Genomic DNA, 57,671 nt, shown 5'->3' with positions numbered 1-57,671 from the left:
CTGTCACCGGCCATGATCGGCGAGCTGTACGACGCACTGGCCGCTCTGCGCGATGAAGGCGTCACGATCCTGCTGGTGGACCAAATGGCCAACCTCGCGCTGCAGGTCGCCGACCGGGCTTATGTGCTGGAAACCGGCTGCATCATCAAATCCGCCAGCGCTGCCGAGTTGCGTCACGACAAGGAACTGGCGGCGGCTTATCTGGGTGAAAGCGCCGAAAGTGGCCAGGAGGTCAACGCTTGAACACTCTAAAAATCATCAATGCGCGGCTGGGCGATTCCAACGCCAATTCCGACACCGTGCTGTACGTGGAAAACGGCTATTACGTTGAGGCTTTCAGCCCTTCAGTCACTGAATGGGCAACCCTTGATCTACAAGGCCGGTTGTTGATGCCAGGCCTGATCGAAACCCACATCCATCTGGACAAAGCCTGCATCATGCAGCGCTGCCATTTACACGAAGGCACCCTTGCCGAGGCGGTGGCCCAGACCCGTGCTGCCAAAGCCGAGTTCACTGAAGAAGATGTGTATCGCCGCGGTGCGCTGGTGCTGGACAAAGCGATTCTGCAAGGCACCACTCACATGCGTACCCATGTGGAGCTTGATCCGCAAATCGGTCTGACCGGCTTTAATGCCATTCGCCGCTTGCAGGCTGACTACGCCTGGGCGATCAGCCTGGAAATCTGTGTCTTTCCTCAGGAAGGCCTGCTGAACAATCCCGGAACAGAAGGCTTGTTGTGCGAAGCGCTGGAGAATGGCGCGACGGTGCTGGGCGGTTGCCCTTACATGGACAGCGATCCCGACGGGCAGATCCAGCGCCTGTTCGAACTGGCGGTGAAATACGACTGCGATCTGGACCTGCACCTGGATTTCGATCTGAATCCGGAAGGCATGACGGTCATGGAAGTCGCGCGCTGCACGCAACTGCATGGCTGGGCCGGACGCGTGACCATCGGCCATGTGACCAAGCTGTCGACACTGCCCAAAGAGCAAATGACCGTGCTGGGCCTGCACCTGGCCAAGGTCGGCGTACAGGTGACCTGTCTGCCCTCTACCGATCTGTTTCTGATGGGCCGCGCGTCGTTTCATAACAAGCCCCGTGGACTCGCGCCGCTGGAGCATCTGCATGCCTGCGGTGTGACATGCTCGGTATCCACCAACAACATTGGCAACCCGTTTACGCCCTATGGTGACGCCTCGTTGATCCGCCAGGCCAACCTGTTCGCCAACGTCAGTCAGATGGGCACCGTGCCGCAATTGCTGCAATGCCTGGCATGGGTGTCCAGCGAATCAGCACGCATGCTGAGGTTGACTGATTACGGGCTGCTGCCCGGATGCCGAGCGGACTTCATTGTCTTCGACGCGCCCTCGCCCGCGGCGGTCATCGCCGAAATCAGCGCGCCGTTGATGGGCTTCAAGGGGGGGCGACAGACGTTTAGCCGCCCGGCTGGGGTGTTGCTGAAGCCGGATAATTAGGCATGCGGTACGCATAACCCTGTGGGAGCAGAGCTTGCTCGCGATAAGGCTGGACGAGGTTCACTTTAGATCGCGTCCAGTCTTATCGCGAGCAAGCTCTGCTCCCACAGGTTCTGCGCCATCCTGGATATTAGCGCAATGACGTGGGACCGGCTTTAGCCGGGAATAGGCCTGTACAGTCACTAAAAATGGGGCGTCAGAAATACCGCTTTCCCGGCTAAAACGGAACGCCGCCCGGCCGGTCCCACGTCAATATTTGAGACTGATCTTCTCAATCACTCAACGCCTGCCGCAAATTGAACTCCTCCGGCGCGCTTTCCTCCAGAGCAAGCTGCCCCTCCAGCTCGTCCAGGTGTTCAAGCATGACCGCCACGGCGCGCTCGTTATTGCCGTTTTCCAGCGCGGTGATGATTTCCTGATGTTCGTCCGATGCGCAGGACGGCACATCGTTACGCTGATACAGCGCCACAATCAGCGAGCTGCGCACCATCAGGTTGGCGAGGATGTCACTCAGTACGGTGTTGCCGCTGATCTCGCCGAGCATCAAGTGAAACTCGCTCAACTCCCGCACGATGGCACGGCGGTCCGTGTCGTTGGTGGCCTTGCGTTCATTGTTCATGTGCGTCGCAATCCGCTGACGCTGCTTGCGCATGATTGCCGGGGTGATGCCTTCGACAATCGCCCGCTCGATAGCGCGACGAGCGCTGAAAATATCCCGGGCTTCCTTGGCAGTAGGCTGGGCAACCATGGCGCCGCGGTTGGCCTCGATGGTCACCACCTTCTGCATCGCCAGACGCTGCAACGCGACCTGCACATGGTTGCGGTTGGCTTGCAGGGTTTCCACGATTTGCGCTTCGATCAGTCGCGTGCCCGGTGGCAGACGATGTTGGGCGATAGCCTTGAACAACGCATCGACGATACGTTGCACCTCAAGCTGTTTGGCAGTGACAGTGCTCAGGCCCATCCTTTCCTCTATTTTTCAAAACGCTTGGTGCCAGCGCAGCAGGGCTGCCAGTGACGGGCAATCGGCGGCATTATCCGCCAGCCGCCGGGCACCGGCAAACCCTGCGTGCAATGGCCCTGGCGATCAGTTTGGCTGACCCAGCGCGAGGCCTTCGCCACGCGGATCATGCATGGCGCTGCGACGCCCTGTTTCATCAATCGCGATGATCCCTGCATGGCCGGTCATGGGGCTGCGTGCCGGGATGATTTCCACTTCATGGCCCAGCGCGGCAAGCCCCTCGACGGTCGCAGCACTCATGTCACCTTCCAGTTTCAGGTTGTCGGTGCTGTCGAAGAAGCTGCGCCCCAGCAGGAAACGCGGCGTCTCCAGCGCCAGATCGATCGGCTGCTGATAGTCGACCAATTGCGTGGCCAAAACCATTTGCGTCTGCGGCTGACCGTCGCCGCCCTGGGTTCCGAAGAACCACCGACGACCGTCGTCGGCCAAGTAGCAGGACGGATTCAAGGTATGCGCCGGACGCTTGCCTGGTGCCCAGCCATTGACGTGGGTGGGATCGGCGTTGAAACCGGCAGCACGGTTCTGCCACAACACACCGGTATCTCCAAGGATGCAGCCCGAGCCAAAATCGTGAAACAGGCTCTGGATCAGACACGCGGTTCGCCCCTGAGCATCGGTTGCAGCCATCCAGATGGTATCGGCAGGTCGGCCTGGTTCATTCCAGGGTGCCGCACGCTGATCGTCGATGGCCTCGGCGTAAGCCTTGATTTGTGCGTCCTCCAGGCTGGCGGCGTAATCCCATGCTGTGCTCAACGGATCGCACAGCTGCGCATTACGCCGCAGCAACCCCTGCTTAATGGCCTCCACCAGATAGTGGTAATACTGCGCGCTGCCGTTATTCACTTGCGCCAATGGCTTGTGTTGCAGTGCGGCCATGGCTTGCAAGGTATAGAGCCCCTGGCTGGGCGGCGCCACGTTGTACAGCTGACCCTGACGATAGCGCACCGAAATCGGCGCGGCTTCAAGCGCACTCGTGGCAGCCAGATCCGCCGCCGTCAGGCCACAACCGAGCCGGTCGAACGCCGCACCGAATGCCTCGGCCAGCTCCCCTCGATAGAAGTCCTCGACGCCATGTCTCGCCAGATGACGCAGGGTATTGGCCAGCTCCGGCTGACGCAGTGTGTCGCCCTCACCCATCCAGCGGCCGTCGGTCTTGCACAGGCGATGCAGGTCCGGGAGCTGCTCGATGAGGGGTTGGCGCAAGGTCTGCCAGAACAATTGTGATTGTGAAATAAGCGTGCCTTGATCCGCCATCACGGCAGCGTCATCGAGCAAGTCGTTCCACCCCAGCTTCGAACCCCATTCATGGCGACTGATATTCGCTGCGGTCTGCCAGCTGGCCAACGCGCCTGCGGTGCTTGCCACCGAGGCCGGACCACGCACGGTGATCTTTGCGCCCTGAGGCATATGCTGACCGGCCCGACCGATCCCCACGATGGTGCGCACCTTGCTGTCGTGGATCATCCATAGCGCATCGCCGCCCAGCCCGGTCATGTGCGGAAATACCGCCGCGAGCATCGCGCTGGCAGCCAGCATTGCATCAATAGCCGTGCCCCCGGCATCGAGAATACGCATCCCGGCGGCGCTGGCTTCGGCATGAGGCGTACAAATCACGGCACGAGTTGAGGTAGCGATCATGATCAAAGGCTCTCTATTTTTTGCTAGCTATCAATAGTTTTATTGTTAGCAAAGCAAGAAATGTGCCTTGGGTATTGCTGCGATTTATGAGACTGATGGAGAACCTTGTCGGAGCGGTGCTTGCCCGCGATAAGGCTGGACGCGATCTAATGTGAACCGCGTCCAGCCTTATCGCGGGCAAGCACCGCTCCCACAGGGAAGCATTTCAAGTCAGGCTCATCAAAACCTCTGAGCTATCTCTTCCGCCAGAAATGCTGCATCAAGCCGCCGCAGCCTGCGCCCTTCTCATGCTCCACATCGCAATCACGGCAATCAACGCAACAAGAGCGCTGAAGAACTCACCCACATGGCGCAAGCCAAACACCGGCACGCTCACCCCGACAGCAATCACCGGCAATGACATGGACAGGTACAACACCACAAACAGCGCCGAGGCGACTGCAGCTTTCTGATGTGGCGGGCTGGCGGCCGTTACCGCGCCCATGCCAGCGCGGAACACCATGCCCTGGCCGATACCTGCGGTGATACCCGCAACGATCAGCAACAGCATCTGCTCAGTCGCGATACTCAGGCCCAAGGTCAGCATGCCAAGGATCAACGCGACGCAACCCAGGGTCATGTGCTGACGAGACGGCAACCATTGCAACAGCGCTTGACCGACTACCGATGCGGCGAAGAACGAGCCGACCACGGCACCGATCACGATGCCACTGGATTGCTCCATGACCTGACGCATGATCGACGGCACCATGCTGGTGAACAGCCCGGCAACGCTAAAGCCTGCCAGCCCGGCGATGGCTGCCGGAATGAACAGACCGCGCACTTCGGCAGGAATCGAAGGCCGCATAACCCGCAGGCGTGGTACCTCCGGGCGCTTGACTGTTTCCCGGGCAACCATGACACCCACCAACGCAATGCCCAGAAACCCCAGATGCAGCCAGAACACCAGTTGCAGGGGATGCGGCAGATGCTGTGAGGTCAGACCTGCCAGCAAAGGTCCAAGCCCGAGGCCGAACATGTTGGCAGCCGTCGCTACCAGCGTGGAGCGCTTGCTCCAGGACTTGGGGGCCAGCTCGATGATTGCCACCGTTGCAGTACCGGTCATGATCCCGGCGGAAAACCCGGAAAACAGTCGGCCCAGCAAAAGACCGCCAATGGAATTGCAGTACAGGAAAATAACCGCACTGATCGCGCCCATGACCAAACCGGCACACAGCATCGGACGGCGCCCGACCTGATCGGACCAACTGCCCACTGCCAGCAACGCGGCGATGACTCCAGCGGCATAGATCGAGAAAATCAGCGTCACCCAGGTTTCGCCAAAGCCCATTTGCTGTTGGTAATAAACATACAGCGGCGTCGGCAGCGTGGTGCCAACCATGACGATCAACAAGGCGCAGGCCACCAGAATGAAATCTCTGCTGGAAGAGGAAACAGGCTTGGTCATGCAGGGCGTCCGGTGAGGAAATTCGTGTTCATGCGTCCGGCATCGATGGCCGGGGGTAGCCATAGTACAGAGGGGTGGGAAGGATCGGCAGAGAAGGTTTCAAGAAATTTCAGACAGGCAGATGAAAGAACCAATCCTGACACCACGCTGTCCCGCTGCCGACGGAGTACTTGTGGGAGCGGTACTTGCCCGCGATAAGCGGCGACGCGCTTTGAAGGGTAAATCGCGGTGTTCTTATCGCGGGCAAGCACCGCTCCCACATAAAAGCCGCATTTATTCAGTGAGTTTTTTTATGTTCGATGAAAGCTCCTCTACCGACTAATCATTCTTTACGAAAGAAAAACGTCACCTGCCCCAACTCCACACCCAGCTTGCTCATGTACGAGCGATTGGCCAGGGTCTTGTCGTCCAGCAGGTACATCCAGTCGTCGAAGTGCACTTTGTACGTGGTGCCGTCTACCGGAAGATTCAGCACGTAACGCCAGTGAAAGGCATTGCCGGACACTTCACCGAAAGCCTCACCTTCGACATCTCCCGCCGTCCCCTTCCAGCGGCCCGGCCCGTCAGGAACCAGCGTCCATACCCGGGTTTCTTTTTTACCGTCGCTGTAGGTGAAGTCTTCGTGCAGGATCAGCGCGTCACCTTCGCTACGACCATTGATCACCACGTCCATGCGTTTGGTCACTTCCCCGGAACGCTTCTGGAAGATGCCTTGGGCGACAACACGCCCGGTGAAGTATTTCCGCAGATCCAGCTTTGGGGTTTCCTGACTGTATTGCTTCACGTCCACGCCGCTGCAGGCAGTCAAACCAATGCATGCAGCGATGATCATGGCCTTCAACATAGTGCAGCTCCCAGCAGAGAAATGAGTTATTTACGTGCCCCGCCCATCAGTTGCTCACGCAGCTCCGGGTTACGGGTTTTCGGGCTCAGCCAGATATCAAAGAACGCTTTGGCAAACTGCGGATCCTGTACAACATGTTGCAGCTTGTCACCGACATAAAAGCGCGCCTCGCGCCCCGGGAAATACACCCCGGTGATCTTCATGCCCTCTTCTACATCGACAAACGCCTGAGCCATTTGCTCACGCCAGGCGACCAGCTGCGTTTCGGGGATCGCCTTCGGGGAAGTACGTTTGATCTCGACGATACTGGCCTCAACCAGATCATCCTGGGATATCGTCCGGTGATAAGTCAGCTCCAGCGCAAACGGCTGATCGGCCTTCAAAGGCTTGCCGACACTCAACAAGCGCGCGGTGTAGACACGAAAGCCAAACACCCGCAGATCGCCCCCACCGATGACCTGCGCATTGGGCAACGCTTCCTGCCACGAAGCGTTCGCCACCTGGCTGAGCACTTGACTGAACAGCAGAAAAACCACCAAGCAAAGTCGTGTCATACAAAGTCGTGCCATACATCGCCTCTCGTCCGGATCTTCAGGGCAAGACCAAAAAAGGGCCAGCAACCAGATGCAAGGTCAAAGACCACAACAACACCCGGATGCTGGCCCCTAAGACATAAAAGCTATACGAGGAACACGATCTTGTACAATTTTTAGCGAGGTTTTTTATTCAAACGCCTGATTGCTGATTTCTGGCGAAGGAAATTTGCGATGTGCCGACGCCCTCCCGGCTAACGCCGACCCAACGGGGTTGGGCATCTCTTCTACCCCATCTTCACGCGTCTTTGTAAACCGGCTCGCCCAGGTTGAGCATCAAACGATTGGCCCAGGCGAAAATAGAGATCGCATGGATCAGGTCCAGAATCTGCGCATCATCCAGACCTTGCGCGCGCAATGGCCCGATGTGTTCAGCCCCCAGCGCAGCCGGGTCAAGGGTGAGATCGATGGAAAAACGCACGATGGCCTTTTCCCGCTCAGTTGTCCCGGCCGTTTCAGGATCGGTGAAGATCTCGGCAATCACATCGTTACGCTTTGCCAGTTGCTCAAAGCGCTGGGCATGTACCGAGGCGCAATACACACACTGATTGATACGGGAAACCACGGTGCTCGCCAGTTCACGTTCGGCACGTGACAAACCGCCGGGGGCGTACATGATGGCGTTGAAGGCCAGCGAGCGCTGACGCAGCACCTCGGGCTGATGCGCCAGGGTCAGGTAATAATCGGACACCTTGGCCTGCGGATGACTCTCTTCCAGCACGGCCACTTGTTCGGGTGTCGCGCTGTCGAGCTCGATGGTTGGCAGCCAGGCTTTCCAGCCCAATACTTCGCTGGTGAAACCGTTGATACGGATAGGCTCACTCATGACGCGGCTCCTGCGGCTGACAACGCGGCAAGACCTGCCGCCAGGCGAATCTGATACGACAGGTAGGCAATCAACTGTGCGAGCACCACGATTTCTGCGGTCGACAATCCGGCTTGCTGCAACACATGCAACGCCTGCTGATCACCTTCCACCGGGCGCTCGATCAGAGTGCGGGTAAAACCGAGAATGGCGTGCAAGCGAGCATCGGTTACGCGCTCAAGGGCTGCGAAATCCAGTGCGCCAATCAGCAACGGATCAACGCTCAACGCCTGCAACTGCTCTTTATAGTAATCAGCCAACAACGGGCTGGGCGCCAGACGGCTGGCAAAATAGGCCACCAGCAGGCGCTCATTCAGGGACAGATTATTCTCAAGCAGCGGGTCGAAAAACTGCGCGTGGCTGCCCTGAGTCGCGGCCAGCACTTTGTCACGGGCGTGGCGAACCTGATGCAGATGCGTGCCGGGCGTCAGGCCCAGCAAATCATCCAGGACATCCGGCGATTGAGCGGTGGAATTCATCACAAATCCTCTGAGTGCATCGGGCTGATGCCTGTCGCCCGCAAAGGCGTCAGGCTCAGGGTTTCAAGACTTCAAGGCAATTTGGTAACCATGCTTGCGGCCGTGCGGTCGCTGACCAGAGGCTCAACTTTCAGGTCTTTGCGCGCAGCCCAGATGTTCTGATAGTGGAACAGCGGAATGATGCCGACGTCGTCGGTCACGACCTTCGCGGACTCTTCCAGAATGGCCCGGCGCTTGGCTTCGTCGAACTCGGCGGTGGCTTTGGTCAATGCCTGATCCACCAGCGGGTTGCTGTAGTGACCCCAGTTGGAGGCACCCAGACCCTTGGCGCTGTCGACGGTGGTCAGAATGTTGGTCAGCGCATAAGCCGCTTCGCCAGTGCCGTTACCCCAGCCAATCACACTGATTGCCAGTTCGTTCTTGTTGGCCTTACCGGCGTAAACCGCCCAGGGCAACACTTCCAGTTGCACCTTGACGCCAATCCGCGACCAGAACTGTGCCACGGCCTGCATGGTTTCCGGCGCTTGCGGGTAACGGTCACCCGGTACGTGCACGGTCAACTGGAAGCCATCCGGGAAGCCCGCTTCCTTCAACAGCTCCTTGGCCTGTTTCGGGTCGTACGGAATGTTTTTCAGGTCCGCGTTATAGCCGAAGGTATTGGCGGGCATCCACTGGTTGGCCTCGGTCACGGTGCCTTGCATGATGCGTTCGACAATCGCCTGACGATTGATCGCCAGCGACAACGCCTTGCGCACCTTCACATCGCGCAGCGGGTTTTGCTCCAGAGGTTTGCCCGCGTTGTCACGGATAAACTCGTTCGGGCCTTCGCGGAAGCTCGGCTGAACAATCAGTGCACGCAGCCCGGAGTAAGCGTAAACCTTCACATTCGGGCTTTGACGCAGGCGGGCCACGTCCGTTGGCGAGACCTTGTCGATCACGTCCACATCACCCGCCAGCAAGGCTGCGGTGCGGCTCGCGGCATTGGCGATATAACGATAATCAACGCTGTCCCACAGCGGCTTCTCGCCCCAATACGCGTTGTTGCGCTCGAAAATCGTGCGGTCGCCCGGCACAAAGGAAACGAAACGATAAGGCCCGGTGCCGACCATCGCTTTGCCCGAGTTGTAATCAGCGCTCGCGGCACCTGCACCCACGTGACGGCTGACGATGTAGATCGAATCGACGTCCGGCAGCAGGTTGGCGTTAGGTGAGCGGGTCTTGATGATCAGAGTGTGATCATCCTTGGCCTGGATCGACTCGACGGTCCGCATGGCTCCCGCGTAAGACGCAACGGAACCGGGTACGGCCCGGGCTCGTTCGAAGGAAAACACGAAGTCATCGGCGGTGAGCGGCTTGCCGTCCTGCCATTTGACGTCATCGCGCAGGCTGAACTCCCAGGTCTTGTCGTCCAGCACTTTCCAGCTCTTGGCCAGGCCCGGCAGGGTCTTGTCGTCGTGACGATTGACCAGCGATTCGAAGGCATGCAGCGCCACCGAACGATCACCGGCGTAGTTATTCAGTTGCGGATCGAGGGACGAGACCGGGTCGGCGTAACCGATACGCAACGCTTCAGCCGAGGCGCTGCCGCCAGCCAGAATCAGGGCCGAGGCCAACAGTGAACGAACAAGAGGTTTCATGTGTTGTTTCCTTGTACGCAATGGCAATAAGAAAGACGGACGATCAAGCGTCCGTTCAGGCTGTTTCGTTGAGGTGGCAAGCGCTCAGGTGGTTCGGCGAAACCTCCCTGAGCGGTGGAACTTCCACGCGACAGCGCGCCATGGCGTGCGGGCAACGAGGATGGAAATGACACCCGGCAGGCGGGTTCAGCGGGCTGGGGATTTCCCCTTTGATCGCGTCATAACGGGCACTGCGAATATCGAAACGCGGGATCTGCGCCAATAAGGCCTGGGTGTAAGGATGATTGGCACGACTGAACAGATCGTCGACATCGGCGCTCTCCACGACCCGCCCCAGGTACATCACCACCACGCGATCGCACAGATGCTCGACCACACCAAGGTCATGGCTGATGAACAGATAGGTCAGGCCCAGCTCGTCGCGCAGGTCCATGAACAGGTTGAGAATCTGCGCCTGAATCGACACGTCCAGGGCCGCCACCGACTCATCGCAAACCAGCAGCTCAGGCTGCACCGCCAACGCACGAGCGATACCGATGCGCTGACGCTGACCGCCGCTGAACTGGTGCGGATAGCGTTGGCGCAATTGCGGGCTGAGCCCGGCACGTTGCAGTTGCGCGCTGACGTAATCGTCGAACCCGGCCTTGTCGGTCAGACCATGGAGCAACGCGCCCTCCCCGACGATACGATCAACGCGAAGACGCGGATTAAGACTGGCGGACGGATCCTGAAAAATCATCTGGATTTTCAGTCGCGCCGCCTGACGCTCTTCATGGGTGAAATCTTCAATGGACTTGCCGTCAATGGACGCCGTGCCGGAAGACACTGGCAGCAGGCCCGCGACCATCCGGCCAAGGGTCGACTTGCCACAGCCGGACTCGCCGACCAGCCCCACCACTTCGCCCCGCACAATGCGCAGGTCAACCCGGTCGACCGCGTGTGTCACTGACGTCGGCCGGGTCAATTGCAAACGCTGCAAGAGATGTTGCAGTCCGCTGTCGGGACTGGCTTTGCCGAATGTCTTGCTGACATCGCGCAGCTCGATGATTGGCGTCGATTCATTGCTCATCGGCGGCTCCCGGATGAAAACAGCGGACCAGTCGGCCCGGCTCTATCGCTTGACTGGGGGGATCCTGCTCGCACACCGAGGTTGCTCGGGTGCATCGCGCAGCGAAGGCACAACCTGTTGGCATCGACAGCAGATCCGGTGCCATGCCGGGAATCTGCCGTAACCGCTGACCGCGTTTGTTACGGCTCGGCAGGCTGTCGATGAGGCCTTGGGTATAAGGGTGTTGCGGGCGATCCAGCACCGCCGCGACGGTGCCTTGTTCGACGATGCGCCCGGCGTACATCACCGCAATATCGTCCGCCAGACCGGCGACTACCGACAGGTCGTGAGTGATCCAGATCAGCGAAGTGCCCTGCTGACGGACCAGCTTCTGCACTTCACTGAGGATCTGTGCCTGAATGGTCACGTCCAGTGCTGTGGTGGGTTCATCGGCAATGATCAGGTCTGGCGAATGCAGCAACGCAATGGCAATCGCCACCCGCTGACGCATGCCACCGGACAACTGGTGCGGGTAAGCGCGCAGTCGCTCATCAGGACTGGCGATGCCCAGCAGCGCCAACGTACGGCTGGCATGCTCCCGGGCCTCGGCGCGGCTGAGGGGCTGATGCGCTTGCACCGCCTCGATCATTTGCGTGTCGACGCGCAGCACCGGATTGAGGGTCATCATCGGGTCCTGAAAGATCATCGCGATGCGATTGCCTTGCAGGTGGCGCAACTCCCTGGCAGACAAGCGGGTCAGGTCACGGCCTTGAAACAACACTTCACCGCCGCTGATACGTCCCGGCTCATCCACCAGACCCAGAATCGAGAAACCGGTGACTGATTTGCCGGAACCGGACTCGCCCACCAGACCCAGAATTCGCCCCGGTTGAATGCTCAGGGACACATCACGCACCGCGGGTAGCACCCCGGCGCGGGTATAGAACGAAGTACACAAACCGCGCACATCCAGCGTCGGCTGCACGCTGGCCGCTTGCTCGACGGCTAACGATTCGGCAGAACTGTCTGGCAGGCTCATCGTTGCAACCTCGGGTTCAGCACATCACGCAGACGGTCGCCCACCAGGTTGATGGCGACGATGGTTATCAGCAGCGCCACACCGGGATAGAAACTGATCCAGTACTCGTCGCTGAGCATGTACTGAAAGCCGTTGGCGATCAGCAACCCCAGCGAAGGCTCGGTAATCGGCACGCCAAGACCGAGGAACGACAAGGTCGCTTCCAGGGTGATCGCCCGGGCGATCTGCAGCGCGCCGATCACGATCAGCGGTGGCAGGCAGTTGGGCAGAATATGTCCGACCACAATGCGCCATGAACCAACGCCCTGGCCCCGCGCGGCATCGACGTATTCGCGGCGACTTTCAGTCAGCGCCTGACCTCGGGCGGTACGGGCGTAGTAGGCCCATTCCAGTACTACCAGGGTGAGCATCACATTGCCGACGCCTTTGCCCAGCCAGGCGAGAATCATCAACGCCATGAGAATCACTGGAAATGACAACAGCAAATCCACCAGACGCATCAACAACGCATCGACCCAACCGCCTGCATATGCCGACAACAAGCCAAGCATGGTTCCGAGTACTGCGGCGATGAGCGCGGAACCAATGCCGACCCAGAGACTGATGCGCAAGCCGTAAATAATCGCCGAGAGCAAATCGCGACCCTGGCCGTCGGTGCCCAGCCAATAGGTATAACCGGCGTCGACGTTTTCCGTGCCCGGCGGCAGGCGCGCATCCAGAACGTTGAGCTGCATCAGGTCATAGGGGTTCTGGTGAACAATCCAGGGTGCCAGCGCCGCAACGCCGACAATAAACACCAACACCAGCAAACCGAGCATGGCCGTCGGCGAAGTCTTGAACTCCGAGACGCCGCGCCGCCATGGGGATTGCGCCTTGAAGGTCGCTACAGGGGCCTGGCTCATCGTTTGGCCTCCACACGCACACGCGGGTCGAGGAAGTAATACAACGCATCGACAATCAGATTGAGCACCACAAAAATCACCACAACCACCATCAGATAAGCCACCACCACCGGGCGGTCGAGCATATTGATGCTGTCCAGAATCAGCTTGCCTGCACCGGGCCAGGCGAAAATGCTTTCGGTCACCACCGCATAGGCGATGGTCGAACCCAGCTCCATGGCCAACACCGTGACCAGCGGAATCATGGTGTTGCGCATCACATGCATGCACATCACCCGCACCGGCGACAGGCCTTTGGCCCGGGCAAACTTCACGTACTCCTGCGGCAGCACTTCACGCACGCCAGCACGGGTCAGGCGCAGCACCAGGGATATCTTGAACAGCGCCAGATTGAGCGCCGGCAAAATCAGATGCTGCAAACCGTCGAGGGTCAGGAAAGACCACTGGATACCGAACAGCTCACGCGTTTCGCCGCGGCCACTGGCGGGCAGCCAGCCAAGCTTGATGGAGAACAGCATGATCATCATCAACGCCACCCAGAACGCGGGCAGTGAGAAGCCGACGATGCTGGAGGCCATCAACATGCGTGATAACGGGTGATCGGGATAGCTGCCGGCGAACATGCCCAATGGCACGCCGAGGACAACAGCGAGAAACATCGCGCTGAAGGCCAGCTCAAATGTCGCGGGCAGGCGCTGCAGGATCAGGCGCATGGCGTCTTCGTGGTAGACAAAACTCTGGCCTAGATTGCCTTGCACTGCGCCCTTGAGGAACAGCAGATATTGCTGCCATAACGGCTTGTCCAGCCCCAGATGAGCTATGGCCGCCAGCCGTTCGGCCTGATTGAGGTCCTCGCCGACCAGAATGTCCATCGGGTTGCCGATGGCGTTCAGGCCAATGAAAACCACCAGGGTCATCAGCAGCACCACCAGCAGCGACTGACTCAGGCGACGCACCAGCCAGCCGATCATCCGCGTAACTCTTGAGCCGTCGGCTCGCTGGCGACCCATTCATCACCGAGCAACTCAGGCTCGGCGTAATTCTGCATGGCGGTAAAATGCAGCTCGATGTCTTCGTTGAACAACTGCCCTGCCAGGCCTTGAGCGAGACGCTTGGCGCCTTCGCTGATGGCCGGAATATCACCTGACACCGCGCCGTAGCTCAGGGCTGCCGGATAGTTGAAGCAATGAATCTGGCCGATGCCGGGGCATGCGCCGGGGGTTTTCTCCTGAAACTCGAAACACAGGCCCAGGTCTGGCAAGTCCTCCAGTTCGTTATCCGGCTCGCCGCCCGGTGGTGTGAAGCTGTCACTCCAGGCGCGGACATGCTGGGCAAAACTGGCGAACTCGGGACGCAGCTGAAAGTTGGTGCGAAAGCCGGTAGCGAATACCAGAAAGTCCACCTCGATGCGGGCCTTCGGCGTATCCACCCACAGGCCACCGGCCGGGTTTTCCTGAACGGCGACAACCGGGCTATTCAGCAGAAAACGTGAGTTGGGTGAGCGGGAAACCCGCTGAGTACTGCCCCGTGGCGGTGGGACTTGCTGAGTGTTCAGGTATTTGCGAATCCGCCACTTCCAGGCATCCGGCAACCGCCAGTAACCGTGGGTCATGCCCGGATTGCCAGCGCCCTTGCCTTTATTGACCCGCGGCAGCTCTGCCCGGCGAATCAACAGATCGACGCGTTTCGCACGAGCTTCCAGCGCGGTGGCGGCGCTGTCCATGGCCGACGCACCACCACCGATCACGGCAACGCGCTTGCCGACAAACCATTCATCCTGCAATCCATCAGACGAATGCGCCCAGAAATGCCGTGGTAAACCGTTGGCAAAATCAGGCACCCAAGGACCGCCCAGACCGTCGCGACCGGTAGCCAATACCACATGGCGAGCCACAATAGTTTGAAGCTGCCCGGCATGCTGGATATCAAGCTCAACCAGACCATCAGCCCGAGGCTGGACACGGCTTACGCGATGCTCGTTGCGCACATCCAGCTTGAGCGCCTTGCGATACCAGCGCAGGTAATCCGCCCATTGCAGACGCGGAATCTTGTCCAGCGCATTCCACGCCGCCAGACCGAACTGCGCCTCGAACCAGGCTCTGAATGTCAGCGCAGGCAAGCCCAATGCGGGGCCTGTCAGTTGCTTGGGTGAACGCAGGGTTTCCATACGCGCGGTAGTCGCCCACGGGCCTTCGAAACCGGCTGGCGACTGGTCGTAAATGCGCGCGATTACACCCATATTGCGCAGCTCGGCGGCCAGTGCCAGGCCAGCCATACCACCACCGATAATGGCCACATCCAACACCGCCTGCCCGTCATTGACCCGAGGCTTTACCCAAGGCGCAGCAGGCAAATCCAGCCATTGCAAATCCTGCTGCAAGCGAGCTTCCAGCGCGGCAAGACCGCTGGCGGTGTTCAGATCGGACATTTTCAATACTCGGCATTCGAGAAAAGGTGGTCACTTGCTATACAAGAAGCATTCCACACTCATACATTTTCAAATTCATAAGGCTCATGAATTCGGATAACGAATAGTAGAAGTCGTGGAATATTCCTTCAACGATGATTATTGAATATTGATATTCCATAAAGGTATTAGGGCAGGAGCAGAGATGTTTTGCCCCCATGCGGTTTCTTGTGGGAGCGGTGCTTGCCCGCGATAAGGCTGGATGCGGTTCACTTTGGAGTGCGTCCAGCCTTATCGCGGGCAAGCACCGCTCCCACATAGAAGCAGCATTCCATATCTAGAAAAAGAGAGAAAAGCGCACCGCCACCACTCAGAACCTGCACCTACCCCGCATAAATGCTCTGCAGCAAAGCGTCGTGTTCGCTGGGGTCATGCATGACCATGGACGGCAACATTGCCTGGGCGGATCTGGCGAGTTCTTCGATCAGCGCCACCGACACATCGGTTAACGGGCTGGCGAAGGCAGAAATCAAACCGAAGAAGAACGGGATGTTGCACTCGATGGGTCGCACTACAACACCATTGATCGGGACGCCCAAAGCTGTGAACGGATCAACCAGTGCGATACCCAAGCCGACGCGAGCCATCTGCATGGCGACCAGTGAGGTATTGGTATCGAGCATATGGGGAGTCTTGCCACCGGCATCCTGAAACGCCTTGTCGATGCGACGACGGAAACGAAACGGGTTGGACATGGTGATCAACGGATGCGAGGCCAGCACCTCCATGGGCAGCACGTCGTAGCGAGCCAGTTCCGAGTCTGCGGGCAGCACGGCCACGCACGGCGACTCGCCGATCCAGTGGATGTCGAGGCCGCGATGCTCAAGGGGCAGGCTCACAGCTCCCAGGTCCATGGTCTTGGAAAGGACTGCCTGAACGACGTTTTCCGGAGACATGCTGTGCAGTTGAATGTGCTGCGGTTGCAAAGGCTGCGGCAGCCGGGACAAGGCCAGCGGCAGCAGACCTGCCGCCAGCGCCGGGATGGCCACGAGCTTGATCTGGCGATTCTCGTCCTGAGCAATATGCAAGGCGCGCTGGCGGATGTTGCGGATACCCAGCAAGGCACTTTCAACCTCGGCGTACATCATGAAGGCTTTCTGGGTGGGCGTGACTTTCGGACCGCTGCGCTCGAACAAGGCAAAGCCGAGCTCTTGCTCCAGCTCCTGAATCACCCGGGTGACTGAGGGTTGTGAACGACCGAGCATTTTACCCGCTGCCGTGACACTGCCAGCCGACATAACCGCCGCGAACGCTTCCAGTTGCCGCAAATCCATACATACGCCTTGTCATGAACGATGAAGATCAGATACTGCCCGGCGCTCATCCGCAGCGGGAAGCGGCCAAGCCTAACCTATCGAACAGAACAAGCCTACTTGGGGGTTGCAGGGACTATCTATGTAGATGACATGGTGTCAGTTGCACCGCACTTTCTCGCGGCATATGAACTGTAGGAGTGAGCTTGCTCGCGATTCAATAGTTATCACAACAACTTGTCGCCTGACCTGATGCCATCGCGAGCAAGCTCACTCCTACAGGAATGTGGTTCAACTCTGTTACTTGTATCTATTAAGCAAAAGTGAACGCGTCCGCGAAACAATTCCCCTGACACACCGCCTCGCCAAAAAGTTGGCTCCAAAGACGATGCACAACATACATCCCCTGTAGGAGCGAACTTGTTCGCGAGCAATGCGACTGACACTACGCTTCGCGAATGAATTCGCTCCTACAGGGGACTACTGCAAACTCAACCTAATACGACCGCTCGACAACCCGCGACTCAGGCTGACGCTGTGCCTGACTCCATACGTCCTGCAATGTCTGCAGCACATCGCTCATGAACTGCTTGTCTGCGGCGGCCTTTTTGCCGACCCAGCCATGGCCGCGGCGGTACATCGACAGGCGAGCGCGCAAGTTCGGACGACTGGCAAGGAACTGCTCTTCCGGCACACCCGACGCAAGAGGGTCAATACGCACTTCGCCTTCTTCGCACACCCACAGGATATGGTTGTCGAGCGTGTCCTTGCGCGCAGCAAACAGCTCGGAAAGTTCATTGATAGTAGGTTGGTTATTCAAGTTCATGTGTAACTCCTTGACCGCTCGTCATCTGATTAATTAGTGAGCTCAAACACATCATCAAATCGGCCAATTGATTCGTATCACTGCAGATGAACGAAACATCAAACGCTCGTTATCGTTCAACTCCCTACAGAGCCGGCCCTTGACTAGATGCATGTAGTCTTGATGAAAAGCTGCTACGCGACAGCGTCAAACAGTAGGAGAACTAGCGAGACTTCCTGACACCCACGCCAACCTGAACAGCAGTCAGCCACAAGCTTCATGAGGACGTATCGCCAGCTTCTGCTCGCCCTGAGACGACCATGCCAGGTCAGCTTCATCAATCTGCCTCGTGGGCAGTACACATCCGGGAACATCACGACGGCTTGTCGTGCATGTCAAGAACACCCTTTCCAACTCTCCCGATCAGGGAGACAGCTGCATAATGCAAGTCGAAAAGGCATGCGTCAATGATTATGTAGTGATTATTTTAGAGCACTACATATTTCTGATTCTGACCGGCCAGTCACAGCAAAACGACAGCCGATCAGGTTTCGCGGGGGGTTGCCTCAAGCATGGTGTCGACTTTTTCCAGCAATGCGCCCAGTTGGAAAGGCTTGATGATCATATCCATGCCCTCCCCCAGAAAGCTCTGCCGGTTCACGGCGTTTTCGGCATAACCGGTCATGAACAATACTGGCAAATGCGGCCGCCAGAGCCGAGCCCGGTCCGCCAGCTCACGCCCGTTCATGTGAGGCAGCCCAACGTCGGTGAGCAGCAGGTCGATCGACGCATCGTTTTCAAGTAACGACAATGCCGTCGCGACGTCTCCCACTTGAGTGCAGCGGTAGCCGGTATCCACCAGCAGCTCGTTGACGAACATCCGCACTGACGCCGTGTCTTCAACGATCAGAATGTGTTGCCCCATTCCCTCTCGGGGAGCAGTGGTCGGCGCATCCTCGACCGGTACGGAATCGATTCCGGCAGGCAGCATCAGGGTCACCTCGGTGCCGTGGCCCACCACGCTGCGAATGACAACGTCGCCTTGCGACTGCCGCGCAAAGCCATAAATGGTCGATAGCCCCAGCCCGGTGCCCTCGCCAATGGGTTTGGTGGTGAAGAAAGGATCGAACACCTTGTCGATGACGCTGTGCTCGATGCCGATGCCGTCGTCCTTGACCGACAGCGCCAGGTAGGCACCATCCGCCAGCCTGGCATCGCCTTTGGAATGCGCAGCGAAAGTGGTGACCCGGATCGTTCCACCGTTCGGCAGCGCATCCCGGGCGTTGATCACCAGATTGAGCAACGCACTTTCCAGCTGGCTGCTATCCACCAGCGCAATGGCCGATTGCGAAGTGAGGTCCAGAGTCAACGCGATGCGTTTGCCGATGGTGCGGCGCAACAAGTCTTCCAGCGAACGGATATGTTTATTGATGTCGATTGGCCGGGCGTCCAGCGGCTGCTGACGAGCAAACGCCAGCAGCCGGTGAGTCAGCGCCGCCGCACTGGAGGCCGAGGCCAGTGCAGCCTCGGCGTAGCGCATGATTTTTTCGGGACGATTTTCCTGCGTCCGCCTCTTGATCAATTCGATACCGGTAATGATCCCGGTCAGCAGGTTGTTGAAGTCATGGGCAATACCGCCAGTCAACTTGCCTATCGCATCCATTTTCTGTGCTTGTAGCAACTGAGCTTCAGTCCGGGCACGTTCGGCCACTTCGTAGGCAAGTTTGGTGGTAACGCTGTCGAGTTGCTTGAGATGTGACTGCTCACGCTGCCGGTGCTCGGTCACGTCTTCGACGAACACGAGACTCAACGCAGGCGTACGGTAAGGCGAAACCTGCCACTCGGTCTCGCGTAATTCACCCCGGACCAGCATGCGCAACGTGCCTTGCCAGCGTTCACCCGCCAGCAAGCCAGCGCGCAGCTCCTGAATGATTTCCTCCTGGTCGCCCGCCAGAGAGCCCAGCATGGTTTCCTGCGCCAGACTTTGGTGGGTCAACAGCGCAAACGCGTGGTTGCACTCGTGGACCTTGAGCTGAGCGTCCATCACCGCAATCGGCGCGGAGATATTGACGAAAATTTCCCTGAAACGCGCCTCACTTTCACGCAATGCGTATTCGGTGTCTCGCACCCGTAGCAATGTCCGCAAGGTCGCCAGCAGCACATCCGGGTCTACCGGGTGCACCAGATAGGCGTCAGCGCCTGCCTCCAGGCCGGTGACAATGTCGGTGGTCTGAATCGACGCCGCCGAGACATGCACCACAGGCAGCAAGGCGGTGCGTGGCTCGGCACGCAACAGACGAACGATATCGAAACCGCTCATGTCCGGCAGATTCACATCGAGGATCAGCGCATCCGGGACTTGTGCAGCAATCTGTTCAAGCCCGTCGGTGCCGGTGCCTGCTTCGCTGACAATGAAGTCGTGGCGCTCCATGCGCCGCCGCAATGCGTAGCGTGTCGCGGCGTTGTCATCAACGATCAGCAGCCGGAGTTCACGCTTCATCAACATGCCCTGCGGCGATGGCCAATGGAATGATCACGAAAAATGTCGACCCAACGCCCGGCTCACTCTCAAGCCCGACTCGTCCGCCCAGTAACTCGGCGAACCGTTTGCAGAGTGACAGGCCAAGGCCAGTACCCCGCAAGCGCTTCTGCAGAGGCGAATCGATCTGCGAGAAGTCTTCGAACAAGGCACCGTGCATTTCCTGGGGAATACCCACGCCGGTATCGGTAACCGCAAAGCGAATTTCACTATCGTTTTCCAGACGTGCCGACACTCGCACCTCACCGCGCTGGGTGAATTTAAGAGAGTTGGAAATGAAATTGCGCAGGATCTGCGCGAGCTTTTTGTCATCGGTGTACAGACGCGGCAAACCTGACGGCTCCTCAAAAATGAGGTCCACGGAGGACGCATTGACGATCGGCCTGAACATGCCGCGCAGTGCCGAGAACAAGTCAAACATGTCGAACCAGGCAGGGGAAATGGTGATCCTTCCGGCTTCAATCTTGGCCAGATCAAGCAGGTCATCGACCATGTCGCTCAGCTCACGGGCTGCGCCACTGACAAACCCGACCTGCTTGTGCTGCTCTTCGCTCAACGGACCGTCGATTTCGTCCTTGAGCAGGCTGGTGATACTCAGAATCGAGCCCAGCGGCGTGCGGAATTCGTGGCTCATGTAAGACAGGAAGCGACTCTTCAAATCAGAGGCCTGACGCAACTCCTCCGCCTGGTTATCCAGCTCGGCATACAGCGCCAGTACGCCCTGATTGGTTTCTTCAAGCTCGGCACGCAGCGCGTCCGCTTCATCGCGCAACTTCTGCAGCTCAAGGGACTGATCGGCAACGATCGGTTCAGGCATTGAACGCCTCCAGACTAATAACCAACACGGTGACGTCATCTCGACCGCGGCAAAAATCGCGGTGCAGGACGGCAGCGATAACCGCCGGATGACGATAGATCAGACCCGGATAATCACGCAGGTTCCAACGAGATTGCAGCCCATCGCTGTACATCACCAGCAACTGGCCTGTCACTTGCGAATGCTCGAATGCCTGAACCTTTCTGAACTGAAGACCGACGATGCCCGGGTGCGATACCAGCCCCCGGACTTTGTCTTCGCCAATCAGCGTCGCGCCGATATTTCCAATCCCGACAAAACGTAACGCATCAAGGCCGGCATCAAAGTTGACCAACGCTGCGGCACCGCCGCGTGTCCCCTTCATGGAATGGTGCATCTCGTCGAACACACGCTCGGCAGAATCGAACGGCTGCCGCTGGAACTCAACCTCGCCAGCACGGGCAGCGACTTCAGCATCCTCGCCATGCCCCAGACCGTCGATGATCAACGCACTGATCCGCTGCCCGGCAATTGCCAATGACCAGACATCACCGCAGGCGGGATCATCATGCAGTGAATGCTGACTGATACCGACACGCAGGTCCCGGGTCTTGCTTTTACGAGGGTAAAAACGGGCCATGAGCACCGCGCCGCGGGCATCCGCGTGGGCATCGAAGACATCCGCCTGTCGCTCGATCGAGCCAAGACCAATGCCTTGTGTTCCACGGGTCGAGACACCATCGGGCATGCAATCGCTCAGGTCGAAGCCTTCGCCACGATCCACGGCAATGATCTCGATGCCGGACAAGCCAGGCGAATTGAAAACGCGCAAGTGCAACTCGCCGCGAACCGCATGCTTGAGAATATTGCTGGTCAACTCGGTCGCGACCAGCGCCACGCGCCCGGCATCCACTTCATCAAACCCGAGCCCCTCCGCCAACTGCTGAGCGGTGCGTCTTGCGTGGCCTACCTGGCTGCTGTCCTCAATCAACAAAACTTGCGTCAGGGTACTGCGCAGGGTCACGTCCATCGGGTAATCGTTATTCGGGTTCCGGCACCAGGGGCGGTGTCCAGTTCGAACTCTTCCACCAGACGCTTGGCGCCGGTCAGGCCAAGACCCATACCGTTACCGGAAGTCCAGCCATCGGTCATCGCCAGCTTGAGATCAGGAATGCCCGGCCCTTCGTCGCGGAAGGTGATCCGCAGACCGGTGCGCATATCCTCTTCAAGGATCTGCCAGTCCATGTCCCCGCCGCCACCATAGACCATGGTGTTGCGCGCCAGCTCGCTGACGGCGGTGACCATTTTGGTCAGATCAATCAGGCGCATGCCGCACTCCTGAGCCAGCTTGCGCGCGGTCTGGCGCGCAAGTACGACGTCCTGTTCGATCAGCACAGGTTGCGTGCCGCTGCTGCGTACGGTCATTGCGCTTGCACTCGCTCATGCAGCAGTTTCATACCGCGCTCAACGTTCAACGCAGTGCTGACGCCCGGCAAGGTCATGCCCAGCTCCACCAGCGTAATCGCCACTGCTGGCTGCATGCCGACCAGCACGGTCTCGGCATCCATGATCCGCGACAAGCCGGAAATGGTCCCGATCATGCGTCCCACGAAGGAGTCGACGATGTCCAGCGCCGAGATGTCGATCAGCACACCCCGTGCAGAGGTTCTGCTGATCCGCTCGGACAGATCGTCCTGCAGGGTCAGCGCAAGCTGATCGTGCATATCGACCTGAATCGTGACGAGCAGATAAGCGCCCATCTGCAAAATAGGAATACGTTCCATGTACTTATACCGCCTTGGTGACGGTCAGCCCCAGACGCTTCAGCGACAGAGCCAGCGCATCGGCGAGATTGGCTTTGGTCACGACGCCTTGCAGATCCAGACCCAGGTGGACAATGGTCTGAGCAATTTGCGGACGTACACCACTGATGATGCAGTCAGCGCCCATCAAGCGGATCGCGGTGACAGTTTTCAGCAAGTGCTGCGCAACCAGCGTGTCCACGGTTGGCACGCCGGTGATGTCAATGATGGCGATTTCCGAACCGGTATCGACGATGCGCTGCAGCAGGGACTCCATCACCACTTGGGTACGCTGGGAGTCCAGGGTGCCAATCATCGGCAGGGCAAGCACGCCGTCCCACAGTTTGACCACAGGCGTCGACAGCTCCAGCAACTCTTCCTGCTGACGCTTGATCACGTTCTCACGGGATTTCTGGAATGTGCGGATGGTGTGCATGGCCAAGGCATCCAGCAGCTCGGACAGCTCCAGCAACTGCTCGGCGTACAGCGTCGGATCAGCCTGATACTCACGCTGGATCAGGGCAAACAACGGGCCTTTGAGCGCGAAAACGAAACTGGCAGTCTGCTGCGAATCCTGACCGACTGAAGCACGGCTCTGGGAAAGCTTTTCAAGAAACTGGCGAATAGCATCCCAGTCACTGCCTGCCAGAGACTGATGACGCCCCTTCTCCGCGACTGATACCACCAGACTCAGGAACTCGGCCATCTGTTGTTTCAGATCATCGTCCTTGAGGTTACGCGTGGCACCGTTGGCTTCCAGTGCTGCAAGCCATGCGGCTGTCAGCTCTGGCTGAGAGGTCGTGATTGCGTCAACGGTCTTCTGCTGCACTGCTGCCATCTTGTTTGAACTCCTGAACGATGCCGGCAAACCTGATCCATCCAGGAATGCAATAAATAGTATAAATATGGGCCGACTGGCCTCGTTATGCGGCGATTCTCTACCATTCACCTTGAAATGCAAGCAGCCTCTGCTGGCACATTGCTAATAGCCTTTCGTCAAGCGTTATACAGGCTAATTTTTTCATCAAAACCACCCTGAATGAGGCTTTTCGACGGGCGTTGCATCCATTCGACTGTATTTGAGCTCCGCACCTATCCGACTGACTCAAAGACGCTGACGATATGATCGATCACTGCCCTCACCCGTGCGGTATGTCGCAAGTCTTCATGGGTCACCAACCAGACGTCGTAGGTTTCCTGCCGCTGCCGGTCTGGCCACAGCCGGGTCAGCCCGTCACGCTCGCCCAGACACACCGGAATTTCGCCGATGCCGATCCCGGCAGCGATTGAGCGACGCATCATCAACCCTGAATTAACCGTTGCCACCAGACGCCCCGCACTGACCGGTTCGGAAACGATAGTCGCTTCGCGGCCACTTTCCAGATAGGGCTGAAACATGATCAGGTCGTGACCGGCAAATGCCGAACCGGGCTCAGGCTCGCCATGACGTTGCGCATACTCCGCCGACGCATACAGCCCTACCGGCCAACGGGCGATACAACGCGCGATCAAATCGGGATTTTCCGGCTTGACGTTTCTGACTGCTATATCGGCTTCACGGCGCGAAAGGCTGAGCATTTGTATTGACGCATCGAGCCGGACTTTCACGTCCGGGTGTTGTTGATGCAGATGAGCGATGGCAGGAATCAAAAATTCGACGGCCAGCGAATCGGTTGAGGTGATGCGCACCTCGCCTTTGAGTCGATCATCGAGCCCCTGAATCTGCCGTTGCAGCTCCAGGGCGGAGCGCTCCATTTTTTCTGCCGACTTGAATGCAGCTTCTCCTGCGACCGTCAGCACGTAGCCCTCGGAGGTACGCAGAAACACCGTGGTGCCCAAGGCTTTTTCCAGGGCCGCTATCCGGCGGCCTACTGTTGCCTGATCCACATTCAGCAATCGCGCCGCACCGCGCAACGTGGACTTTCTGCAGACTGCCAGAAAAATGCGTGTGTCGTCCCAGTTCACTGGTCACCTGCTTGATGCATTTATGCATCTTACTAAAGAGAATTAACTGCAAGATTGCATCAATCATCGTCCGTACCATGGACTCAGCCAAGCACTTTGTCGTGCTCACTTTGATTCCATGCTTCTGTGGGAAGGACATTCCGCCATGCACACCACCACTGACACCCTTGCATCCGGACGCAACAACGTCTGGCTGCACATCCTTGCAGGCCTCAGCGCGAGCCTGGTGAGCATCGGCCTGGCGCGATTCGCCTATACGCCGTTGATTCCATCACTGATCGAAGCCCACTGGTTTTCCGCTTCAGACGTGATTTACCTGAGCGCAGCCAACCTGATCGGTTATCTGATAGGCGCCCTCACCGGCCGCCCCATCGCTGCGCGACTGTCCAACGGACACTCGCTGCGTCTGATGATGCTGATCGCCACGGCATCATTCTTTGCGTGTGCCTTTCCGTTATCCATCGCGTGGTTCTTCAGTTGGCGACTGCTGTCCGGCATCGCCGGGGGCGCGATCATGGTCGTGGTGGCCGCCACGGTGATTCCTCATGTACCGGTGGCTCGCAGAGGGCTGGCCAGCGGTGCAATCTTCATCGGGGTGGGTCTGGGCATCGCAGGTTCGGGGACGCTGGTGCCGTTCCTGCTGTCTCTGGGTTTGCGAGATGCCTGGATAGGCCTGGGTCTGGCGTCCCTGCTGCTCACCGCAGTGAGCTGGTTCGGCTGGCCATCGGCAGGCGCTACCGCCGCAGTGCCGGCCTCGGCCGAAGCGACTCATCAGCCACTTCACAGCCGCATGAACCCCGGGATATACCTGTTGTTTGGCCAATACGCATTAATGGCGATCGGTCTGGTGCCCGCGATGGTGTTTCTGGTGGATTACGTGACCCGCGGGCTTGGCCTGAGCGCCCATGCGGGAGCCGTGATCTGGGTCATGTACGGGATCGGCGCGATTCTGGGACCGGTGATCTACGGTTTTCTCGCCGACCGTCTGGGTGCCCGCACCTCGATCCGCGTGGTGCTCGCGGTACAAGCCGTAACGGTCGCGTTGTTGTGCACCACCAGTAACTTTGCGCTGCTGGCCTTGCTGGCAATCATCATTGGCTCGTTCCCACCCGGCATCGTGCCGCTGGCGTTGGGCAGGATTCACGAACTGGTGCCCCGCCACGAACTGCAGCAAGTCGCCTGGAGCCGTGCAACCGTTTCCTTTGCGACATTTCAGGCGTTGGGCGGTTATGGGTATTCAGTGATCTTCAACGCCAATGGCGGGCATCACATGATGCTGTTTGTGATCGCGGCGTCGGCGATTGCTGTGGCGTTGGTGGCTGACTTTGTGGCTGCGTTGATTTCCGGGAAGTAATCGACTTTTCATCAACACCAAACTTCCCGGATTGGAATGCATTCTAACTGTGGGAGCGAGGCTTGCCCGCGATAGGGTTCGCAAATTATCGCGGGCAAGCCTCGCTCCCACAGGAGACCGTATTTCAACTCAGGCAGTTGATTAACTACCCTACAAAACGTTAAAACGCCTTGATCACCTGCCGTTGCTGCCCAAGCCCTTCCACGCCCAGGGTCACCACATCCCCCGGTTTGAGAAACAACGGCTCAGGCTTGTGACCCAGCCCTACCCCGGCAGGCGTGCCGGTACAGATCAGGTCGCCGGGTTCAAGCTCGATAAACTGCGATACGTAACTCACTACGGTCGCCACATCAAACACCTGATTAGCCGTGTTGCCGTTCTGATGGCGTGTGCCGTTGACCTCCAGCCACAGCGCCAGCTTGCCAGGATCAACCACTTCGTCAGCCGTTACCAGCCATGGGCCAACCGGCGCAAAACCCGGGAAGCTCTTGCCTTTGGTCCACTGCCCGCCTCGCTCCAACTGATAACTGCGCTCGGAAAAGTCGTTTACCACGCAATAACCCGCGACATACTTCAAGGCATCGGCCTTGTCGATGTACAACCCCTGAGTGCCGATCACAACCCCCAGTTCCACTTCCCAATCAGCCTTCACCGAGTCAATCGGCAAGCGAACATCATCATTGGGCCCCGTGGGATGGCAAGCCTTGAGGAACATCACCGGCTCGGCTGGAATCGGCAGGTTGGTTTCCGCGGCATGGTCGGTGTAGTTCAGACCGATGCAAATCACCCGCCCGCCTTTAATGATCGGTGGTCCTATACGCACATCAGCCGCAACCAGCGGAAGCGACGAGAGATCGATGGCACTCAGGCGTAACAGGCTCTCGATGGAAAGCGCAGCGCTGTCGATATCATCGATATGCCCCGACAGGTCACGAATGCCACCGTTGGAGTCGATAACGCCCGGCTTTTCAGCACCGGGCAAACCGTAGCGAACCAGCTTCATGGGGTTATTCCTTGTCAGTAAATGAGCGAGGGCATCATGGCATAGCCTCGGCAATCTATTGAAATACCGCCCTCCCGAATGAATTCGGTCCTACCGGGTTTTGCATCTTGCCCAGGTCACCGGTAGGGGCGAATTCATTCGCGAAGGGGCCGGTACATTCACAGCCGATGCGCTGCCTTGAAATACCGCCCTCCCGAATGAATTCGGTCCTACCGGTTTTGCATCTTGCCCAGGTCACCGGTAGGAGCGAACTTGTTCGCGAAGGGGCCGGTACATTCACAGCCGATGCGCTGCCTTGAAATACCGCCCTCCCGAATGAATTTGGTCCTACCGGGTTTTGCATCTTGCCCAGATCACCGGTAGGAGCGAACTTGTTCGCGAAGGGACCGGTACATTCACAGCCGATGTGTTGCCTGAAATACCGCCTTCCCGAATGAATTCGGTCCTACCGGGTTTTGCATCTTGCCCAGATCACCGGTAGGAGCGAACTTGTTCGCGAAGGGACCGGTACATTCACAGCCGATGTGTTGCCTGAAATACCGCCCTCCCGAATGAATTCGGTCCTACCGGTTTTGCATCTTGCCCAGGTCACCGGTAGGAGCGAACTTGTTCGCGAAGGGGCCGGTACATTCACAGCCGATGCGCTGCCTGAAATACCGCCTTCCCGAATGAATTCGGTCCTACCGGTTTTACATCTTGCGCAGGTCACCGGTAGGAGCGAAATTGTTCGCGAAGGGGCCGGTACATTCACAGCCGATGCGCTGCCTTGAAATACCGCCCTCCCGAATGAATTCGGTCCCACAGAATCGAGGCGATCTGAAGGTATAAGCAAAAAAGGCGCCCTACTCAAGGCAGGGCGCCGTTCTTCGAGCTTCAGAACTTACTTCGCAGTCAGCGCCGAGTAGCTGTTCATCAGATTGCGGTAGTTAGGAATGCGTGGCGACAGCAGATTCGCCAGGCCTTCCATGTCGTTGCGCCAGTCAACCTGCAGCTCGCACGCCACGGAGAACCAGTTGACCAGTTGCGCACCGGCAGCGGTCATGCGAGCCCAGGCAGCCTGTTGCACGGTTTCGTTGAAGGTGCCCGAAGCATCAGTCACCACGAACACTTCAAACCCTTCAGCCAGAGCAGACAGCGTCGGGAATGCGACGCACACGTCGGTCACGACACCGGCGATGATCAGTTGCTTGCGGCCGGTCGCCTTGACCGCGTTGACGAAGTCTTCGTTGTCCCAGGCATTGATCTGACCGGGACGCGGGATGTACGGCGCGTCCGGGAACAGTTCTTTCAGCTCGGGCACCATCGGACCGTTCGGGCCGTTTTCGAAGCTGGTGGTCAGAATCGTCGGCAACTTGAAGAACTTGGCCAGATCCGCCAGCGCCAATACATTGTTCTTGAACTCGTTGGGCTGGAAATCCTGCACCAGCGAAATCAGACCGGTCTGGTGATCCACCAGCAGCACAACCGCGTCGTCTTTGTTCAAGCGTTTCCAGGGGGTAGCAGTACTCATGGGGTAACTCCTTCAGGTTTTCAGAGTAACGTCATCTCCGTGGTGGCAGATGATCAGAATGCGAAACATGAACAGCCAAACGCGCCCCAGAAACCCTGGAAATCGCTGACCGGTACGCTGGACATACGTGCGCGCTCATGGCTGTGGGAATGCACGACACAAGGGCCGCTGCATTGATGAACCTGCGCCACCAGCGGCGACGCCGGACGCCAGTGACCGGGCACCTTGACCACTGGCGACCAGTCCGGCAGCACTGGCACCTGCGACGGTGCGAGCTTCTCGAAATCTCCACTGCCGTACACCACCTTGCCGTCCACCACGGTCAACACCGATTCGATCCACTTGATCGACTCTTCATCGACGCTGAAGTAGTCCGCAGACAGGGCCACGAGATCAGCCAGTTGGCCGACTTTGATCATGCCCTTCTTGCCCTGCTCGGATGAGAACCAGGCGCTGCCGTGGGTGAACAATTCGAGTGCGGTTTCGCGGGACAGACCTTCCGGATACAGCTCCAGACCGCCCACCGTGCGACCGCTGACCATCCAGTACAGCGACGTCCATGGGTTGTAACTGGAAACCCGGGTCGCATCGGTCCCCGCCCCCACGGGTACGCCTTCGGCCAGCATGCGTTTGATCGGCGGCGTGTACTCGGCAGCCTTGGCGCCGTAGCGCTCGACGAAGTATTCGCCCTGGAAAGCCATCCGGTCCTGAATCGCGATACCACCATTCAGCGCACGTACCCGCTCGATGTTTTTCGGGCTGATGGTTTCGCAATGGTCGAAGAACCACGGCAAGTTATTGAACGGAATCTCGCGATTGACCTTCTCGAACACATCGAGCATTCGCGAGATGGATTCGTCATAGGTGGCGTGCAAACGGAACGGCCAGCGATGTTCGACCAGATGGCGCACCACCGGCTCCAGATCCTGTTCCATGCCTGCGGGCAAGTCTGGACGCGGTTCGAGAAAATCTTCAAAGTCCGCAGCCGAGAAGGCGAGCATTTCACCGGCGCCGTTATGGCGCAGGAAGTCATCGCCCTGATGCAATTTGACTGAGCTGGTCCAGTTCTTGAAGTCCGCCAGCTCTTCCTTCGGCTTCTGGGTGAACAGGTTATAAGCGATGCGCACAGTGAGGTGTTTCTCGCGCGCCAACTGCTCGATTACTGCGTAGTCATCCGGGTAGTTCTGAAAACCGCCGCCCGCGTCGATGGCACTGGTCACGCCCAGGCGGTTCAGCTCTCGCATGAACTGACGCGTCGAGTTGACCTGATACTCCAGTGGCAGCTTGGGCCCCTTGGCCAGCGTTGAGTAGAGAATCATCGCGTTTGGCTTGGCGACCAGCATGCCGGTCGGATCACCGTTGGAATCCCGGACAATCTCGCCGCCCGGCGGGTTCGGCGTATTGCGGGTGTACCCGGCGACACGTAACGCTGCGCGGTTGAGCAAGGCCCGGTCGTACAAGTGCAGCACGAATACCGGAGTATCCGGTGCTGCCTGATTGAGCTCGTCCAACGTCGGCATCCGCTTTTCAGCGAACTGGAATTCGTTCCAGCCACCGACGACCCGCACCCACTGCGGCGTCGGCGTGCGGTCGGCCTGATCCTTGAGCATGCGCAACGCGTCAGCCAGCGACGGCACGCCTTCCCAGCGCAGTTCGAGGTTGTAATTCAGGCCGCCACGAATCAAGTGCAGGTGGGAGTCGTTGAGGCCTGGGATCACCGTGCGTTTTTGCAGGTCGATAACCTGGGTCGCACTGCCGCGCAGCGCCATGACTTCAGCATCGGTGCCCACCGCCACGAAGCGCCCGCTGCTGATAGCGACGGCGCTGGCCTTCGGTTTTTCACGATCGACAGTGTGCAGTTGACCGTTGTAGAGAATCAGTTCGACGTTCATAGCAGTTCCTTCGACAGATTTTTGAGAGGCACCGGCATAGCCAGCGAAGGGGAAAGACGGAAGGATTGCCGCCGCGGCGCCGAGCAATGTGCCTTTGGCCAGAAAGCGGCGTCGTTCCTGATCGGTGTCCTTGTCGTCATTTCTCATGGCGTCACTCCACGGACGGCTGTTTCTGCGCGGCATTCAGCCAGGGCGCGAACAGCCGGGTTGCGGCAGGCATCATCACGTAACACACCAGCAGGACGATGGTCACCGTGACCAGGGCGGTACTCACCACGTAGTTGGCGAGCAGCGGGCTCAACGCGAACACTGGTCTCCAGATCAGCGGAATCAGCAGTGTCAGCGGGCAAATGACCAGAAACGTCACGCACGCTTGCTTCCAGCGCGGCGGCTGCGGTGGGGATGCCTCGGAGGCTGGCGTGAACCAGAACTCGTTGTGCGGGTTGACTTCGGTCTGGTCGCCGTCGGCCAGCATGGGCCTGGCCTCCTCAACCAACTCGCTGCGCTGGTCCGAATCCAGCCAGCGCTGCATGGCATCAGTGGAATGAAAGCGCAGCACACAGGTGAACAGATGCAGACCGCCGGACTTGCTGCGGATCACATCCACGCCCAGATGCCCCGGATAGCCGCCAGCAATCCCCACGATGCGCCGCAACCACGCTTCGTAATCCGTTTCCATACCAGCGCGAATGCGGTGCTTGATCACCAGCGTCACGACTTCATTGAAGGCCGGCTGGTTGACCACGACCGCTTCGTCAGCCAGGGAATTTGAATCAGACATGACGAACCGCTCCGTTGAAACGTGCGTTGAGCGCGAGCCGTCCCGGCCCGGCAATGAACACCGTGGTAAAAATGATCAACAGCAACCAGCCAAACTGGCCCTGCTCCAGGGTCCACTCCGGGTGAACGGCAAGCAGCGCGACCAGCAGCAGAAACAGGATGGGCAGGCATGCAAGACGCACGAAGATTCCTGCAACAATCAGCAGCGGGCAGAGGACTTCGGCAAAGATCGCTAGGATCAGGGTCAACTGCGCGCCCATATGAAACGGGTCTTCGATGAGCGTCAGTTGATGGTTGAAATCGACGAGTTTTGGCAGGCCATGAACGACCAGGAGAAAAGCCGCTGCGCTGACCCTGAGGAACAGCAGACCAAGGTCGCGGGCCCGGTTTTCAAGGGACAGGTTTTCCAGTGTCGAATCGTTCATCACGCACCCACGAAATTTGGGAATGGTCAGGACAGGAAGTCTGCCTGTGCTGGCCAACTCTGGATTCGATAGTGCAGCGTTGAAGCGGACGGTAATTGAATGCTTGTGCTTTCATGGATCAGCCGTGCGCAAAAGCTCGGCTGGTTTTTTTCGACAGCCGTAAACCCAGGACTAGCGCCGCACCTTGTGCGACCAGACCAAGCTCGGCTTCATCACACAAAATGCAAATTAATGGGTTGAAATGCATTTTCTGTAGGAGCTGCCGAAGGTTGCGAAGCATTTCTCCTGATACACCGGGATCGCAGCCTTCGGCAGCTCCTACAGATCCACCGTTTGGCGCGAGACAGTGCGGTGTGATGGACACTGGGGCAGAGCCCACAGAATCTTGCAAAGCTGGCTCCACACCTCAAGTCACGTCAGGCGTCTTGGCCATGTGCTGACTGATCCGTGAGCGCAACCAGCGCTCGGCGGGGTCGTTGTCGTGCACCCCGCTCCAGACCATCGAGAGCTCGGCAGCGACAATCGGAAACGGCGGGTCATCTGCGCGCAGTGTGCAACCTTCCACCAGCGCACAGGCCGCGTAATCGGGCACGGTCGCGATCAGTTCAGTACCCGCCAGCAACGCGCGCAGGCCGTTGAACTGCGGTACGCCGAGCACGACTTTGCGGGTCCGCCCGACTTTGGCCAAATCCAGATCGATGTTGCCGGACAGGTCGCCAGAGAACGACACCATGGCATGCGGCCGCGCACAGTAATCATCGAGGGTTAACGCGCCCGGGCGGGAATCGCCGCGCAGCACCTTGCAGTGAATATCCCGCAGCTTCTTGCGCTTGGCGTTGGCCGGTAGATCGGTGGTGTAGCTGACGCCCACCGAGATTTCGCCTGAGGCAAGCAGCGCTGGCATCAGCAAATAGTTGGCACGCCGAACGACAACGATGATGCCTGGTGCCTCCTCCCGCAGTTGATGGAGCAACGGCGGCAACAGGCCAAATTCGGCGTCATCGGAGAGCCCGATACGGAACACATCGCAGCTGGTGGCCGGGTCGAAATCCTTCGCCCGGCTGACTGCGCCAGAGATGGTGTCCAGAGCAGGCTGAATTTCCTTGAGGATGTCCAGAGCCCTGGCTGTCGGCTCCATACCGCGCCCACTGCGCAGCAGCAACGGATCGTCGAACAGATCGCGCAATCGCGACAATGCAGCGCTGACAGCAGGCTGGCCCATGAACAGCTTTTCAGCGACCCGCGTCAGGTTGCGCTCGAACATCAGCGCCTCAAAGATCACCAGTAAATTGAGGTCGACTCGACGCAGATCATTGCGATTCATGGGGAAGTTCCGGAACTGAAGGGATGAAAAGCCCGAGAGGCTTGTCCTTCGTTCAAGTAAGCACGGTTATCGGCGCTTCGCCTTGCAGGTTTGTGCTTTTGAATCGACGACGGTTATGTACACGCAGCGAACACATACTTGTGTGGAATGCGATTTCCCTGTGGGAGCGGTGCTTGCCCGCGATAAGAGCGACTGGGTTCACCTGTCAGATCGCATCGTCTGCATCGCGGGCAAGCACCGCTCCCACAAGGAGATTGCATTCCAAATCATTGAGGTGAGCGTTGCTGAAAAAATCACCCCGCCCGCCGGGCTTCGGTCGACAACGAGCGTCTCCAACTGAATGGCGTTTGCCCTACGACTCGGGTAAACACCCGGGTGAAATGCGACTGATCGGCAAAACCACAATCGAGGCTGATGCGCGAGATCGAAATACTGGTTTCGGTCAGCAGTCCCTTGGCTTTGTCCAGGCGGACCTGCAGGAACCAGTCGCGCGGAGAAAAGCCGGTGTTCTTCTTGAATGCCCGGGAGAAATGGCTGCGTGACAGGGAGCACTCGGTGGCGATCTGGGCAATAGACAGGCCGCGATCCATATGACTGGACATCATTTCCTTCGCACGACGCTCCTGCCACGGGGACAAGGCTACTTTCTCGTAAGGCTTGGGCACCACGGCTTCAGGTGTTTCAAAGCGGGTGGACAAATGCGAGCACAGCACCAGCATCGCACGCTCTACCGAGTCCTCATGATCAGCCTGACGATCACGCAACGCAGGCAACAGTGAGCAAATCAGGCGGTAAGCCAGGGGATCAATGCCCGGTGTCGCAACGCTGCGCTCCAGCAGTTTCAGATTCGCTTCGCTTGTGCCGCCAACCGATGCGGACTTCACCAGTTCTTCTACGGCGGACGACAACGAGTCGAAAGATGGAACCTGAGTGACCGCGGTTTGATCGATATGAAGCGTGGACAAAGGGCTGAACGCATTCATTACAGACTCTCCTGCTCAGGTGTATGGCAGGGGTCGAGTCTGGTGATGGCGGACCTTAAAGTCCTTTGCAAAACATTAAACGTTCTGAAGCGCAGGTTAATCGGCGCGGCAGTAAGCATCGGGTGCTCAGGCAGGTTAAGAACGTTTCAGGTAACGCCAAGGACTTGAAGTCCATCGAAGCCTAACGTGAGGGCTCTGCTTGCAAACCTTTGTATTCGCCCCCCGGAGAAGACCATGCCTACGATTACCACGACTGACGGTACCCAGATCTATTACAAGGATTGGGGCAGCGGCCAGCCCATCGTTCTGTGCCATGGCTGGCCATTGAACGCCGATATGTGGGAATACCAGATGAATTTTCTCGCTGAAAACGGCTTTCGGGTGATCGCCCATGACCGTCGAGGTTTCGGCCGCTCCGACCAGCCGTGGAAAGGTTATGACTACGATACCTTCGCCGACGATCTGCATACCCTGATCACATCGCTGAATCTTACCGACGTCACGCTGGTGGGCTTTTCCATGGGCGGTGGCGAAGTGGCCCGCTACATCGGCCGGCACGGCAGCAAGCGCGTCACCAAAGCGGTACTGGTGAGCGCGGTGACGCCGCTGATGATTCGCCGCGAAGACCACCCGGAAGGCATGGATCCGGCGATTTTCGACGGCATCCGCGCAGGCGTACTGAATGATCGTGCGGCGTTCCTGGACGCTTTTGGTCCGATCTTCACGGGCAGTGATCAACCGGGCTCCTCGGTAGGCAAGCCAATGCTGGACTGGACTCAGTTCATGGCGCTGCAGGCCAGTATCAAAGGCACGCTGGATTGTGTTGAAGCGTTCTCGGAAACCGACTTCCGCCAGGACCTGGCACGTTTTGATCTGCCGACACTGGTGATCCATGGCGACGGCGATGCGGTGGTGAATTTCGATGTGACTGGCAAGGCTGCGGCAGCGCTGGTCAGCGGTGCACAGCTCAAGGTTTATCCGGGCGCGCCGCACGCGGTGTACTTCACGCACAAGGATGAACTGAACAAGGATCTGCTGGAGTTTGTTCGAGGTTAACGGAGATTTGCGTCGTCTATATCGCGGGCAAGCACCGCTCACACAGGTGGAATCCGGTCTCATGTGGGAGCGGTGCTTGCCCGCGATATGGGCGACAAGGTCTCATTGCCTTAAATAACACCTATCTCCCTACAACCACCGGCAAGGTAAAAACAAACACCGCCCCGCTCGACCGCCCGGAAAACGCCCGGAGCATGCCGCCATGGGCCTCGATGATCGATCTGCAGATCGCCAGTCCCATTCCCATGCCCTTTTCCTTGGTCGTGAAAAAAGCGTCGAAGATCCGTTCGACATGCTCGGGGTCAATGCCGTAACCATTGTCCTGAATACTGACCACCACGTACTCATCAGCCACCGTATCGCAAGTGATCGCCAAACGACGCGGCCGGTCATGAAGGTCGCTCATGGCGTCCACGGCATTCATGATCAGATTCAGAATCACCTGCTGCAACTGCACAGCATCGCCTTCTACGCTGAGTTGCGGCTCGCGGACCTCCTTGTAGAGCAATACATGGCGCTGCTCGATCTCAGTGGCCGTCAGTAACACCACCTGCTGAATCACATCCGTGATGTACAACGGCTCACGATTGAGCGGCGTCTGTTTGGCCAACGATTGCAGGGCGCGGACGATGCCGGCAGCACGTTTGCCGTCGTTGACGATATCCCCCAACCCGGCAAGCGCCTCCTGAACGACCGGCACATCCCGGTTCAACCAGCGCACACTGGCGCTGGCGTTGGACACGATCGACGCCAGCGGCTGGTTGATCTCATGGGCAATGGACGCTGCCAACTCTCCCATGGTGGTTGCCTGAGACACCCTCCCCAGTTCAGCGCGTGCAGTGCGCAGGGCTGTTTCGGTGGTCTTGCGCTCGGTCACGTCGCTGACCACGCCGACGAAAAACTGCTCGCCGTCCGGCTCTCCCAGCAGTTCGATATGGCGAAGCGTCCCATCGGGTCGGATGATCCGGAAGGTATGTTCAAAGGCACTGGAATCTCGCAGAGCCCGGGACAGCATCGATGAGAAAGCCTGCAGATCCTCCGGATGAATCATCTTTTCCAGCACGGGCAGTGCAGGAGCAACCGCCGCCACTGGCAAGCCCCAGACCGCGAACAGCTCGTCGGACCACTGCGCCTCATCGGTACCCGGATCCCAGCGAAAACTCCCCGACTGGCTGATGCGTTGCCCCAGTGCCAGCGTCGCCTTGCTGGTGCGTAGCGCCACTTCGATCTGTCTGCGACGCGTGTTCTCTTCCGTCAATTCAGCGTATAGACGAGCATTTTCCAGTGAGATCGCAGCCTGCCCGGCGAGCAGTTCAAGCACCGCTGTGCGCCCGGAAGTGAACACCCCGGGTGCCAGATTGTTTTCCAGGTAAAGCGCGCCCACTACCTGGCCTTGCTTGATAAGTGGCAAACACAGTACCGAGCGCACCTGATGCTCATCGAAGTACTCATCTGTGGCAAAGACATGCGGATGCATGGCGTTGTCCAGCACGACCAGTTGCCGGGTTCGTATGACCGTGTACAGCATCGACAATGGCAAATGCCGCGCGGACGGCGTCATCACCGAAAGATCAGTGGCAATGCCGGATTCATGCACTTGTCCGCGGGCACGAACCTGCGGTGTCTCATCTTCGATGAGCAGTAACAGCGCATGTTGGGCACCGGCGTGAATGATCGTGTTGGTCAACAGAATACCGATCAGTCGATCCAGTACGATCTCTTCGGACAGCGCCTGAGAGGCCTTCATGACCGACACCAGATCCAGCGATTCCTGCCCCATGGAGATACTGATCGAGGGCCGCGACAACGACGCCTGTGCGCGCAGAATGCCGCCCCGTGCTTCAAGCCCGGCGACCTTGCCCAAGGCCCCCCATCGCTGGTAGCAATCACGGGCATTGCGGTAATGGCTGCGCGCGGAGGTATACAGCCCACACACGTGATGAAATTCGCCCGCCAGCTCATGCGCCAGCGCTTGTACATGGAGAAAGCCCCCATTGGCGGCAGCCGTGACGGACTCCTCATACAGAGTCATGGCGGCCAGACCATCGCCCTGCAGGCGCGCCACTTCAGCCCGGACCAGCAACGCCTTGTCCTTGAAGTTATGCGGATTGAGCTCAGCCCACCGGTCGATCTTTTCCAGATGTGGAGTCATGCGATCCAGCACGTCACCGGCGGCGTCGTCATGACGGCAACCTGCAGCCAGATTCAGCGCACTGAAGAAATGCAGATCGAACACATGAATGTGCGCTGGAGTAGACCAGGCAAGACCCGCAGCGGTCTCAAGACACAGGGCCGCGCCCTTGAAGTCGCGATGCATGTATTTGCCGATACCCTCAAACAACCACGACCAGAAAACCACAGGTGTCATCGCGCTATTCCGGGCATCGGGGCTGTCGACCCACTGCTCTGCCTGGTCGTGACGAGGGCTGTCAGCGAAGTTGCCACGCCGCATCGCATGGATCAGGCCGCGCACGGTCAGCAACGCGGCTTCAACGTCCTTGAAGCGGACGTGCCCGGCAAAATCGAGCCCCTTGTCGATCTCTTCCTCAACGCGCTCCAGATACTCGCCCATGAACAACTGGTTGAAGACGATATGCAATGAGGCGTAACAACTCATGGTCAGATTGCCTGCGTTGTAGCTGCTGGCAAAAGCGGATCGTGCATAACCCAGCGCCTGCTCCAGGGGTTGCGTCCAGACGCAGACCTGATCCAGTGCAACCAGCGTTGCACTCTCGGAACTGAGGTAGCCATGACGTTGCACAAGCGTTCTTGCCAACCGGGCATACGCCGCGCCTTCGCCATAAGCAGCATATTTATGCGCCAGCGCCACACCAAACCATCCCAGACCGTGGGTCGACGCCGGGCATACGCCATACTCAAGGGACAGCAGGACCATTTCGCAGGTCAGCACAAACAGCAGGTCATCGTCGATGAAAGAAGCCGAAGCGATCATGCTCGCCATCAGGCCCATGGCGGCCTCATAGGACCGATCGCGCATTTCAGGCAGCTCAGCCAGTGAGTCGATAGACCTGGAACCCAGCACTTCCAGCAGAAAGCGATAACGCTGCTCGACTTCCCGGGCGTCTACCTGCTCGGGGATGTGGATGCCGAACAGGCGCAAACCCTCGCCGGCAGTTTGCGCAGCCTCCTGATAGCGACAGGCAAGCACCTGCAATTCCACTTTGAGCGCGTAGATCTGCGCACGCTCAACATGCGACTTAACATGTGTGAGCAGTTCATCAATCACCTGCCCTGCCCGCCCGAACTGCCCATCGAGAATCAGGCACTGGGCCTGCGTGAAACCCAGCTCCCGACTGAGCTCTGGGTCTTTATGCCAAGGTTCATCAAGGAGCAACGATCTGGCGTCCACCAGATAACCAAAGGCAGACTGAACCGCCGCAGACTCCATCGCCTGTTGCGCAGCCTGTATCAACAAGCCGCAGAACAGCCGCTGCTCGGCACAATCGAGCAACTGCAGATGGATGCGTTGCAAATGACCGGCAATCCGGAAAACCTGATCCGGGCGTCCACGCCCTTCAAGATCAGCAATCAACAACCGGGCAATTCGTGCATGTTCAGCAGGCCGTGCAGCCAGCGGCGTCAACTGGTAGGCCGACTCCTGAACACGATCGTGGTAGAACGCAAACCCCTGATGGTCCTCGACTACCAGACCGGCCTCGATAGCAGGCGCGAGGTCAGCGCGCAGAACGTGCTCCTCGCCCTGGCTGATCTGGCTCAGGGTTTTCAAATCGATGCTTGAGCCGATGCAGGCCATCTGGCCAAGAACCTTTTGAGTGGTCAACGGAAGACGGGCAATTCTTGCCACCATAAGGTCAATCACGTTCTCGGCATGCCGATGACTGCGAATGAGCGCTTGATCCCAGCCCCACTGGCTGCTTTGGCGGTCGAAGCTGATCAGTTGCTCCTCCAGCAACGTACGCAAAAGTTGCCCGACAAAAAACGGATTGCCATCGGTTTTCTCGTGGATCAGTTCTGCCAGCGGCCTGATCAGCGCAGCATCGGCGCTCAAGCCCATCGCTACCCATTGCGCGACCGCCTCCAGATCCAGTGCAGCCACGTGAATCTCGGTCAGCCTCGCAGGCGACCGGCGTAGCTGGCCGATGAAATTACCAGACAGAGCGGAATCTTCAGCACGGCTATCGCGATAAGCGAGCACTAACAGAATGTTCCGGTATTGCCCGTCACTGAACCCGGAAATGAACGACAGGGTTGCGTCGTCGAGCCACTGCAGATCATCGAAAAAAAGCACCAGCGGCCGCTCAGGGCTGACAAAACTGTTCAGGAACCGCTGCAGCACGTAATGGAACAAATGTTTGGTTTCATTGGCGGGCAGCTCCGGCCCGGCCTGAGGCCCTAAAATGAACTCGATTTCGGGCACCAGATTGGCAATCAACCGGCCATGCCCGGCCACCGCCAGTGAAAGCCTGTTGCGCCATCGCTGCAGCTCCTCGGCGGTTTCTCCCAGGACGCGCATGATCAGCGAACGCAGTGCCTGTGCCAGGGAAGCATAGGGACTGTTATGCGCTGTCTGGTCAAATTTGCCGGAAGCGAACAGCATCTGGCTGGACGCCAGCCCCTGATGCAACTGACGAACCAGTGTGGACTTGCCTGCCCCGGCCTGACCGGACAGCAGCACCAGCTCAGACAGACCCGACTCCGCGACACGGTTGAATGCCGCATGCAGCGCCTGATACTCCACAGGCCTTGTCAGCAAGAACTGTGGCTCACTGCCCCGGCACCGGCGATCACTGTCGGCAGGTTCAAAAGCGGAGAGGTGCTGGAACTGGCTCCACTGGGTCAGGCACGAACGCAAGTCAGCCTCCAGACTGCAAGCCGTTTGATAGCGATCATCGGGGTTCTTGGCAATCAGTTGCAGAATCATTTGAGCCATGGGTACGGGAATCGAGTCGCGAAACTGCCGGGGTGACAGTGGCTGGCGAGCCACATGGCAATACACCCATTCCACGGCATCGCTGGCCTCGAAGGGCAATCTGCCGGTCAGCAGCTCATAGAACGTCATGCCGAGGGCATAGAGATCACTACGCTGGTCGGCCTGCTGCCCGACCCGTCCGGCTTGCTCGGGAGGCATGTACGCCAAAGTGCCGCAGATGGAATCGTCAGTGTTCGTCGGGATGCCGGAACCGGTTTCGACACTGACGCCAAACCCCGTCAGACGAACAGTGCCTTCAGCATCCTGAAGCAGATTGCTCGGTTTGATGTCCCGATGCAGCAGACCATTACCATGAGCCTGCCCCACAGCACGGGCTGCGCCTAGCGCGAGGCGCAGAAAGCGGTCAATGGAAATCTTCCCGTCAGCGAGTTCATGCAGCGCCTGACCGCCAGGATCGTCGCACACCCACAACGGGCCTTCGGCCGTCTGCAACAGCGCCTGGGGCACCAGTGCCCATGAAGGCTCAAGTCGCGGAGCTAACGCGTATTCATGCTCGATACGCCGCCTGCTGCCCTCTACCTGACGCAGCGACGAACGAAACACCAACCACTGTCGATAGCAGCCCTGCACCTGGACGCGATAGCGATCAATCTCGCCATCGACAAACAGCAGGTCCCAGGACAGCAGCGCCAGCCATTCAGGCGTGTAGCCTTCGGCCTGAGGTTGAGCCTTTGCCTGAAGGCCAGAGATCATCTCTGCCTGGATGTTGCTCATAAAGGCCCCTTACGGGCGTTCCACTGCCCGCCTTATCGAATCAAGCAACGCCTCCTCGGAGAACGGTTTGCGCAAAAATCCCAATGCGCCCGCGTCGAGTGTTCGACGGATGGTTTGTTCATCATCCTGGGCGGACATGCAGAAAACCGCGACGGGTTTGCCCTCGGCCTTCAACTGCCGGAGAACCTCCAGCCCCTGCATACCCTTCATGATCAAATCGAGAAATACGCAATCGGCATCATTACTTGCCGACGAAGCCAGAAACGCTTCACCCGAAGCAAAGCCCACGGAAGCATAGCCCAAGGATTTGAGAAGATTGCCAAGACCATTACGCACGGAAGCGTCGTCATCAACAACGCAAATGAGGATCATAAGCTCAACTTCATGACAGTAAAAGTAATAGAAGCAGACAGTACGCCTTCCCATTAAAGAGCACGACTGACGCTATGTATAATTGTGCTGTTTTATATCAACTGACCAGACTTAATTGCTCGTGCATCTTGACCAGATCAATCAAAGTTCGTGCTTTCATTTTTGTCATAATGTGCCGCTTATGAACTTTCACCGTTATTTCGCTGGTGCCCAGATCCCCGGCAATCTGTTTATTCATTTTGCCTGTTACCAATAGCGTCATGACTTCCCGCTCACGGGGCGTCAGGGTCTCGAAACGGCGCCTGACGCTTTCGACGTGCAGCCGACCCGCCAGCTCGTTTTCATCGTGTTCGAGGGCCTGGCGCACCACCATCAGCAAATGGTCTGGCTCGAAGGGTTTGGTCAAAAACTCGTGCGCGCCGGCTTTGATGGCCTTGACTGACATCGGAATCGTGCCAAAGCCGGTCATGAATATGATCGGGAAGCGATGGCCACGACGGAGCAACTCCTCCTGCACATCGAAACCACTTGAAGCGGCAAGGTTGACGTCCAGCAACAGGCACGTCGGCTGATCTTCAAAAGACTGCTCAAGAAACGCCTGGGCGTTGGCGAAGCATTCGGTGTTGATGTCCGCAGAATGCAGCAGGCGAGCCAATGACGTGCGGATCGTGCACTCATCATCGACCACATAAACCTTGGGTGTAGCGCTCATATACAGATTTTCCGAAGCTTCGTGCTACTGGCTTGTCGCCAGAATTCGTTGGTGATTGAGATGAAAATAGTCGGAGTCGTGCAGGCCGCCCCCCACCGCTCGCAACGTCGCGACAGAAGCGGTGGATGCCGGGCGCACTGCATGCTGATTACGCTGCCCACTGCTCTGCCTTGAGCCTTTATCGCCCGCCAGCTCGGTGATTGTCTCCATCAGCCAGCTGCGGGTCGCCTTCAGCAATCGGTAAAACCGGAAAGGCCCCTCGGCGGCAATCAGCAACAGCGACTTCTGCGCCAGACTGACAATGCAGTCCATCACCCGACCTTGGGGCAGCGCCAGGGACTGCGCCCTTTCACAGGCCTGAGCAAATGTGAAACGGTCGTCGAAACGGCTCAAGCGTTCCAGCACCGCGCACTCGTCCGCGCTCAGCAGACGATAGCTCCACTCTACCGAAGCCACCAGTGACTGATGACGATCAGGTGCACTGCGCAGGCCGCCGGACAAGAGGTGCGGGCTATGTTGCAGGCTTTGCAGCAACTCGAACAGCCCCAGAGTGGCTGCGCGGGCGGCCGCCATCTCCAGCGCCAGTGGGATGCCGTCCAGATGACGGCAGACTTGTGCGACCAACGCCACACTCTGCTCGTCCAGATTTTCCATGTTCTCTGCGGGGAAATAAGAGTCCAGTGCCCGCAAGCGTGTCATGAACAATTGTGCTGAACCGCTTTGCAGCACTTCGTGACGGTCGGCGTCGTGCTCCGGGATCGCAAGCGGGGCCACGTTGAGCGTGCGTTCGCCACCAATGCGCAGCGGTTCACGGCTGGTGACCAGAATCCGCAACGGCGGACAGCTGCGCAGCAGATGCTCACTGACCGCCGCCACCGCATCGATCAAGTGCTCACCGTTATCCAGGATGATCAGGCGATTCTGCTGACCAAGGCATTCGACAATTGCCTCCATCGGCGACCTCCCCGGCAAAACCACCAGATCCAGAGCGCACGCCAAAGACTCGACAATGCGCTCAGGGCAGGTAATGTGTGCCAGCGGCACGAAGCAGACATGCAAACTATCGGTCAGGGACAGGTGGTGGGCAACCGCCACTGCCAGGGACGTTTTGCCGATCCCGCCTGAACCCACGAGGCTGACCAGCGCGTTGCTCAGCAACGCCTGGCAGACTTCTTCCAGCGCGGCTTCCCGACCAATCAGCGGGACGTTATGAGGAAGATCGTGTTGGCGCAGCATCGAGCCCGTGAAGGACCGCGCTGTCACCGGGTCTTTATGATCATCGGCTGCAATAGCGGATTCGTCCTCTCCCCCCACCAGCATGTAACCGCGCCCGGGAATGGTCCTGATCAGATCGCGGTCTTCACCCAGTGCCTTGCGCAGTGCGGAGATATGTACCTGCAGGTTGTTCTCTTCAACCACGGTGTCGGGCCAGACGCGCTGAAGCATCTCGTCCTTGCTGATCAGGCGGCCCGGACAGGTAATCAACAGTTCCAGAATATCGAACGCCCGTGTGCCCACCCGCAGTGGCACACCACTTCTGAAGACTTCTCTGAGTTCAAGGGAGACGCTGGCTTGACCGAGACTGATCATTTTTATTCACGCTGTCCGTCGGTTATCGGTAAGTATCCGGCCCGCGGATAGATCGCGATCAATATAGGGTTTATCACGGGCGGCTCAGGGTATCTAAGCAGCTAATTAGTTCCACCGATACTATCTATAAGGATAGGCTGGAAACTCGCTCGATAAACTTTGGTTGCGACTAAGCACAATCACGCAAGTAGATGACCTCAACTTTCACGCCAGGCGTTATGATAGTAACCGGACGCTATCAATACGGCAGTAGTATTACCGGAAAACTTGCTCTGTTGTGAGCTTGTGATGTTGTTGATCCCCATCGAATTGCCCATCGCCAGGCCTGTCATAAAGACCTGTCGATCAACACGACCGCCATTGCAGGCCGATCCCCTTCAGACTGAACATGAGCCAGAGATTATGACCTCCTCAGCAGCCTCACCCACTCAAGCCCCGCCAAACACCCTGACTCGCGGCCTGGTGCTGTTGTTTGCATTTTGCTGTGGCGCCATCGTCGCCAACATTTACTACGCCCAGCCCATCGTAGAGCTGATTGCCCCCGATGTCGGGTTGTCGGCCCACAGCGCCAGCCTGATCGTATCCCTGACCCAGATCGGTTACGCCCTTGGCCTGTTATTTCTGGTACCGCTGGCTGATTTGCTGGAAAACCGCAAGCTGATGATCGGCACTGCAATCGTGGCCACTGCCAGCCTGTTGGCAGCGGCGTTCAGCGAACACGCCAATGGTTTTCTGATGATTTCCCTGCTGATCGGCTTCAGTTCGGTGTCGGTGCAAATGCTGATTCCGCTGGCGGCACATCTGGCACCGGAAGAAACCCGCGGTCAGGTCGTCGGCAACATCATGGGCGGCCTGCTGCTGGGTATCCTGCTGGCCCGGCCGCTGTCCAGCCTGATCGCTGACCATTTCGGATGGCGAGCGGTGTTCGTGACCGCGTCGGTAGTGATGCTGGCGATCATTCTGGTGCTGGCCCTGACCATTCCAAAACGCACGCCCGATCACAAGGCGTCTTACGGACAACTGCTCGGCTCGTTGCTGACGTTGCTGCGCAAACATCCGGTGTTGCGTCAGCGGGCGCTGTATCAGGGCCTGCTGTTTGCTGCGTTCAGTCTGTTCTGGACGGCAGCTCCGATTGAGCTGTCCCGCACGTTCGGCCTGTCGCAAACCCAGATCGCGCTCTTTGCACTGGTGGGTGCCATTGGTGCGATCGCCGCGCCAGTCGCCGGGCGTCTGGCCGATGCCGGGCATACCCGGCGCGCGTCGTTGCTGGCGATGATTATGGCGCCCGTTGCGTTTCTGGTGGGTCTGAGTCAACCAGGTTACAGCGTGATTGGCCTGGCGATCACGGGAGTGCTGCTCGACTTTGCGGTGCAGATGAACATGGTGCTGGGACAGCGCGCGGTATACGCCCTAGACCCGGCCAGCCGCGGTCGCTTGAACGCCCTGTACATGACCAGCATCTTCGTCGGCGGCGCTATTGGCTCAGCGCTCGCCAGCAGCTTGTACGAGCAGAATGGCTGGCACGGAGTCGTGTGGCTGGGAGCAGGTTTGCCGCTGGTTGCGCTGGTGGTGTTTCTGGTGGTGGGGCGTGTTGGCCGAGGCTAGTCTGGTGGAGCTCTCGGGGTTGACAAGCGCTCGTGGGACCGGCTTCAGCCGGGAAGGCGGCATTTCTGACCGTGAAAAACATGGTGCCTATACCGGCCTCTTCCCGGCTAAAGCCGGTCCCACGACGTGAACACCGGGGAGATTCCAGGGTTACTCGCACACTGACGTGGGACCGGCTTCAGCCGGGAAGGCGTCCGGGTATTCGCCACATCTCTTTCGGCAGAAATACCGCTCTCCCGGCTAAAGCCAGTCCTACGACGTGAATACCAAGGAGATTCCAGGGGTGCCCGCACACTGACGTGGGACCGGCTTCAGCCGGGAAGGCGGTATTTCTGACCGTGAAAAACAGGGTGCCTATGCCGGCCTCTTCCCGGCTAAAGCCAGTCCTACGACGTGAATGCCAAGGAGATTCCAGGGGTGCCCGCACACTGACGTGGGACCGGCTTCAGCCGGGAAGGCGGTATTTCTGACCATGAAAAATATTGTGCCTATACCGGCCTCGTCCCGGCTGAAGCGAAGCACCGCGGCCTGTCCTACAGATCAATTTTTGCATCAAAGCATCACTCAACCGTCGGGCAACTCCCCAAGCCCAAGATGCTCCCTCAACGTCGAACCTTCGTACGCCGTCCGGAACAACCCTTTGCGCTGCAGATGCGGGATCACGCTTTCAACAAACTCGCTGAACGAGCCCGGCAGATAAGCAGGGGAAATGACAAATCCGTCGCTACCACCCGCCAGGAAAATATCCGCCAGATGATCCGCGATCTGCGCGCCAGTGCCCACCAGTTGCGGGACGCGGACGCTGCTGGCGAAGATCCGTCCCAGCTCTTCCAGCGTCGTATCCGCGCCCTGCATAAGCAGTTTCTCCGCGGCCGCCGGATGAATCAGTGGCGACCGGGCAATGTCTGCCAGCGTCGCTGACAGCGGGAATGGCGACAGGTCCACATTCAGTTGCGAGGCCAGCGTCACCAGGCCCAGTTCAGGGCGAGCCAATGCATTGTGTTTGTCGCGCTTGGCTCTTGCCTCGGCTTCGCTGCCACCAATGAACGGCATCACTGCCATCAGCACCTTGCAACTATCTGCCGAGCGTCCTTGTTGCACCACTTGCGCCCGCACGTCCTCACGAAACGCCTGCATGGCTTTCAGGTGCGGATGGATGGTGAAAATCGCTTCGGCCCAGCGCGCACCGAAACGACGACCACGCCCCGAAGAACCGGCCTGGATCAGCACCGGCCTGCCCTGCGGGGAGCGAGGAATGTTCAACGGTCCCTCGACCTTGAACCAGTCGCCATGATGCTGCACCGGATGAATCCTGGATGGATCAGCCAGCACGCCGGTTTCAAGGTCCAGCTTCAGCGCGTCACGCTCCCAACTGCGCCAGAGCTTGAGCGCCACTTCGACGAATTCATCGGCACGGTCGTAACGCAGGTCGTGCTCCAGGTGTTTGTCCTTGCCGAACAAACGCCCTTCGCTGTCATTCATCGAGGTCACGATATTCCAGGCGGCGCGACCTTTGGACAGATGATCAAGCGTCGCGAACTCTCGGGCTATGTGGGCCGGTTCGTAATAGGTGGTCGAACGTGTTGCGCCCAGCCCCAGTTTGCGGGTCTGACCGACCAGATAAGAAAGGATCGGCAACGGGTCCAGGCGCGTGGCGTCCTGAGCGCCGTAGCGCAACGCCACGTCCCGGGAGCCGCCCATTTGATCGCCGACCGCGAGGCGGTCAGCGAAAAACAGAAAATCGAACAAGCCCTCCTCCACGACGCGCGCTGTACGGGCGTAATACTCAGGATCGAGGTAGTTACCGACCGTCTCCGGATGGCGCCAGACGGCATGACTGTGGATGACCGGCCCGGTCAGCAGAAACGCGGACAGGTGAATTTGACGGCTCATGTGCAACTCCAGTCGAAGGGGTCAAGCCTGAGGTTATTTGCCTTCAGGCGCCCAGACAGTGATGCCGGAAATCTTCAGCGGCTTGGGGATCAGCTTTGCGCCGTAATAGGTGTCGGCAATGCGCTGTTGCTCGGCCAGCTCATCCAGCTTGACGGGGACAATGTCGTAGCTGCGTCGACTGTTGGCTAGTTCCACGGTTTCAACGGGGATGTTGCCCCATACCGGCGCAAGGATTTTTGCCGCGTCCTGCGGATGAGATTTAACCCATTTGCCAGACTCGCGCAGGGTGTCGATGACCACCTGCAAGACTTCGGGGTGAGCCTTGGCAAAACTGGTATTGGCGAGATAGAAGCGGTTGTAATTGGCCAGTCCCTGACTGCCGTCGGTGATGATGCGCACTTGATGCTCGCGTTGCTGGGTAGCGAGGAACGGGTCCCAGATTGCCCAGGCATCGACCTTGCCACTGGCAAACGCGGCGACACCATCCGGCGCTTCCAGATAGCGCGGCGTGATGTCGTTGAGGGTCAGGCCAGCCTGTTTCAGCGCAGCGATCAGCAGGAAGTGACTGCCCGAGCCCTTGGATACCGCTACGGTTTTACCCTTGAGGTCTGCCACGCTTTTGATCGGCGAATCCTTCGCGACGATGATCGCCTGAGCACTCGGCGACGCCGCTTCGCGTGCGTAGTAGGTCAATGGCGCATCGGCTGCCTGGGTAAACAGGGCAAAGGCGTCAGCCACATCAGCGTGCAAATCCACCGCACCCGCGTTCAATGCACTGAGCAATCCGCTGCTGAATTCATGCCAGTTGACGTTGAAACCCAGCGGCTTGAGGCGCTGCTCCAATTGGCCATTTTCCTTGAGCAGGATCCACAACGTGGACGACCGCTGGTAGCCGATATTGATGGTCTGTTCGGCGTGCGCCGTAACTGCGGCAAGCATCAAGCCTGCTGCGAGGATAAGTTTTCGTAGGGTCATGGAATCCTTCGCCTTTCGAGGATGCGCCGCTCATTCCAGAAACCATAAGCGACGTTTAAATTCCATTTAATTATAATAATTTACGAAAACTATTGAAGAAACGTATAAACATAAGCTTATGCCGTTTCCCTCCAGCGACATCCGCGTAATCCTCGAATCAGAAGCGCGAGACCGAGAAAGGCGTGATGTCGATGGGCGTAGACTTACCGGCAAACAGACTGGCAACGATTTCAGCCGTCATAGGCGCCGAAGCCAGGCCGACATGCCCATGGCCGAAAGCATGCACGACGTCTGGTGTCGCCTTTGCCTTAGCGATGACAGGAAGCCCATCCGGTGTTGAAGGACGATTGCCCTGCCAGCGGGAAATGTTCAATTGCGTGGGATCATCGCCAAGCTCGGGATAGGTTTTCAGCAAGTGGTGCAACAGGATGTCTGCGCGCTTCCAGTCTGGCGGGTATCCAACCCCGGCCAACTCCACCTGACCCGAAGCACGCAATCCACTGCGAGTCATGGTGTTGGCCATCTTCCCGTCAGACGGCATTACCGGGATGCGCGGGCCACTGGCAGGCTGAGCGACTTGCACGTGGTAGCCGCGCTCGCTTTCCAGAGAAACCCGGTCGCCTACGCTTTTCGCGAGCACTTTGGAGTGAATGCCTGCGGTGATGACAGCGCCATCGCAGATGACGGCGCCCTTGTCGGTCCGCACGCTTTGCAGGCGAGCGTTGCTGATGTTGAACCCCTCGGCCCGCGCCTGGATCAGCTCGCCGCCCAGCGCGGTGAAGCTGTTAACCAGACCGCGCACATATGCCCCCGGATCAAGGCAATGCCCGCCACTTTCAAGCAACACGCCGAAGGTATAACGGCGACTCAGGGCAGGCTCAAATTCATGCAGGGCGTCGGCGTCCAGTTCCCACCACTGGATGCCATTGTCGCGCCTGAGCTGCCACGAAAAAGCTTCCTGGGCGAAGGCATCGCGATCCGGATAAACGTAGAGCAAACCGTCCTGGCGAATGAGATCCGGCACGCCGCACGCCGTGGCCAGTGCCCGATGTCGCGCGGGCGCATCAGACAACAACGTAGAAAGGATACCGGCTGTTCGGGCGGCCTTGGCAGGCGTTGCGCCCGCCTTGACGAAGCGGATCAACCACGGCGCGAGCTTCAACAGGTACTGCCAGCGAATCGTGAACGGTCCCAGAGGATCGAGCAGAAAACCGGGGACTTTTTTCCAGAGCCCAGGCATCGACATCGGAATGATCGACGCCGGGCTGATAAACGCACCATTGCCATAACTCGCAGCGTGCTCGCCACCAGGATCATTGGGCTCCAATATCGTCACGCGATGGCCATCCTTCAGCAACGCCAGCGCGGTACACGCACCGACAATGCCGCCGCCAATCACGACGATGTGCCGGGGCGTTGTTGCGGTGTCCTGGTTCATACGGGATACGCTACTCATCGTTCAGCCAGAATGCGCGCATTGCCGCGCAGGGATGCTTCAGTGACGGAAATGCCCAACCCCCGCCCTGTCGGAACAATCACGGCCCCATCACGGTTGGGAATGCGCTCTTCCAGTACGTCCTCGGTCAGTACGTGGTGCGGCATGTAGAACTCGCAGCCCAGCGACATGCCTGGCGTCGCCGCAATGAACTGAGTGCCTGCGGCCAGCGCAATCCCGCCCTCCCACAAGGTGCCGCCATAGGCCGGGATATGCGCGGTGTCGGCGATAGCCATGATCCCTTGTGCCTTGAGAATCCCCCCGGCTTTCATCAGCTTCACCGAAATCGCGTCCGCCGCACCAAGACGAATAATTTCCATCAGGTCGCGGGCGTCAAAGCAGCTCTCGTCAGCGAGAATCGGCGTATCCAGTGCGTCAGCGAAAGACGCCATGGCCGCCAGGCAGTTACGAGGAACTGGTTGCTCGATGAATGTGGGGCGGAACTGGTCAACGTCACGCAGGATGCTGATCGCGCCAAACGGTGCCAGCGCCTGGTTGTAGTCGAGACGCAGATCGATCGAATTGCCGAATTCGCTGCGCATGGCCTCAAGATGGGCCATGTCTTCAGCGTGGGATTTGACCCCGGTCTTGACTTTGAATATGCGATTGCCGGCCGGAACCATCGCCCGCATGCGCTCCATGTCGGCATCAAAGTCAGGGTCGGCAATCGAGAACGACAGTGGGATGCTGTCGCGCACCCTGCCGCCCAATAGGTCAGCAATGGATAACCCGCAGGATTTACCGAGGATGTCGAACATCGCGGTTTCGATGGCAAGTTTGGCTTCGCCATGGCCGACCAGTGCAGTGTCCATTGCGAGGGTTGTGGCGCGAATCGAGCGGATGTTTGCCCCTATGACCAGCGGGCGCAAATAGGTGTCGATGGCAGCGAACGCGCCTTCGGCAGTACCGGTGAAAACCTCCCAGGGCGCCGCCTCTCCCCAGCCGACAATGCCGGAGGTTGAGGTCAGCTCCACCAGCACCCGTTTCACGCTGCCTTTGACATTGCCCACACCTTGAAGCCGCGCCATTTTGATCGGGCTTTCAATCAAAAAGACCCGCAGTCGTTGAATGCTTTCATTTGTCATGGTCATGGCTCCTCCGCCCGCAGCGCAGCCTGAACAATCAGAGACTGGGCACGATAAATGTCTGTTGAAATCGGTCAGGCCCTGTTCAACGGGCGACGCTACCTTTATGGAAATGGTTGAGGAAATTACGCGTCGCGTCTTCACGCGGGTTGTCGATGGTCTCGCGCGCAGGCCCTTCCTCGACGACGTAGCCGTCACGCATGAACACCACTCTGTCAGCCACTTCACGGGCAAAGGCGATCTCGTGAGTGACGATCACCATGGTCATGCCATCCGCCGCCAGCTGTTGAATAGTGCTCAGTACCTCGCCTACCAACTCGGGGTCCAACGCCGAAGTGGCTTCATCAAACAGCATAACTTCGGGCTCCATCGCCAGCGCACGGGCAATGGCCACGCGCTGCATCTGGCCGCCAGAGAGCGTTTTGGGCATTTGCTGAGCACGGTCAGCCAGTCCGACTTTTTCCAGCTGCGCCATGGCCAGATCCCGGGCCACGCTCTTACTCAGCCGACGCACATGGACCGGCGCTTCCATCACGTTTTCCAGCACACTCATGTGCGGAAAGAGGTTGAAGTTCTGGAAGACCATCCCGGTTCTAGCCCGAAAAGCCGCAAGCTCTTTCGTCCCGGGCGGGCGGCGTCCCTGACCGAACAGGAAGGTGGTATCCCCCACGCGGATTTCACCCGCGTCAGGCTCAACCAGCAGATTGATGGAGCGAAGGAGCGTCGACTTGCCCGAACCGGAAGGGCCTATCAGCGAGACGACACCGCCCTCCTCAACCTTGAAGTTGATGTTCTTCAATACCTCCAGCGCACCGAAACTTTTGCGCAGCGCGGTGATTTCGATCTTCGGCTTCGCGGACATCATTGAATGGCTCCATGTTTCTTCTCGCGATAGCGCACGATCAGGGTGAGCGGAAACAGGATCACAAAGTAAGCCACGGCCACCGCCGAATACGTCTCAAGCGGGCGAAAACTGTCGTGGGCAATCATCTGCCCCTGATAAACCAGGTCGGGTACGGCCAGCACCGACACCAGTGAGGTGTTTTTGAATTGCATGATTGACTGGTTCATCAGTGCAGGCACCATGCGCCTGATTGCCTGGGGCAGAATGATCCGTCGCATGGTCAGCATCGGCGTCATCCCCAATGCACCACCCGCCTCACGCTGCCCTGCCTCGATGGAAACAATACCGCCACGAATGATTTCGGCGTAGAACGCACCGCCATAACAGGACAACGCCAGCAGCGAAGCGGTGATCGGCGTCATCTCGACACCCGCCAGGATCGGCAGCGCGTAATAGAACCAGATCAGTTGCACCAGCACCGGCGTGCAGCGAAAGACCTCTGTGAACATCAGTGCAACAGCCCGCACCAGCGCAAAACGAGACAGCAGCCCCATCGCCGCCAGCAGTCCAATAACCAGTCCGCCCACAACGATGGCAGCGGTAAAGGACACTGTCAGGCCAAGGCCTTCAAGCAGCAGCCAGCGATATTCCCAGAGTGCGGAAAAATCCCACTCGTACATGTCAAAACCCCACGTCACCTAACACATCAAATACACAGGTTTGAAAGCTGCCCATCAGCAATGAAGGAGGTCAGATTTCGAAGCCTTCCGGGAAGTCTTTCTGGGTGACGTTGACCAGTTCCATATTGCGCATGATTGCGTCCTTGATGAAACCGTTGGCACGATGCTCGGTGATCCAGGCATCAACGAAGTCACGCCACGAGGTGTCTTCCTCACGGCGGAAGCCGGCATTGGAAGTGGTGGAGTTAATGGGCGTTGGCACAATCAGTTGGCCAATCGCAGGGTTCTTGGCCCGTAACGCGAGCGCCAGGACCATCACCAGGCATTGAGCATCTACACGCCCGGATTGCAGCGCTGCCGTGGCATCACTGGCGGTTTTGAGGCGGGACACCGTAGCGTTCGGCGCGAGTCGGGTCACTGCACTGTCGTGGGAGGAACCTGCATCGACGCTGATGCGCATATCGGCGGTATTGAAGTCATCCCAGGTCTTGGCCGTGACTGACTTTTTGGCAATAAATGTGAATGAGTTCTTGAATACCGGACCGGAAAAGTCGATGACTTTTTGTCGCTCTGGCGTGGGGTTCAACCCGAAGAACACATCAATCTTGCTGGCCTGCAGGTCCAGCACCGAGTTGCCCCAGGTGGTTTCCAGAATCGAAAGTTTCACACCCAGATCATCCGCAAGCTTCTGACAGATGTCGATGTAGAAGCCGCGCCATGGGCCGCCGGTCAGGCTCTTCTGGTAGTAAGGCGCACCATCGGCGATGGAGCCGATACGCAAGACGCCTGAGGATTTCACGCGCTCCAGTGAGCTATCTGCTTTGGCACCCAGTGAAGCGAGCCCCGTCGACGCGCTAATGACGGTCGCCCCGAAAAGTTTGGTAAATCTTCTGCGCGTAATCATGCAAAGCGTTCCTTTTTCTGGGCCATTTGTGATGTTGTGAACTCATCATCTCGCGAAAATCTGACTGGCAGTCGAAAAAAGACAGGTGAAGCAAATGTCGATTTGACGGCGCATTGGAATGGTTCTCGGCGCTGTTCGACTTATTCTTGGCAGATGACTTCTGCTCAGTGCTGCGTAGTCATTCTGTATCCATGCGCGACATTACTTCCACGCGAGCAAGGTTCCGGGTATGGCCTGTGACTGGGCGTCCAAACCTGGCACAGAGTTGTACGACATATTGATGACACAAAGCTTTTTACAACTGAAGCCTTGAAAAATGGGGCCGCCATGACTAAAAATCATGGCACCCTAACTCAGGATCAATGCCATGCGCCGATTTCTACCTTCGCTTTCTGCGCTTCAGGCGTTCGAGGCCTCGGCACGGCACTTGAACTTCACCCGTGCGGCTGAAGATCTGTTCGTGACGCAAAGCGGGATCAGTCGGCAGATCACCAACCTGGAGCAGTTTCTAGGTATGCGGCTTTTCGAGCGCTCGGGCTCCCGGCTGATACTCACCGATGCGGGCAGCAAGTACGTTCAGGACGTGGTGCCCATGCTCAACCGACTCGAAGAAGTCTCCATCGACCTGGTACGTGGCCGCAAAGCCGATGCCTCGTTGATGATCGGCGCGAATCCCACCTTTGTGTCCCGCTGGCTCGCGCCACGACTGGAAAACTTCGTTCGCCAAGCACCGGAAATCCCCGTCGAGGTCAACCCGATAGAAGCCGATGTGGACTTCAAGACGTGCCGTTTCGATATCGCGATCATGCGCGGCACCGGAGCGTGGAAGGAAGCCAGGGCGCTGGAGTTGTTTGCTGAAGAACTGGTGGTCGTGGCGTCGCCAAAGTTGATGGCCTTGGGTGAGCAGCATGATCAACTGGACTTTTCCAGGCTGCCAACGCTGCAAAACGCAAGTCGCCCCAGCCTGTGGCTGCAATGGCTGCGAGCGTCAGGATGTGTAGGCACGGGATTGATTCAGGGTGTCAGGTTTTCTCAGAGCGAGATGCTCATCAGCGCAGCCGTCAGTGGCCTGGGGCTTGCGGTGGTGCCCATTCACTACGTAGAACGGGAATTGCAATCCGGCGAACTTCACATGCCGTTTGGCGACCCGGTACGCTCGGGGGAATCGTATTGGGTGGTCAGCCCCGAGCGTAAATCCCAGAAACAGCATGGGCTGCTTTTTCGAGACTGGTTGATCCAGCAGGTGCGGCAGAGTCGCCACTGATCGTGTCGATCACTGACCGGCTTTAACTTCCGCCCAAACGCTCACCCTTAGCGCTTCGATATCTGGAGGTATCGCCTGCAAAGCGAACAAGGTGCTGAGGGTATCTGCGTCGGGATAGATGGCGATGTCATTGTGCACGGAGGCTTCGACCAGAGCCTCGGACTTTTCATTGCCATTCGCGTAATGCAAATAATTGGAAATGCCGCTGATCACCTTTGGGTCGAGTATGTAATTCATGAAGGCATAGGCAGCTTTCTGGTTCGGTGCGTCTGCTGGGATGGCCATCATGTCAAACCACATCGGTGAACCTTCCTTGGGAAGCACATAGTGGATGCCAACGCCTTTACCTGCCTCTTGCGCCTGTTGCTGCGCCAGCATGATGTCCCCGGAATACCCCACTGCGACGCAAATCTTGCCGCTGGCCAGATCCGTAATGTAATCAGTAGAGTTGAAATAGCGCACATAGGGCCTGATCGCGAGCAACGCTGCTTTGGCTTTCGGGTAATCCGCAGCGTTTGCACTGTCGGGTGCTTGTCCCAGATAGTTGAGCGCAATCGGCAACACACTGGCCGCACTGTCGACGAATGCAACACCGCATTGAGCCAGCTTCTTCATATTCTCGGGTTTGAAGATCAAGTCCCAGGAGTTTAACGGCATGTCTTTGCCCAACACCGCTTCGACCTGAGCGGCGTTATAGCCAATTCCCGTGGTGCCCCACAAATAGGGGAAGGCATAAGCATTACCTGGATCAACGCCTGCCAGGGCTTGCAGCAGAACCGGATTGAGGTTTTTCCAGTTGGGCAATTGGCTTTTATCCAGCTTCTGCAGATCGCCGCGCTGAATCTGCCGACCCAGGAAATGACTCGACGGCACCACGATGTCGTAACCGGAATGTCCTGCCTTCAGTATTTCGTCCAGCTTCTCATTGCGCTCGTAAGTGTCATAAGTGGCGGCAATACCGGTTTCTTTCTGAAAGTTTTTCAACGTGTCCGGTGCGAAATAATCCGTCCAGTTGAAAATCTTCACGGTCGGCGCGGCCTGACTCATTGACGCTATCAACATCAGCGGAACGAAGGCTTTGGTGAACATCTTGTAGTCCTGTTCAATATGAGAGTCACACTCCCTATGGTTGTCGTGATGCTAACCGATTGGTCTTGCGCGCGATGACAATATTTAACTATGGGCGTTGTGAGCATTAGCCAATTCATACTGCTTTGTCGACGGTGTAGAATCTGCGGCTGGTTGACACACAGCGGACTGGATAGATGACCCAATGGGAACGCCGAGGACTCACGAAAAAGACAAAGAGTCGGGCACTGTTGGCCTGCCTTCTGATAGTCAGTTTCTTCGTGGATGTATCGTGGTTTGGGGATGACTCATCGAACCGCAAACGTGTTTTCAGCGCTGGATTCGTGTCCTTGTGCATCATCGTCGCAGTGCTTGAGTTGGTGATTTTGAACGGGATCTACGGCAAGGGCCGGTGAAGTATGCAGGCTTGGCAGATGTGAAAAAAGCCGCACGAAACATTCACGTTTTTTTCACGACCGTCTCCGTATGGTTACCCCAGCTCCTTCATGACTTTAAGCCCGTTGATCCCCATCGCGGGCTTTTCTTTTGCCCGTGATTTGTCACTGCCAGTTCTCGACGCCCTTTCCCAATGCTTCAATCAGTCCGGCAGACGCTCTATACAACGGTGCATATCCGCGCATCAGGATTTGCGCACTTCGACGATATGCAGCGGCCTTGACGTCGATGTGACTGCCTTCCGTTCTTGTACTGACCGTCGTATCCAGTTTGCCAGCCGGGTTCTCGATGCTCACTTCGATGTCTGAAAACTCAGCGCCAGGCTGAGCAATACCCACCGCGACTTTGTAGGCAACTGTCCCGGGAAGAAGGCAAGCCGCAGCTAGACAGCAACCACCGGAAACAGCCATGGACGCATGGCCGGTCTGAGGCGTGAAGTAACGCACGGCGATGTTGCCGCCATGACGCGGAGCGCCAACGATGCACACCTTGGGTATGGTCTCGCTTCGCTCAAGATCTGCAAGACTCATGAGTTCACCGTCGCGACGGCGAAGTTTCATTTTGAGCCCCGCCTCAATCCAGACTTGTCTTAGCTGTGCCATGAATATCGGGTCAGCTTCAAGCTCCGAGATGGGCTCATGACCGGTCTTGCCAAACCCCGCCGCGTCGGCAATCACCATCGGCACCGCCACGTCGACACAGGAAACGTCATGCCCGGCGACAGTATCCAGAACATTGCCTGTCGGCAAAAACGCACCGGTCTTGTTGCCCACCGGAGACTGGAGAAACAGGTCCACACTGGGGAAAGCCCCCTGGACACCCGGGATTTCAGCATTGATAAAACGCCCCTGTTCATCGCGATACATCCGCGCAAGCGTCACCACGCCAGTATTGGTGTTTTTGATTTCAATCTCGATGACGCCGCAGGCAGGCGCTTCTATCAGCCCGCTATCAATGGCCCAGAGCGGCAAGGCAGACGACATGTTGCCGCAATTCACACTCCAGTCGATGGCGCTGTGATCGCTGGCCAACTGCGCCAGCGTACTGACGATCCGAGGACCTGCCGATGTTTGCTCGACCCTTGCCAGGAATACCTTATTACTGGTGGCAGGCCCCCGCCCCAGGCCAGTGATCTGGCGATTACCGGGCTGATTTCCAGACTGGGGAACGCCCATAAGGTGACGCAGTAATTCTGCGCGCAGCCCTTCGTCGCGGGGTAACAATGGCTCCCAGATCACCACACCCGTCGAAGTACCGCCGCGCATGTAGTGCACAGGCAATTCGATTACGCCGCTTTGGAGTCGACTATTGAGCGTGGTCTGGTTAGCAAATGAGGATGCGTGCATGGAGTTTTCCATCGCCGTCGGATGAATGGGCGTTTTAGCGCATCCTACAGACTTACACACCTAAAAATCGAGGCTCCCCCGACGGCCCAGACTGCTTTACGGATTGAGTTGAGTTGCCCTGACCGCCGGGGGAACGCGTGTACTTTAATGAGAGAGGGATGCTGTGGATTTAAGACAAGTCTTAAAATGCGACCTTCAAAGCATCCATCATCCTGGCGAGAACAGCGACCTGATCATGTGAAGTTCTGCCGCATGAGTCATGGCCTCCAGGTCATCAAGACTCATTGAATGGCCGCACCCTGCACATTGCTCGCCCACCAGATCCTCAATCCCGAACAGGCCGCTGGTAGTGCCATCGCCTGGATCAAAAGGGTTGCAGTTGCAGGCGATGCACCGGAAATCCTCGAAATACTGCTCGTCCAGTTTCATTGTCTGACAATCCTGAAAATTCGAACGCATGAAACACCATCTCTATCTTACTTGCTAGCCAGACCCGACGGCAGACACGCGACTTAGTCTTTTTTATCCTCTAGACAGAACGAGATATCCTCAAAATCAGCCTCTTCTGATAAATGTGTATCGCTAACTTTACAGTAGAGCCGAGGCCAGCATGTTAACGGTCTGACCTTGGCGACTTATGGAGGAACAGGAAATTGAAAATTTCCGATGGCTCCGGTGATGGAGCTGGAGGCCATAGCCTGTGTATTTTCAGATCGGCCAGCTTGAAACCAAGGCGGATTGCCGGTAGGTGGTG

The 57,671-nt window shown here is 58.2% G+C and carries 50 protein-coding genes (1 of these 50 only partly in view); 6 read left to right on the top strand and 44 right to left on the bottom strand.

Going from position 1 to position 57,671, the window contains the following annotated elements:
- Positions 1-243: the end of an ATP-binding cassette domain-containing protein gene (locus CKW31_RS14295; protein WP_095095962.1), read on the top strand. The gene continues 2,268 nt to the left of window position 1, outside the view; the window shows 243 of its 2,511 coding nt (coding positions 2,269-2,511); its start codon lies off the left edge, out of view; the stop codon is at positions 241-243.
- Positions 240-1,475, top strand: a complete 1,236-nt coding sequence (locus tag CKW31_RS14290) for an amidohydrolase family protein (RefSeq protein WP_095095959.1) — start codon at positions 240-242, stop codon at positions 1,473-1,475. Before CKW31_RS14295 ends, CKW31_RS14290 begins: the two co-directional genes overlap by 4 nt.
- 271 nt (positions 1,476-1,746) lie before the next feature.
- On the opposite strand, the gene CKW31_RS14285 is transcribed toward CKW31_RS14290, so the two are convergent.
- From CKW31_RS14285 to CKW31_RS14180, 22 genes are all read right to left on the bottom strand, one after another.
- Complete coding sequence (locus tag CKW31_RS14285) at positions 1,747-2,439, bottom strand: GntR family transcriptional regulator (protein WP_027900974.1); 693 nt, start codon at positions 2,437-2,439, stop codon at positions 1,747-1,749.
- A gap of 123 nt (positions 2,440-2,562) precedes the next feature.
- Positions 2,563-4,134, bottom strand: a complete 1,572-nt coding sequence (locus CKW31_RS14280; RefSeq protein WP_095095956.1) for a gamma-glutamyltransferase family protein — start codon at positions 4,132-4,134, stop codon at positions 2,563-2,565.
- A 259-nt stretch (positions 4,135-4,393) separates the two neighbouring features.
- Entirely contained in the window at positions 4,394-5,581 is a 1,188-nt protein-coding gene (locus tag CKW31_RS14275; RefSeq protein ID WP_095095953.1) for an MFS transporter, read from the bottom strand.
- Between the two features lie 322 nt (positions 5,582-5,903).
- Positions 5,904-6,425 (bottom strand): DUF3833 domain-containing protein, encoded by a 522-nt coding sequence (locus tag CKW31_RS14270; protein WP_095095951.1) that lies wholly within the window; start codon positions 6,423-6,425, stop codon positions 5,904-5,906.
- Between the two features lie 26 nt (positions 6,426-6,451).
- Positions 6,452-6,979, bottom strand: coding sequence for a chalcone isomerase family protein (locus tag CKW31_RS14265; protein ID WP_095095948.1), 528 nt, complete (start codon positions 6,977-6,979; stop codon positions 6,452-6,454).
- Positions 6,980-7,256: 277 nt separating this feature from the next.
- Positions 7,257-7,844: a peroxidase-related enzyme gene (locus tag CKW31_RS14260; protein WP_095095945.1), complete on the bottom strand. Its 588-nt coding sequence runs from the start codon at positions 7,842-7,844 to the stop codon at positions 7,257-7,259.
- On the bottom strand, positions 7,841-8,362 hold the full coding sequence (locus CKW31_RS14255; protein WP_095095943.1) for a CMD domain-containing protein: 522 nt from the start codon (positions 8,360-8,362) through the stop codon (positions 7,841-7,843). The genes CKW31_RS14260 and CKW31_RS14255 overlap by 4 nt, the downstream gene beginning before the upstream one ends.
- A gap of 71 nt (positions 8,363-8,433) precedes the next feature.
- Positions 8,434-9,999, bottom strand: a complete 1,566-nt coding sequence (locus CKW31_RS14250; protein WP_095095940.1) for an ABC transporter substrate-binding protein — start codon at positions 9,997-9,999, stop codon at positions 8,434-8,436.
- Positions 10,000-10,054: 55 nt separating this feature from the next.
- Positions 10,055-11,068 (bottom strand): ABC transporter ATP-binding protein, encoded by a 1,014-nt coding sequence (locus CKW31_RS14245; RefSeq protein WP_095095937.1) that lies wholly within the window; start codon positions 11,066-11,068, stop codon positions 10,055-10,057.
- A complete protein-coding gene (locus CKW31_RS14240; protein WP_095095934.1) occupies positions 11,058-12,086 on the bottom strand; it encodes an ABC transporter ATP-binding protein in 1,029 nt (342 codons plus the stop codon). Before CKW31_RS14240 ends, CKW31_RS14245 begins: the two co-directional genes overlap by 11 nt.
- Positions 12,083-12,988 (bottom strand): ABC transporter permease, encoded by a 906-nt coding sequence (locus CKW31_RS14235; protein ID WP_095095931.1) that lies wholly within the window; start codon positions 12,986-12,988, stop codon positions 12,083-12,085. Before CKW31_RS14235 ends, CKW31_RS14240 begins: the two co-directional genes overlap by 4 nt.
- A complete protein-coding gene (locus CKW31_RS14230) occupies positions 12,985-13,959 on the bottom strand; it encodes an ABC transporter permease (RefSeq protein ID WP_095095928.1) in 975 nt (324 codons plus the stop codon). The genes CKW31_RS14235 and CKW31_RS14230 overlap by 4 nt, the downstream gene beginning before the upstream one ends.
- Positions 13,956-15,416 carry a SidA/IucD/PvdA family monooxygenase gene (locus CKW31_RS14225; RefSeq protein ID WP_095095925.1) on the bottom strand — a complete coding sequence of 487 codons (1,461 nt, stop codon included), beginning with the start codon at positions 15,414-15,416 and terminating at the stop codon, positions 13,956-13,958. The genes CKW31_RS14230 and CKW31_RS14225 overlap by 4 nt, the downstream gene beginning before the upstream one ends.
- A 362-nt stretch (positions 15,417-15,778) precedes the next feature.
- Positions 15,779-16,729, bottom strand: coding sequence for a LysR family transcriptional regulator (locus CKW31_RS14220; protein ID WP_095095921.1), 951 nt, complete (start codon positions 16,727-16,729; stop codon positions 15,779-15,781).
- 475 nt (positions 16,730-17,204) lie between these two features.
- Entirely contained in the window at positions 17,205-17,534 is a 330-nt protein-coding gene (locus tag CKW31_RS14215) for a hypothetical protein (protein WP_095095918.1), read from the bottom strand.
- Between the two features lie 523 nt (positions 17,535-18,057).
- Complete coding sequence (locus CKW31_RS14210) at positions 18,058-20,013, bottom strand: response regulator (protein ID WP_095095915.1); 1,956 nt, start codon at positions 20,011-20,013, stop codon at positions 18,058-18,060.
- Positions 20,003-20,869: a sensor histidine kinase KdpD gene (locus CKW31_RS14205; protein WP_095095912.1), complete on the bottom strand. Its 867-nt coding sequence runs from the start codon at positions 20,867-20,869 to the stop codon at positions 20,003-20,005. Before CKW31_RS14205 ends, CKW31_RS14210 begins: the two co-directional genes overlap by 11 nt.
- Positions 20,862-21,878, bottom strand: coding sequence for an ATP-binding protein (locus tag CKW31_RS14200; protein WP_176469882.1), 1,017 nt, complete (start codon positions 21,876-21,878; stop codon positions 20,862-20,864). Before CKW31_RS14200 ends, CKW31_RS14205 begins: the two co-directional genes overlap by 8 nt.
- Positions 21,869-22,273, bottom strand: coding sequence for an anti-sigma regulatory factor (locus CKW31_RS14195; RefSeq protein WP_095095909.1), 405 nt, complete (start codon positions 22,271-22,273; stop codon positions 21,869-21,871). The genes CKW31_RS14200 and CKW31_RS14195 overlap by 10 nt, the downstream gene beginning before the upstream one ends.
- The gene (locus CKW31_RS14190) at positions 22,270-22,632 is read right to left on the bottom strand and encodes an STAS domain-containing protein (protein ID WP_095095906.1); all 363 of its coding nucleotides are present in this window, start codon (positions 22,630-22,632) and stop codon (positions 22,270-22,272) included. The genes CKW31_RS14195 and CKW31_RS14190 overlap by 4 nt, the downstream gene beginning before the upstream one ends.
- Before the next feature lie 4 nt (positions 22,633-22,636).
- A complete protein-coding gene (locus CKW31_RS14185) occupies positions 22,637-23,488 on the bottom strand; it encodes an STAS domain-containing protein (protein ID WP_095095903.1) in 852 nt (283 codons plus the stop codon).
- A 254-nt stretch (positions 23,489-23,742) separates the two neighbouring features.
- Positions 23,743-24,615 (bottom strand): LysR family transcriptional regulator, encoded by an 873-nt coding sequence (locus tag CKW31_RS14180; RefSeq protein ID WP_095095900.1) that lies wholly within the window; start codon positions 24,613-24,615, stop codon positions 23,743-23,745.
- 145 nt (positions 24,616-24,760) lie between these two features.
- Between CKW31_RS14180 and CKW31_RS14175 the strand changes: the two genes are divergently transcribed.
- Entirely contained in the window at positions 24,761-25,969 is a 1,209-nt protein-coding gene (locus CKW31_RS14175) for a YbfB/YjiJ family MFS transporter (protein WP_095095896.1), read from the top strand.
- 160 nt (positions 25,970-26,129) lie between these two features.
- Here the strand turns inward: CKW31_RS14175 and CKW31_RS14170 are convergent, their stop codons facing one another.
- The 8 genes from CKW31_RS14170 to CKW31_RS30090 form a co-directional block, all read right to left on the bottom strand.
- Positions 26,130-26,972 carry a fumarylacetoacetate hydrolase family protein gene (locus CKW31_RS14170; RefSeq protein WP_095095893.1) on the bottom strand — a complete coding sequence of 281 codons (843 nt, stop codon included), beginning with the start codon at positions 26,970-26,972 and terminating at the stop codon, positions 26,130-26,132.
- 880 nt (positions 26,973-27,852) lie between these two features.
- The gene (gene ycaC / locus CKW31_RS14165) at positions 27,853-28,482 is read right to left on the bottom strand and encodes an isochorismate family cysteine hydrolase YcaC (RefSeq protein ID WP_095095890.1); all 630 of its coding nucleotides are present in this window, start codon (positions 28,480-28,482) and stop codon (positions 27,853-27,855) included.
- A gap of 53 nt (positions 28,483-28,535) precedes the next feature.
- Positions 28,536-30,374 carry an amidohydrolase gene (locus CKW31_RS14160; protein WP_095096089.1) on the bottom strand — a complete coding sequence of 613 codons (1,839 nt, stop codon included), beginning with the start codon at positions 30,372-30,374 and terminating at the stop codon, positions 28,536-28,538.
- A 151-nt stretch (positions 30,375-30,525) separates the two neighbouring features.
- Positions 30,526-31,155, bottom strand: coding sequence for an antibiotic biosynthesis monooxygenase (locus CKW31_RS14155; protein ID WP_095095887.1), 630 nt, complete (start codon positions 31,153-31,155; stop codon positions 30,526-30,528).
- Positions 31,148-31,579 (bottom strand): DoxX family protein, encoded by a 432-nt coding sequence (locus CKW31_RS14150; protein WP_095095884.1) that lies wholly within the window; start codon positions 31,577-31,579, stop codon positions 31,148-31,150. The genes CKW31_RS14155 and CKW31_RS14150 overlap by 8 nt, the downstream gene beginning before the upstream one ends.
- Positions 31,580-31,791: 212 nt before the next feature.
- The gene (locus CKW31_RS30365; RefSeq protein ID WP_371856742.1) at positions 31,792-31,989 is read right to left on the bottom strand and encodes a transposase; all 198 of its coding nucleotides are present in this window, start codon (positions 31,987-31,989) and stop codon (positions 31,792-31,794) included.
- Positions 31,986-32,903, bottom strand: a complete 918-nt coding sequence (locus tag CKW31_RS14145) for a LysR family transcriptional regulator (protein ID WP_095095880.1) — start codon at positions 32,901-32,903, stop codon at positions 31,986-31,988. The genes CKW31_RS30365 and CKW31_RS14145 overlap by 4 nt, the downstream gene beginning before the upstream one ends.
- 293 nt (positions 32,904-33,196) lie before the next feature.
- A complete protein-coding gene (locus CKW31_RS30090; protein ID WP_256582614.1) occupies positions 33,197-33,886 on the bottom strand; it encodes a helix-turn-helix domain-containing protein in 690 nt (229 codons plus the stop codon).
- Between the two features lie 234 nt (positions 33,887-34,120).
- Here CKW31_RS30090 and CKW31_RS14135 point away from each other — a divergent pair, with 234 nt between their 5' ends.
- Positions 34,121-34,942, top strand: a complete 822-nt coding sequence (locus tag CKW31_RS14135; protein WP_095095877.1) for an alpha/beta fold hydrolase — start codon at positions 34,121-34,123, stop codon at positions 34,940-34,942.
- A 121-nt stretch (positions 34,943-35,063) separates the two neighbouring features.
- On the opposite strand, the gene CKW31_RS14130 is transcribed toward CKW31_RS14135, so the two are convergent.
- The 4 genes from CKW31_RS14130 to CKW31_RS14115 form a co-directional block, all read right to left on the bottom strand.
- Positions 35,064-40,628: an AAA family ATPase gene (locus tag CKW31_RS14130; protein ID WP_095095875.1), complete on the bottom strand. Its 5,565-nt coding sequence runs from the start codon at positions 40,626-40,628 to the stop codon at positions 35,064-35,066.
- A 9-nt stretch (positions 40,629-40,637) separates the two neighbouring features.
- Positions 40,638-41,000, bottom strand: a complete 363-nt coding sequence (locus CKW31_RS14125; protein ID WP_095095872.1) for a response regulator transcription factor — start codon at positions 40,998-41,000, stop codon at positions 40,638-40,640.
- A gap of 97 nt (positions 41,001-41,097) precedes the next feature.
- On the bottom strand, positions 41,098-41,712 hold the full coding sequence (locus tag CKW31_RS14120; RefSeq protein WP_095095868.1) for a response regulator transcription factor: 615 nt from the start codon (positions 41,710-41,712) through the stop codon (positions 41,098-41,100).
- A gap of 24 nt (positions 41,713-41,736) precedes the next feature.
- A complete protein-coding gene (locus CKW31_RS14115) occupies positions 41,737-43,302 on the bottom strand; it encodes a winged helix-turn-helix domain-containing protein (protein ID WP_095095865.1) in 1,566 nt (521 codons plus the stop codon).
- A gap of 402 nt (positions 43,303-43,704) precedes the next feature.
- Between CKW31_RS14115 and CKW31_RS14110 the strand changes: the two genes are divergently transcribed.
- Positions 43,705-44,907: an MFS transporter gene (locus tag CKW31_RS14110; RefSeq protein WP_095095862.1), complete on the top strand. Its 1,203-nt coding sequence runs from the start codon at positions 43,705-43,707 to the stop codon at positions 44,905-44,907.
- A 564-nt stretch (positions 44,908-45,471) separates the two neighbouring features.
- Here CKW31_RS14110 and CKW31_RS14105 read toward each other — a convergent pair.
- The 7 genes from CKW31_RS14105 to CKW31_RS14075 all read right to left on the bottom strand — a co-directional run bounded on the left by CKW31_RS14105 (position 45,472) and on the right by CKW31_RS14075 (position 52,783).
- A complete protein-coding gene (locus tag CKW31_RS14105; protein ID WP_095095859.1) occupies positions 45,472-46,800 on the bottom strand; it encodes an LLM class flavin-dependent oxidoreductase in 1,329 nt (442 codons plus the stop codon).
- A gap of 33 nt (positions 46,801-46,833) precedes the next feature.
- A complete protein-coding gene (locus tag CKW31_RS14100; RefSeq protein WP_095095856.1) occupies positions 46,834-47,775 on the bottom strand; it encodes an aliphatic sulfonate ABC transporter substrate-binding protein in 942 nt (313 codons plus the stop codon).
- A 157-nt stretch (positions 47,776-47,932) separates the two neighbouring features.
- The gene (locus tag CKW31_RS14095) at positions 47,933-49,231 is read right to left on the bottom strand and encodes an FAD-binding oxidoreductase (RefSeq protein ID WP_218192155.1); all 1,299 of its coding nucleotides are present in this window, start codon (positions 49,229-49,231) and stop codon (positions 47,933-47,935) included.
- Positions 49,228-50,361 carry an enolase C-terminal domain-like protein gene (locus tag CKW31_RS14090; RefSeq protein ID WP_218192154.1) on the bottom strand — a complete coding sequence of 378 codons (1,134 nt, stop codon included), beginning with the start codon at positions 50,359-50,361 and terminating at the stop codon, positions 49,228-49,230. The genes CKW31_RS14095 and CKW31_RS14090 overlap by 4 nt, the downstream gene beginning before the upstream one ends.
- 79 nt (positions 50,362-50,440) lie before the next feature.
- The gene (locus tag CKW31_RS14085; RefSeq protein WP_218192153.1) at positions 50,441-51,220 is read right to left on the bottom strand and encodes an amino acid ABC transporter ATP-binding protein; all 780 of its coding nucleotides are present in this window, start codon (positions 51,218-51,220) and stop codon (positions 50,441-50,443) included.
- On the bottom strand, positions 51,217-51,879 hold the full coding sequence (locus CKW31_RS14080; protein ID WP_095095847.1) for an amino acid ABC transporter permease: 663 nt from the start codon (positions 51,877-51,879) through the stop codon (positions 51,217-51,219). The genes CKW31_RS14085 and CKW31_RS14080 overlap by 4 nt, the downstream gene beginning before the upstream one ends.
- Before the next feature lie 70 nt (positions 51,880-51,949).
- On the bottom strand, positions 51,950-52,783 hold the full coding sequence (locus CKW31_RS14075) for a transporter substrate-binding domain-containing protein (RefSeq protein ID WP_095095844.1): 834 nt from the start codon (positions 52,781-52,783) through the stop codon (positions 51,950-51,952).
- Between the two features lie 367 nt (positions 52,784-53,150).
- Here CKW31_RS14075 and CKW31_RS14070 point away from each other — a divergent pair, with 367 nt between their 5' ends.
- Complete coding sequence (locus tag CKW31_RS14070; protein WP_095095841.1) at positions 53,151-54,047, top strand: LysR substrate-binding domain-containing protein; 897 nt, start codon at positions 53,151-53,153, stop codon at positions 54,045-54,047.
- A gap of 9 nt (positions 54,048-54,056) precedes the next feature.
- Here the strand turns inward: CKW31_RS14070 and CKW31_RS14065 are convergent, their stop codons facing one another.
- The 3 genes from CKW31_RS14065 to CKW31_RS14050 form a co-directional block, all read right to left on the bottom strand.
- The gene (locus CKW31_RS14065) at positions 54,057-55,136 is read right to left on the bottom strand and encodes a polyamine ABC transporter substrate-binding protein (RefSeq protein WP_095095838.1); all 1,080 of its coding nucleotides are present in this window, start codon (positions 55,134-55,136) and stop codon (positions 54,057-54,059) included.
- A gap of 539 nt (positions 55,137-55,675) precedes the next feature.
- The gene (locus CKW31_RS14055; protein WP_095095832.1) at positions 55,676-56,917 is read right to left on the bottom strand and encodes a PrpF domain-containing protein; all 1,242 of its coding nucleotides are present in this window, start codon (positions 56,915-56,917) and stop codon (positions 55,676-55,678) included.
- Positions 56,918-57,124: 207 nt separating this feature from the next.
- Positions 57,125-57,346, bottom strand: a complete 222-nt coding sequence (locus CKW31_RS14050) for a hypothetical protein (RefSeq protein WP_095095829.1) — start codon at positions 57,344-57,346, stop codon at positions 57,125-57,127.
- Positions 57,347-57,671 lie beyond the last annotated feature (325 nt).

The sequence above is a fragment of the Pseudomonas sp. Irchel 3A5 genome (assembly GCF_900187575.1).
In the GTDB taxonomy this organism is placed as follows: domain Bacteria; phylum Pseudomonadota; class Gammaproteobacteria; order Pseudomonadales; family Pseudomonadaceae; genus Aquipseudomonas; species Aquipseudomonas folii.
This window is presented reverse-complemented; position numbering and strand designations above follow the sequence as displayed.

Bases quoted from the DNA above. Each gene is read 5' to 3' on its own strand.
- CKW31_RS14115 (WP_095095865.1), bottom strand. From the start codon at position 43,302: ATGATCAGTCTCGGTCAAGCCAGCGTCTCCCTTGAACTCAGAGAAGTC.
- ycaC (WP_095095890.1), bottom strand. From the start codon at position 28,482: ATGAGTACTGCTACCCCCTGGAAACGCTTGAACAAAGACGACGCGGTT.
- CKW31_RS14110 (WP_095095862.1), top strand. From the start codon at position 43,705: ATGACCTCCTCAGCAGCCTCACCCACTCAAGCCCCGCCAAACACCCTG.
- CKW31_RS14240 (WP_095095934.1), bottom strand. From the start codon at position 12,086: ATGAGCCTGCCAGACAGTTCTGCCGAATCGTTAGCCGTCGAGCAAGCG.
- CKW31_RS14085 (WP_218192153.1), bottom strand. From the start codon at position 51,220: ATGATGTCCGCGAAGCCGAAGATCGAAATCACCGCGCTGCGCAAAAGT.
- CKW31_RS14050 (WP_095095829.1), bottom strand. From the start codon at position 57,346: ATGAAACTGGACGAGCAGTATTTCGAGGATTTCCGGTGCATCGCCTGC.
- CKW31_RS14280 (WP_095095956.1), bottom strand. From the start codon at position 4,134: ATGATCGCTACCTCAACTCGTGCCGTGATTTGTACGCCTCATGCCGAA.
- CKW31_RS14070 (WP_095095841.1), top strand. From the start codon at position 53,151: ATGCGCCGATTTCTACCTTCGCTTTCTGCGCTTCAGGCGTTCGAGGCC.
- CKW31_RS14160 (WP_095096089.1), bottom strand. From the start codon at position 30,374: ATGAACGTCGAACTGATTCTCTACAACGGTCAACTGCACACTGTCGAT.
- CKW31_RS14260 (WP_095095945.1), bottom strand. From the start codon at position 7,844: ATGAGTGAGCCTATCCGTATCAACGGTTTCACCAGCGAAGTATTGGGC.
- CKW31_RS14065 (WP_095095838.1), bottom strand. From the start codon at position 55,136: ATGTTCACCAAAGCCTTCGTTCCGCTGATGTTGATAGCGTCAATGAGT.
- CKW31_RS14200 (WP_176469882.1), bottom strand. From the start codon at position 21,878: ATGGACGTGACCCTGCGCAGTACCCTGACGCAAGTTTTGTTGATTGAG.
- CKW31_RS14265 (WP_095095948.1), bottom strand. From the start codon at position 6,979: ATGACACGACTTTGCTTGGTGGTTTTTCTGCTGTTCAGTCAAGTGCTC.
- CKW31_RS14270 (WP_095095951.1), bottom strand. From the start codon at position 6,425: ATGTTGAAGGCCATGATCATCGCTGCATGCATTGGTTTGACTGCCTGC.
- CKW31_RS30090 (WP_256582614.1), bottom strand. From the start codon at position 33,886: ATGAATGCGTTCAGCCCTTTGTCCACGCTTCATATCGATCAAACCGCG.
- CKW31_RS14135 (WP_095095877.1), top strand. From the start codon at position 34,121: ATGCCTACGATTACCACGACTGACGGTACCCAGATCTATTACAAGGAT.
- CKW31_RS14095 (WP_218192155.1), bottom strand. From the start codon at position 49,231: ATGAGTAGCGTATCCCGTATGAACCAGGACACCGCAACAACGCCCCGG.
- CKW31_RS14105 (WP_095095859.1), bottom strand. From the start codon at position 46,800: ATGAGCCGTCAAATTCACCTGTCCGCGTTTCTGCTGACCGGGCCGGTC.
- CKW31_RS14285 (WP_027900974.1), bottom strand. From the start codon at position 2,439: ATGGGCCTGAGCACTGTCACTGCCAAACAGCTTGAGGTGCAACGTATC.
- CKW31_RS14230 (WP_095095928.1), bottom strand. From the start codon at position 13,959: ATGATCGGCTGGCTGGTGCGTCGCCTGAGTCAGTCGCTGCTGGTGGTG.
- CKW31_RS14250 (WP_095095940.1), bottom strand. From the start codon at position 9,999: ATGAAACCTCTTGTTCGTTCACTGTTGGCCTCGGCCCTGATTCTGGCT.
- CKW31_RS14080 (WP_095095847.1), bottom strand. From the start codon at position 51,879: ATGTACGAGTGGGATTTTTCCGCACTCTGGGAATATCGCTGGCTGCTG.
- CKW31_RS14155 (WP_095095887.1), bottom strand. From the start codon at position 31,155: ATGTCTGATTCAAATTCCCTGGCTGACGAAGCGGTCGTGGTCAACCAG.
- CKW31_RS14120 (WP_095095868.1), bottom strand. From the start codon at position 41,712: ATGAGCGCTACACCCAAGGTTTATGTGGTCGATGATGAGTGCACGATC.
- CKW31_RS14125 (WP_095095872.1), bottom strand. From the start codon at position 41,000: ATGATCCTCATTTGCGTTGTTGATGACGACGCTTCCGTGCGTAATGGT.
- CKW31_RS14245 (WP_095095937.1), bottom strand. From the start codon at position 11,068: ATGAGCAATGAATCGACGCCAATCATCGAGCTGCGCGATGTCAGCAAG.
- CKW31_RS14190 (WP_095095906.1), bottom strand. From the start codon at position 22,632: ATGGAACGTATTCCTATTTTGCAGATGGGCGCTTATCTGCTCGTCACG.
- CKW31_RS14150 (WP_095095884.1), bottom strand. From the start codon at position 31,579: ATGAACGATTCGACACTGGAAAACCTGTCCCTTGAAAACCGGGCCCGC.
- CKW31_RS14195 (WP_095095909.1), bottom strand. From the start codon at position 22,273: ATGACCGTACGCAGCAGCGGCACGCAACCTGTGCTGATCGAACAGGAC.
- CKW31_RS14220 (WP_095095921.1), bottom strand. From the start codon at position 16,729: ATGGATTTGCGGCAACTGGAAGCGTTCGCGGCGGTTATGTCGGCTGGC.
- CKW31_RS14100 (WP_095095856.1), bottom strand. From the start codon at position 47,775: ATGACCCTACGAAAACTTATCCTCGCAGCAGGCTTGATGCTTGCCGCA.
- CKW31_RS14075 (WP_095095844.1), bottom strand. From the start codon at position 52,783: ATGATTACGCGCAGAAGATTTACCAAACTTTTCGGGGCGACCGTCATT.
- CKW31_RS14225 (WP_095095925.1), bottom strand. From the start codon at position 15,416: ATGTCCGATCTGAACACCGCCAGCGGTCTTGCCGCGCTGGAAGCTCGC.
- CKW31_RS14145 (WP_095095880.1), bottom strand. From the start codon at position 32,903: ATGAATCGCAATGATCTGCGTCGAGTCGACCTCAATTTACTGGTGATC.
- CKW31_RS14275 (WP_095095953.1), bottom strand. From the start codon at position 5,581: ATGACCAAGCCTGTTTCCTCTTCCAGCAGAGATTTCATTCTGGTGGCC.
- CKW31_RS14210 (WP_095095915.1), bottom strand. From the start codon at position 20,013: ATGAAGCGTGAACTCCGGCTGCTGATCGTTGATGACAACGCCGCGACA.
- CKW31_RS14175 (WP_095095896.1), top strand. From the start codon at position 24,761: ATGCACACCACCACTGACACCCTTGCATCCGGACGCAACAACGTCTGG.
- CKW31_RS14090 (WP_218192154.1), bottom strand. From the start codon at position 50,361: ATGACCATGACAAATGAAAGCATTCAACGACTGCGGGTCTTTTTGATT.
- CKW31_RS14055 (WP_095095832.1), bottom strand. From the start codon at position 56,917: ATGCACGCATCCTCATTTGCTAACCAGACCACGCTCAATAGTCGACTC.
- CKW31_RS14185 (WP_095095903.1), bottom strand. From the start codon at position 23,488: ATGGCAGCAGTGCAGCAGAAGACCGTTGACGCAATCACGACCTCTCAG.
- CKW31_RS14130 (WP_095095875.1), bottom strand. From the start codon at position 40,628: ATGAGCAACATCCAGGCAGAGATGATCTCTGGCCTTCAGGCAAAGGCT.
- CKW31_RS14170 (WP_095095893.1), bottom strand. From the start codon at position 26,972: ATGAAGCTGGTTCGCTACGGTTTGCCCGGTGCTGAAAAGCCGGGCGTT.
- CKW31_RS14235 (WP_095095931.1), bottom strand. From the start codon at position 12,988: ATGAGCCAGGCCCCTGTAGCGACCTTCAAGGCGCAATCCCCATGGCGG.
- CKW31_RS14215 (WP_095095918.1), bottom strand. From the start codon at position 17,534: ATGAACTTGAATAACCAACCTACTATCAATGAACTTTCCGAGCTGTTT.
- CKW31_RS14205 (WP_095095912.1), bottom strand. From the start codon at position 20,869: ATGCCTGAACCGATCGTTGCCGATCAGTCCCTTGAGCTGCAGAAGTTG.
- CKW31_RS14255 (WP_095095943.1), bottom strand. From the start codon at position 8,362: ATGAATTCCACCGCTCAATCGCCGGATGTCCTGGATGATTTGCTGGGC.